General features: G+C 67.9%; 58 protein-coding genes, 1 tRNA gene and 2 pseudogenes (2 of these 61 cut by a window edge). 27 read left to right on the plus strand and 34 right to left on the minus strand.

What is annotated here, in order from left to right; genetic code table 11:
* Positions 1-119, minus strand: the beginning of a protein-coding gene (locus SM116_RS16560; protein ID WP_320942068.1) for an L-rhamnose mutarotase. 214 nt of this gene lie to the left of the window's left edge; 119 of the gene's 333 nt are visible here — the first part of the coding sequence; it begins with the start codon at positions 117-119; its stop codon lies off the left edge, out of view.
* A 108-nt stretch (positions 120-227) separates the two neighbouring features.
* Entirely contained in the window at positions 228-926 is a 699-nt protein-coding gene (locus SM116_RS16565; protein ID WP_320942069.1) for a FadR/GntR family transcriptional regulator, read from the minus strand.
* Between the two features lie 1,336 nt (positions 927-2,262).
* Here SM116_RS16565 and SM116_RS16570 point away from each other — a divergent pair.
* Complete coding sequence (locus SM116_RS16570) at positions 2,263-2,691, plus strand: hypothetical protein (protein ID WP_320942070.1); 429 nt, start codon at positions 2,263-2,265, stop codon at positions 2,689-2,691.
* Positions 2,692-2,864: 173 nt separating this feature from the next.
* Positions 2,865-3,296, plus strand: a complete 432-nt coding sequence (locus SM116_RS16575) for a hypothetical protein (RefSeq protein ID WP_320942071.1) — start codon at positions 2,865-2,867, stop codon at positions 3,294-3,296.
* 222 nt (positions 3,297-3,518) lie between these two features.
* Here the strand turns inward: SM116_RS16575 and istB are convergent.
* From istB to SM116_RS16590, 3 genes and pseudogenes are all read right to left on the minus strand, one after another.
* Positions 3,519-4,329, minus strand: a pseudogene (istB, locus tag SM116_RS16580) (IS21-like element helper ATPase IstB).
* Positions 4,326-5,984, minus strand: coding sequence for an IS21 family transposase (istA, locus tag SM116_RS16585; RefSeq protein ID WP_320942072.1), 1,659 nt, complete (start codon positions 5,982-5,984; stop codon positions 4,326-4,328). Before istA ends, istB begins: the two are co-directional and overlap by 4 nt.
* Before the next feature lie 334 nt (positions 5,985-6,318).
* On the minus strand, positions 6,319-6,969 hold the full coding sequence (locus SM116_RS16590) for a TetR/AcrR family transcriptional regulator (protein WP_320942073.1): 651 nt from the start codon (positions 6,967-6,969) through the stop codon (positions 6,319-6,321).
* Between the two features lie 116 nt (positions 6,970-7,085).
* Between SM116_RS16590 and SM116_RS16595 the strand changes: the two genes are divergently transcribed.
* The 6 genes and pseudogenes from SM116_RS16595 to SM116_RS18445 all read left to right on the plus strand — a co-directional run.
* Entirely contained in the window at positions 7,086-8,693 is a 1,608-nt protein-coding gene (locus tag SM116_RS16595; RefSeq protein ID WP_320942074.1) for an MFS transporter, read from the plus strand.
* A gap of 109 nt (positions 8,694-8,802) precedes the next feature.
* Positions 8,803-9,474 (plus strand): carboxylesterase family protein, encoded by a 672-nt coding sequence (locus tag SM116_RS16600; RefSeq protein ID WP_320942075.1) that lies wholly within the window; start codon positions 8,803-8,805, stop codon positions 9,472-9,474.
* 47 nt (positions 9,475-9,521) lie between these two features.
* Complete coding sequence (locus SM116_RS16605; RefSeq protein WP_320942076.1) at positions 9,522-10,142, plus strand: hypothetical protein; 621 nt, start codon at positions 9,522-9,524, stop codon at positions 10,140-10,142.
* Positions 10,139-11,473 (plus strand): acyclic terpene utilization AtuA family protein, encoded by a 1,335-nt coding sequence (locus SM116_RS16610; RefSeq protein WP_320942077.1) that lies wholly within the window; start codon positions 10,139-10,141, stop codon positions 11,471-11,473. Before SM116_RS16605 ends, SM116_RS16610 begins: the two co-directional genes overlap by 4 nt.
* The gene (locus SM116_RS16615; RefSeq protein ID WP_320942078.1) at positions 11,470-11,775 is read left to right on the plus strand and encodes an AtuA-related protein; all 306 of its coding nucleotides are present in this window, start codon (positions 11,470-11,472) and stop codon (positions 11,773-11,775) included. The genes SM116_RS16610 and SM116_RS16615 overlap by 4 nt, the downstream gene beginning before the upstream one ends.
* A gap of 104 nt (positions 11,776-11,879) precedes the next feature.
* Positions 11,880-12,020 (plus strand): annotated as a pseudogene (locus SM116_RS18445) (alpha-L-rhamnosidase N-terminal domain-containing protein); the annotation flags it as partial.
* A gap of 171 nt (positions 12,021-12,191) precedes the next feature.
* Here SM116_RS18445 and SM116_RS16620 read toward each other — a convergent pair.
* Entirely contained in the window at positions 12,192-12,836 is a 645-nt protein-coding gene (locus SM116_RS16620) for a hypothetical protein (protein WP_320942079.1), read from the minus strand.
* Positions 12,837-12,843: 7 nt separating this feature from the next.
* Complete coding sequence (locus SM116_RS16625; protein WP_320942080.1) at positions 12,844-14,337, minus strand: glycoside hydrolase family 1 protein; 1,494 nt, start codon at positions 14,335-14,337, stop codon at positions 12,844-12,846.
* Positions 14,338-14,700: 363 nt separating this feature from the next.
* Between SM116_RS16625 and SM116_RS16630 the strand changes: the two genes are divergently transcribed.
* The 6 genes from SM116_RS16630 (at position 14,701) to SM116_RS16655 (ending at position 21,835) form a co-directional block, all read left to right on the plus strand.
* Positions 14,701-15,690, plus strand: coding sequence for an alpha/beta hydrolase (locus SM116_RS16630; protein WP_320942081.1), 990 nt, complete (start codon positions 14,701-14,703; stop codon positions 15,688-15,690).
* Positions 15,691-15,866: 176 nt separating this feature from the next.
* The gene (locus SM116_RS16635; RefSeq protein WP_320942082.1) at positions 15,867-17,693 is read left to right on the plus strand and encodes a hypothetical protein; all 1,827 of its coding nucleotides are present in this window, start codon (positions 15,867-15,869) and stop codon (positions 17,691-17,693) included.
* A gap of 55 nt (positions 17,694-17,748) precedes the next feature.
* Positions 17,749-20,049: a glycoside hydrolase family 3 N-terminal domain-containing protein gene (locus SM116_RS16640; protein WP_320942083.1), complete on the plus strand. Its 2,301-nt coding sequence runs from the start codon at positions 17,749-17,751 to the stop codon at positions 20,047-20,049.
* Positions 20,046-20,852, plus strand: coding sequence for an SDR family oxidoreductase (locus SM116_RS16645; RefSeq protein WP_425563200.1), 807 nt, complete (start codon positions 20,046-20,048; stop codon positions 20,850-20,852). The genes SM116_RS16640 and SM116_RS16645 overlap by 4 nt, the downstream gene beginning before the upstream one ends.
* Before the next feature lie 333 nt (positions 20,853-21,185).
* A complete protein-coding gene (locus SM116_RS16650) occupies positions 21,186-21,422 on the plus strand; it encodes a FitA-like ribbon-helix-helix domain-containing protein (protein WP_320942084.1) in 237 nt (78 codons plus the stop codon).
* A complete protein-coding gene (locus SM116_RS16655; RefSeq protein ID WP_320942085.1) occupies positions 21,419-21,835 on the plus strand; it encodes a PIN domain-containing protein in 417 nt (138 codons plus the stop codon). Before SM116_RS16650 ends, SM116_RS16655 begins: the two co-directional genes overlap by 4 nt.
* Positions 21,836-22,183: 348 nt before the next feature.
* Here the strand turns inward: SM116_RS16655 and SM116_RS16660 are convergent.
* The 4 genes from SM116_RS16660 to SM116_RS16675 form a co-directional block, all read right to left on the minus strand.
* A tRNA-Arg gene (locus SM116_RS16660) sits at positions 22,184-22,256 on the minus strand.
* Between the two features lie 49 nt (positions 22,257-22,305).
* Positions 22,306-22,914, minus strand: coding sequence for an asparagine synthase (locus SM116_RS16665; RefSeq protein ID WP_320942086.1), 609 nt, complete (start codon positions 22,912-22,914; stop codon positions 22,306-22,308).
* Between the two features lie 81 nt (positions 22,915-22,995).
* Positions 22,996-23,142, minus strand: a complete 147-nt coding sequence (locus tag SM116_RS16670) for a hypothetical protein (RefSeq protein ID WP_320942087.1) — start codon at positions 23,140-23,142, stop codon at positions 22,996-22,998.
* A gap of 39 nt (positions 23,143-23,181) precedes the next feature.
* Positions 23,182-24,222: an NAD(P)H-dependent flavin oxidoreductase gene (locus tag SM116_RS16675; protein WP_320942088.1), complete on the minus strand. Its 1,041-nt coding sequence runs from the start codon at positions 24,220-24,222 to the stop codon at positions 23,182-23,184.
* A 99-nt stretch (positions 24,223-24,321) separates the two neighbouring features.
* Between SM116_RS16675 and SM116_RS16680 the strand changes: the two genes are divergently transcribed.
* The gene (locus SM116_RS16680; protein ID WP_320942089.1) at positions 24,322-25,560 is read left to right on the plus strand and encodes an MFS transporter; all 1,239 of its coding nucleotides are present in this window, start codon (positions 24,322-24,324) and stop codon (positions 25,558-25,560) included.
* 7 nt (positions 25,561-25,567) lie between these two features.
* On the opposite strand, the gene SM116_RS16685 is transcribed toward SM116_RS16680, so the two are convergent.
* Positions 25,568-26,428, minus strand: a complete 861-nt coding sequence (locus tag SM116_RS16685) for a hypothetical protein (RefSeq protein ID WP_320942090.1) — start codon at positions 26,426-26,428, stop codon at positions 25,568-25,570.
* A 139-nt stretch (positions 26,429-26,567) separates the two neighbouring features.
* Between SM116_RS16685 and SM116_RS16690 the strand changes: the two genes are divergently transcribed.
* On the plus strand, positions 26,568-27,311 hold the full coding sequence (locus SM116_RS16690; protein ID WP_320942091.1) for a sulfite exporter TauE/SafE family protein: 744 nt from the start codon (positions 26,568-26,570) through the stop codon (positions 27,309-27,311).
* A gap of 132 nt (positions 27,312-27,443) precedes the next feature.
* Entirely contained in the window at positions 27,444-27,908 is a 465-nt protein-coding gene (locus tag SM116_RS16695; RefSeq protein ID WP_320942092.1) for an FHA domain-containing protein, read from the plus strand.
* A 33-nt stretch (positions 27,909-27,941) separates the two neighbouring features.
* Here the strand turns inward: SM116_RS16695 and SM116_RS16700 are convergent, their stop codons facing one another.
* The 5 genes from SM116_RS16700 to SM116_RS16720 all read right to left on the minus strand — a co-directional run bounded on the left by SM116_RS16700 (position 27,942) and on the right by SM116_RS16720 (position 32,472).
* On the minus strand, positions 27,942-28,955 hold the full coding sequence (locus tag SM116_RS16700) for a LacI family DNA-binding transcriptional regulator (protein ID WP_320942093.1): 1,014 nt from the start codon (positions 28,953-28,955) through the stop codon (positions 27,942-27,944).
* Between the two features lie 14 nt (positions 28,956-28,969).
* On the minus strand, positions 28,970-29,137 hold the full coding sequence (locus SM116_RS16705) for a hypothetical protein (protein ID WP_320942094.1): 168 nt from the start codon (positions 29,135-29,137) through the stop codon (positions 28,970-28,972).
* Positions 29,138-29,199: 62 nt separating this feature from the next.
* Positions 29,200-30,012, minus strand: a complete 813-nt coding sequence (locus tag SM116_RS16710) for a carbohydrate ABC transporter permease (RefSeq protein ID WP_425563205.1) — start codon at positions 30,010-30,012, stop codon at positions 29,200-29,202.
* Between the two features lie 101 nt (positions 30,013-30,113).
* A complete protein-coding gene (locus tag SM116_RS16715; protein WP_320942096.1) occupies positions 30,114-31,124 on the minus strand; it encodes a carbohydrate ABC transporter permease in 1,011 nt (336 codons plus the stop codon).
* A 97-nt stretch (positions 31,125-31,221) separates the two neighbouring features.
* The gene (locus SM116_RS16720) at positions 31,222-32,472 is read right to left on the minus strand and encodes an ABC transporter substrate-binding protein (RefSeq protein ID WP_320942097.1); all 1,251 of its coding nucleotides are present in this window, start codon (positions 32,470-32,472) and stop codon (positions 31,222-31,224) included.
* 134 nt (positions 32,473-32,606) lie between these two features.
* Between SM116_RS16720 and SM116_RS16725 the strand changes: the two genes are divergently transcribed.
* On the plus strand, positions 32,607-34,349 hold the full coding sequence (locus tag SM116_RS16725; RefSeq protein WP_425563202.1) for a glycoside hydrolase family 13 protein: 1,743 nt from the start codon (positions 32,607-32,609) through the stop codon (positions 34,347-34,349).
* Between the two features lie 24 nt (positions 34,350-34,373).
* Here SM116_RS16725 and SM116_RS16730 read toward each other — a convergent pair whose 3' ends face one another.
* The 7 genes from SM116_RS16730 to SM116_RS16760 are packed head-to-tail and all read right to left on the minus strand — an operon-like array spanning position 34,374 to position 41,561.
* Positions 34,374-35,258 (minus strand): carbohydrate kinase family protein, encoded by an 885-nt coding sequence (locus tag SM116_RS16730; protein WP_320942098.1) that lies wholly within the window; start codon positions 35,256-35,258, stop codon positions 34,374-34,376.
* Positions 35,255-36,643, minus strand: coding sequence for a glycoside hydrolase family 32 protein (locus tag SM116_RS16735; RefSeq protein ID WP_320942099.1), 1,389 nt, complete (start codon positions 36,641-36,643; stop codon positions 35,255-35,257). The genes SM116_RS16730 and SM116_RS16735 overlap by 4 nt, the downstream gene beginning before the upstream one ends.
* Positions 36,640-36,837 (minus strand): twin-arginine translocase TatA/TatE family subunit, encoded by a 198-nt coding sequence (tatA, locus tag SM116_RS16740; RefSeq protein WP_320942100.1) that lies wholly within the window; start codon positions 36,835-36,837, stop codon positions 36,640-36,642. The genes SM116_RS16735 and tatA overlap by 4 nt, the downstream gene beginning before the upstream one ends.
* 27 nt (positions 36,838-36,864) lie before the next feature.
* A complete protein-coding gene (locus tag SM116_RS16745; protein ID WP_320942101.1) occupies positions 36,865-38,277 on the minus strand; it encodes a glycoside hydrolase family 32 protein in 1,413 nt (470 codons plus the stop codon).
* A complete protein-coding gene (locus SM116_RS16750) occupies positions 38,274-39,173 on the minus strand; it encodes a carbohydrate ABC transporter permease (protein ID WP_320942102.1) in 900 nt (299 codons plus the stop codon). The genes SM116_RS16745 and SM116_RS16750 overlap by 4 nt, the downstream gene beginning before the upstream one ends.
* Complete coding sequence (locus SM116_RS16755) at positions 39,170-40,132, minus strand: carbohydrate ABC transporter permease (RefSeq protein WP_320942103.1); 963 nt, start codon at positions 40,130-40,132, stop codon at positions 39,170-39,172. Before SM116_RS16755 ends, SM116_RS16750 begins: the two co-directional genes overlap by 4 nt.
* Before the next feature lies 1 nt (position 40,133).
* Positions 40,134-41,561 carry an ABC transporter substrate-binding protein gene (locus tag SM116_RS16760; protein ID WP_320942104.1) on the minus strand — a complete coding sequence of 476 codons (1,428 nt, stop codon included), beginning with the start codon at positions 41,559-41,561 and terminating at the stop codon, positions 40,134-40,136.
* Between the two features lie 172 nt (positions 41,562-41,733).
* Between SM116_RS16760 and SM116_RS16765 the strand changes: the two genes are divergently transcribed.
* Entirely contained in the window at positions 41,734-42,777 is a 1,044-nt protein-coding gene (locus SM116_RS16765; RefSeq protein ID WP_320942105.1) for a LacI family DNA-binding transcriptional regulator, read from the plus strand.
* Here the strand turns inward: SM116_RS16765 and SM116_RS16770 are convergent, their stop codons facing one another.
* The 3 genes from SM116_RS16770 to SM116_RS16780 form a co-directional block, all read right to left on the minus strand.
* Entirely contained in the window at positions 42,778-43,299 is a 522-nt protein-coding gene (locus SM116_RS16770) for a gluconokinase (protein WP_320942106.1), read from the minus strand.
* Positions 43,300-43,614: 315 nt separating this feature from the next.
* Positions 43,615-43,779 carry a hypothetical protein gene (locus SM116_RS16775; protein ID WP_320942107.1) on the minus strand — a complete coding sequence of 55 codons (165 nt, stop codon included), beginning with the start codon at positions 43,777-43,779 and terminating at the stop codon, positions 43,615-43,617.
* Positions 43,780-43,817: 38 nt separating this feature from the next.
* Positions 43,818-44,087: a DUF7218 family protein gene (locus SM116_RS16780; protein WP_320942108.1), complete on the minus strand. Its 270-nt coding sequence runs from the start codon at positions 44,085-44,087 to the stop codon at positions 43,818-43,820.
* A gap of 213 nt (positions 44,088-44,300) precedes the next feature.
* On the opposite strand from SM116_RS16780, the gene SM116_RS16785 reads away from it, so the two are divergent.
* The gene (locus tag SM116_RS16785; protein ID WP_320942109.1) at positions 44,301-44,801 is read left to right on the plus strand and encodes an SRPBCC family protein; all 501 of its coding nucleotides are present in this window, start codon (positions 44,301-44,303) and stop codon (positions 44,799-44,801) included.
* 83 nt (positions 44,802-44,884) lie between these two features.
* Here the strand turns inward: SM116_RS16785 and SM116_RS16790 are convergent, their stop codons facing one another.
* The gene (locus tag SM116_RS16790) at positions 44,885-45,214 is read right to left on the minus strand and encodes a DUF7882 family protein (RefSeq protein WP_320942110.1); all 330 of its coding nucleotides are present in this window, start codon (positions 45,212-45,214) and stop codon (positions 44,885-44,887) included.
* Between the two features lie 315 nt (positions 45,215-45,529).
* On the opposite strand from SM116_RS16790, the gene SM116_RS16795 reads away from it, so the two are divergent.
* The gene (locus SM116_RS16795) at positions 45,530-45,853 is read left to right on the plus strand and encodes a DUF7882 family protein (protein ID WP_320942111.1); all 324 of its coding nucleotides are present in this window, start codon (positions 45,530-45,532) and stop codon (positions 45,851-45,853) included.
* A gap of 31 nt (positions 45,854-45,884) precedes the next feature.
* On the opposite strand, the gene SM116_RS16800 is transcribed toward SM116_RS16795, so the two are convergent.
* Positions 45,885-46,178 carry a hypothetical protein gene (locus SM116_RS16800; protein WP_320942112.1) on the minus strand — a complete coding sequence of 98 codons (294 nt, stop codon included), beginning with the start codon at positions 46,176-46,178 and terminating at the stop codon, positions 45,885-45,887.
* A gap of 244 nt (positions 46,179-46,422) precedes the next feature.
* On the opposite strand from SM116_RS16800, the gene SM116_RS16805 reads away from it, so the two are divergent.
* The 4 genes from SM116_RS16805 (at position 46,423) to SM116_RS16820 (ending at position 49,165) form a co-directional block, all read left to right on the plus strand.
* On the plus strand, positions 46,423-47,430 hold the full coding sequence (locus SM116_RS16805; protein WP_320942113.1) for a glycosyltransferase: 1,008 nt from the start codon (positions 46,423-46,425) through the stop codon (positions 47,428-47,430).
* 178 nt (positions 47,431-47,608) lie between these two features.
* Positions 47,609-48,193: a hypothetical protein gene (locus SM116_RS16810; protein WP_320942114.1), complete on the plus strand. Its 585-nt coding sequence runs from the start codon at positions 47,609-47,611 to the stop codon at positions 48,191-48,193.
* On the plus strand, positions 48,183-48,602 hold the full coding sequence (locus SM116_RS16815) for a phage holin family protein (protein WP_320942115.1): 420 nt from the start codon (positions 48,183-48,185) through the stop codon (positions 48,600-48,602). Before SM116_RS16810 ends, SM116_RS16815 begins: the two co-directional genes overlap by 11 nt.
* A complete protein-coding gene (locus tag SM116_RS16820) occupies positions 48,599-49,165 on the plus strand; it encodes a DUF3618 domain-containing protein (protein WP_320942116.1) in 567 nt (188 codons plus the stop codon). Before SM116_RS16815 ends, SM116_RS16820 begins: the two co-directional genes overlap by 4 nt.
* Positions 49,166-49,244: 79 nt before the next feature.
* On the opposite strand, the gene SM116_RS16825 is transcribed toward SM116_RS16820, so the two are convergent.
* From SM116_RS16825 to SM116_RS16835, 3 genes are all read right to left on the minus strand, one after another.
* Entirely contained in the window at positions 49,245-50,210 is a 966-nt protein-coding gene (locus tag SM116_RS16825) for an ion transporter (RefSeq protein ID WP_320942117.1), read from the minus strand.
* A gap of 66 nt (positions 50,211-50,276) precedes the next feature.
* Positions 50,277-51,785, minus strand: coding sequence for an amino acid permease (locus tag SM116_RS16830; protein WP_320944203.1), 1,509 nt, complete (start codon positions 51,783-51,785; stop codon positions 50,277-50,279).
* A gap of 175 nt (positions 51,786-51,960) precedes the next feature.
* Positions 51,961-52,293 (minus strand): three-helix bundle dimerization domain-containing protein, encoded by a 333-nt coding sequence (locus tag SM116_RS16835; protein WP_320942118.1) that lies wholly within the window; start codon positions 52,291-52,293, stop codon positions 51,961-51,963.
* A 124-nt stretch (positions 52,294-52,417) separates the two neighbouring features.
* On the opposite strand from SM116_RS16835, the gene lgt reads away from it, so the two are divergent.
* On the plus strand, positions 52,418-53,329 hold the full coding sequence (lgt, locus tag SM116_RS16840; RefSeq protein ID WP_320942119.1) for a prolipoprotein diacylglyceryl transferase: 912 nt from the start codon (positions 52,418-52,420) through the stop codon (positions 53,327-53,329).
* A 12-nt stretch (positions 53,330-53,341) separates the two neighbouring features.
* On the opposite strand, the gene SM116_RS16845 is transcribed toward lgt, so the two are convergent.
* Together SM116_RS16845 and SM116_RS16850 are read right to left on the minus strand one after the other, a co-directional pair.
* Positions 53,342-54,130, minus strand: a complete 789-nt coding sequence (locus tag SM116_RS16845) for an SDR family NAD(P)-dependent oxidoreductase (protein WP_320942120.1) — start codon at positions 54,128-54,130, stop codon at positions 53,342-53,344.
* Between the two features lies 1 nt (position 54,131).
* Positions 54,132-54,932: an alpha/beta fold hydrolase gene (locus SM116_RS16850; protein ID WP_320942121.1), complete on the minus strand. Its 801-nt coding sequence runs from the start codon at positions 54,930-54,932 to the stop codon at positions 54,132-54,134.
* 135 nt (positions 54,933-55,067) lie between these two features.
* Here SM116_RS16850 and SM116_RS16855 point away from each other — a divergent pair, with 135 nt between their 5' ends.
* Positions 55,068-55,748, plus strand: partial view of a LysR family transcriptional regulator gene (locus SM116_RS16855; RefSeq protein WP_320942122.1) — the 5' portion only. 258 nt of this gene lie beyond the right edge of the window; 681 of the gene's 939 nt are visible here — the first part of the coding sequence; the start codon lies at positions 55,068-55,070; its stop codon lies beyond the right edge, outside the window.

Genomic DNA, 55,748 nt, shown 5'->3' on the forward strand with positions numbered 1-55,748 from the left:
CAGTCGTGGATCCCTGCGCGCTCGAACAGCGCCACGAGATCGTCGGGGATGGCGGCATGATGCACGCGGTACTCGTCGACCGCGCCGGGACGGACCATCGAATGCAGGGCGACTCTCATGTGGTCCTCCGGTGGTCGATGCTGTCAGGGAAGGGAGGACCGGCGACGGTCTGGAGGCCGCGGCAGTCGCACATGAACAATGATCGTGTCCTAGACATCCGATGTCTGTCAAGAGCCCGGCACAACAGGATTGGCCTGGACGGCTGCACGCAGCCACTGTTCGATGCCCGCGACATGCGCCAGGGCCAAGGCGGACGCCAGCTCTGCGTCGTGCGCGCGCATGGCAGCGAGGATCGCCGCGTGCTCGGCGATCGTGCGCTCGCTGGCGCCGTGCTGGGTGATGCCGCGCCAGACACGCGCCCGGACCGTGCCGCCGGACATCGACTCGAGCAGTCGGCTCAGGTACTCGTTGCCCGAGAACTCGGCGATCGTCTGGTGGAAAGCGAGATCGTGCTCGACGAGGTCCTCGATCGAGCCTTCCGGGTCGATGGATGCGAGGACCGCGCTGAGCTTCTCGACCTCCTCCTCGCTGACCGCCCGGGTGGCGAGTGCCGTCGCCGCGGGCTCCAGGATGCGGCGGACGGCGAAGATCTCGAGCACCGAGCGGTCGGTGTGCAGGTCAACGACGAACGAGAGCGCCTCGAGCAGCAGGCGAGGCTCGAGACTCGTGACATAGGTACCGTCACCGCGACGGACATCGAGGATGCGGATCACCTCCAGCGCCTTCACCGCCTCGCGCAGCGAGTTGCGGGAGAGGCCGAGGCGCTCGCTGAGATCCTTCTCGGGCGGCAGGCGGTCCCCCGGCGCCAGCTCCCCGGAGGTGATCATCTCCCGGATCTTCAGGATCGCTTCGTCCGTGACGGCCATGGTCCCGATTGTACTGATCGACGCGAGGAATACGTCGGATGTATCGCGAGTGCCCGCGAGCGCGAAATCACGCGGAATCAGCCCGGCAGATGTGCGCTCTTCGCGACCTGAGAGGCGCTCAGAAACAAGAAGAGACCCGGATGACCGGGCCTCTTCTCAATTACTGTCTCAACACAGTGCGCGCCTGGAGGGACTCGAACCCCCAACCTTCTGATCCGTAGGCAATGGACATGAGAGGCAAGATCCGCGTGATTACGCGGAAGTTGGCCGCCCGTGCACACATGCGTGCACACATGTCGGCGACCCCGAATCCCCTGGTCTCCCCGTTCGCCACATCAAATGTCGCGCAGCTCGTTTCAGGGACGATCATCGGGCATTGCCGAGGGCGGGCTATCCGCGCACGACCTGGGCAGTCAGCAGATGGCCTTCGCGTCCCCAGTCGTTCGATCGTAGGACGACCGGCTTGCGCGCCCTGCGGGTGCGTCTGGTCCCGTGCTGCTACCGCTCGTCATTTAGAGCCTCAGCGAGGCCGTAGGCGTTGACCTCGGACAGGCGATCCACGATGTCGAGGCATCGGCTTCTCTGCTCTGAGTTGCCTTGGCGATAACACGCAAGAGGCTGACCAGGACCGGCTGAGCAACCATGCTTTGCGAGGTCCGAATGTCGCCGACGTCCTCACCTGCAAGCAAGACTGGCTTTGTCAAGCTTTCGCGGCCCCGGCCTGTCGGAGTTAGGTGGCCCCGAGCGCGATAGGCCGACGTCGGAGACGTCCACCACAACGCGATCGGTTACGGCAGCCCTATGTACCTGTGGTTCAAGGCCAATGTCGCCCGGTGCGGGTGGGTCACGCGGACTGAGCCGAGCCGGACGGCTCCGCCAGCCCCCGACCATGGCACTGGGAGTGTGTCGGCGCGAGCTGACACCAAGCACGTGCGAGCGATGCTCCGTGATGCAGTCGCCGTCTAACCCGCTTGAAGATTGACACGTAAGCAACTCCCATAGGGATGCTACATATGACTCATGGGTTATTCAAAGGAGATTGCAAAGGTTCTCTGCGCTTAGTGGACAGCTGCGGTCCGCGTTCAAACTTATGGCGAATTGATTGACATAAATTTGTCCGGCGAGTAGACCATTCCTGACGTCCGGTGGGACGTCACAGGCAGAAGTATCGAAGGGACGTTGCAACATGAAGATGCTCAGGAAACGATCGCTTGTCGCATTGACCGCTGCTTTGTCGGCGGTCTTCCTCGCAACGGTCATGGCCGTCCCCGCGCAAGCGAGCACAACAGCGACCTCGGACACGTTTGTGTCGACGACAACTACTGCGACGGCGGACATGAAGATCGACTGCTCGACCATCACCGCGGAGGGCATCAAGTACGCCAAGAAGAACAACCTGAACATCTGCGGCGTGCTCTCGAAGGGCAAGTCCAACACGTCTGTCACGCCGTACAACACTGTGTACGACACGTGCGGATCGGCTTCGATCTCCATGTCCAGCAGCGGCTACGGGAACGCCCACATCTGGTGGCACCTTCACTCCACGACCGGGTGGATCCTGCAGTACAACCTCACCGTCCACTATCAGGGCACCGCGGCGGCCGGTAATGTCGGGTTCAGCGGCGTGCCCGTGAACATTGACGCGGGGGATTACACGAACCCTCACACCGGTTCGGGCTATGCGAGCGCATTCCTTAGTGGAACCGCCGAGACGGTTCTGTACGACTGCTACATCGAGAACCCGACAACCGGCGCTACGATCTAAATCCGCCCCGTTTCGAGTGCATAAGGGAGACTATTCAGGTGACAAGCGAGAGCACAGGATCCGCCCCCATCCGGGGCGTCCGTTTGCCCGAAGCTGAAGTAGAAAGACGCAGGGCTCGCGGCGCTGAAATGTGGGCGCAGAAGCTGTTTCCGCCGCTCTACCGTGTCTCCACCATGGACCCCGAGACAGTACTGCACGGCAGCTTCGGTTCCTCACCGGTGAGGACAATCTACGTCTTTGCCGGTGAGGACGGAGTACTGCATCGACCGCGCCTCGAGGTCCATACATTCGTCGATCGCAACGACAACAGCAGCAGCGCCGGCGACGTCGACTCAGAGGCGCCGATCCTATGGATGATGAACTTCAACAGCGCGTTCCCGGAGACAACGCGCGAACCCGTGCCGGTACTCGTCTCCGGAACGCAGCTGGATGCGGAACTGCTGGCAAGAGAGCCCGAGGGGTGGATGGTGTCCGTCGAGACGCCCGATGCCATACTCGTGATCAGCGGTCCAGGCGAACTGCCTGCCCCGCTCGCGATCGAACCCCTCGACATGGAGGCGTTGAAGCGCTCGGAGTTCCGCAACTCGGGCATCAGCATCGTCTAGACCATAGGTAGCGATCTGCGGGAACGGCTCAAAGCCGACACTACTGCTCCGTGAAAAGCACCAGCGCTCCGGCAAAATTCTGGCCGCTGCGCTGGCCCTGTCTCCGACGGGGTGCAGCGCAGCTCCAGGCTGAAATACGTGGGAAGCAACGACGTTGGCGTCGGCATCAGGAACGTCCCTGAGTGCGCCGGCGGTCCTCGGTGACATCCCCCTCACCGGGGACTACCGTGCGGTGGCTCCCTGCTGGGTGTGGGCGAGCCGGTACGAGTCGGTGCCGGTCTCGATGATGGTGCCGTGGAAGGTGAGCCGGTCGACTATCGCCGCGCAAAGGCGGGGGTCGGTGAACGTCTTGGTCCATCCAGAGAAGGCCTTTGGAGCCGATCGCGATCGACGCCTTCTCTTCGCGTTCGGTGAGCACCTGGAATAGCAGTTCGGCGCCTCTTCGGTCGAGTTCCATGTAGCCGAGTTCGTCGATGATGAGCAGGTCGACGCGTCCGTATCGGGCGATAGTGCGAGCGAGCTGCTTGTCGTCGGCGGCTTCGGCGAGTTCGTTTACGAGCCGTGTGGCGAGGGTGTAGCGGACGCGGAAGCCCTGTTCGGCGGCCGCGGTGCCGAACCCGATGAGCAGGTGTGACTTCCCGGTGCCGGAGTCTCCGATCAGGCACAAGGGCTCACCTCGCCGAATCCAGTCGCCTTGGGCGAGCGTGTGGATGGTGGCGGGGTTGACGGTCGGGTTCGCGTCGTAGTCGAAGTCCGCCAGCCACTTCTGCCTCGGGAAGCCAGCGTTCGCGACGCGGCGGATGGTGGAGCGGCGATCCCGGTCATCGACCTCGGACAGCAGCAGTTCGGCGAGAAACCCAAGGTAGGACAGCTGGTCCCGCTCCGCGGACTTCGCTGCCTCGTCGAGGACAGCGCGCACGGTGGGCAGCCGCAGCCGGCGGCATGCTTGATCGACCGCGGCCGCCGCGGCTTCCTCAGTCATCCCGCGGCGACGGCGCAGGGCGGTGGTCACGATTGTCGTGGTCGGCGTCATGCTCCGCTCACTTCCTCACTCGTGGGGACGGCCGCTTGCTTGGCGCTCCGCTTGGTCAACAGCTCGTCGTACCCGGCAACGGACGGCAGTGGCCGGGTGTCGTTGGGGAGCCCGGCGATCACCGCCGCCGGGTCTGCCAGCCGCCGCTGCGTGAGCGACACCACCTTCGGCAGCTCCTCGACCACGGCGAACGAGGTGTCGCTATCCTCGAGGGCGATGGCGGCAGCGCGGCGGGCCTCGATCGCCACCACGTCTGCGAGCACTGACCCGACGGTGAGTGCGGCCCTAATCCCGGCGAGCACCGCCCGGTCCGGAAGCGTCCGGTGCAGCAGGAGCACGTCGATCAGCTCCCGGGTGCCCGAGGCGTCGCCATTGACTTTGCGGGACTCGGCCCAGAACGCCTCGTGCTCGGTCGTGAACGCGCAAGCCGTGCGGGCTGAGGCGAGTACGGAGGAGCCGGCGAGAGCGCCGGGCTTGAACTTCAGGACCTCGAGGTAGTGGTCCAGTTCGACGGATTGCCCGTATCGGACGGTGACGCGTTCGTGACGGGCGACCTGGGCGCGCCCGTCGAAGACGACCAGCTCGGAGGCCCGCAGCGACACCCGCAACCGGCGGCCGATGAACCTAACAGGCACCGAGTACTTCGCCTGCCGAACCGTCAGCAGCCCCGACCGATCCACCATCGGATACAACTCCAGGCCTGGGTCGAAACGTGCCCGCGGCAGCGACCGCAGCGCGTCCCGGTCGATCAGGTAGTCGTGGGCGACGGTGGTAATCTTCTGCCCGATCCGGCGGTTCTCGTCCCGAAGGTCCCAATCGCGGATGCGCGCGTTCAGCTCCGCGAGCGAGTCCACCACGGGCATGGGCGAGAGCCACGTGCGCCGGAACCGGCCGACCTCGCCCTCGATACCGCCCTTCTCGTGCGCGCCGTCGACGCCGGGTTCGCAGTAGAACGCGTCGAACCCGTAGTGCGAGCGAAATAACGCCCACCGCGCGGTCTCGACGCGTGCCCGCCCGGAGAGGACCGTGGAGACGGCGGGTGACAGATTGTCGTACTTGATCTGCCCGGTGGGCACGCCGCCAGTCTCTTCGAACGCGTCGATATGCCCTTCCAAGAACGCCTCCAGCGCCTGGGTTGGATACACGCGATGCACCGCCCGCCCGGAGTGGGAGAGCCGGTATGCAAACATGAAGCACTTCGTCTTCACTCCGGCCAGGATCACCCATACCTCGCCGAAATCGACCTCTGCCTCCGCGCCGGGTAGGTGCAGCTGCGGCACCATCGCCTTCGCGATCGGCACGATTCCCAGGATCTCCGGACGGCGAACGCGCACGTAGTCCCGCACTGTCGGGTAGCCGACCTGCGCGGCGTGCTCATCGAGTAGCCGGTGCCAGATCCGGGTTGCGGTCTGACGTTGCTTGCGCGGCGCGTCAATGTCCTGCTGCAGCATCCCGTCGATCAGATCGCGCACCGCATCAAGCTTCGGCGCCGCCTGCTGCCGGGGCTTCCTCCCCGGCGGCTTTGCGGATTCGAGCGCCTGCCGCACCGTTCTGCGGTGCACGCCATGCCTACGCGCGAGCTCCCGGATCGAGAGCCCCTCGATCCTCGCATCACGCCGAATCCGCGCGAACAACTCCACCCTGACCAACCCCATCCCGACCCCTCCCGTCGTCTCGAACAGCGACGAGACCAGGCTCAGTTGGGGCCAAATAGCTCCGACACATTCACCCCGGCGAGTCGCAAGTGGGGCCACCCAACACCGACATCATGGAGCCATCCAACGCTGACACAGCCACAAGACCGCTCTCCTCACAAACCTGTAAAGCTAGCTCGAGATCGACCAGGTCCAGCGATTCGAACTCGTGCATCATTTCGCGCGTTGACAACGACACGCTCGCCGACCAACCACTCGACGAAGGAAGAGGCGCCGCCCGGGATCAACCCGGACGGCGCCTCGCCATGCCCTCTTGACAGAGCACCACTACATATCAGATCTTCGTCAGCAGGTCATCGATCATGCGTCGGGCGCGCATACTGTGCTGTCCCGTCAGGCTGTGGAAAGCGTCCTGCAGCTCCTCGACGATGTCGAACGTCGGGTCCGTGAGCCAGAGGTCGTTGAGGCCCCCCCATATCGCGAGAATCTGCCGAGCGGCCACTTCCGGGACGATATCCGGATGCGCTTCTCCTGCGGCCTGTCGATCCCTCACAAGCGCCGTGAGCGCGTTCAGGGCCCGCTCGTTTCGCGCACGCATGAACTGGTGAGCCGGATGATCGGAATCCGTCGCGGCTGAAGCCACGTAGCTCATGAGCCTCACGAGATGGACATTGGACTCTTCCACACGCGCGAGACTACGTGCCAAGACATCGAGCGCGTCCGCGCCGTCCTCCAACGGGTGATCCTGGGACCAGCTGTCGTCGGTGGCTACCTCAGCCGCGCCCACGAGGAGGTGCTCCCGCGTCGGGAAGTGATAGAGCATCGCTCGCTCGCTGATGCCGGCACGCTTCGCGACTTCCGCGGTGGTCAGGGCGCGATGGCCCCTCTCGAGGACGATCGCATGCGCCGCCCTGCGGATGTCTTCACGCCGAGCCTGCGTTTTCGCGTAAGGCCCCCGGGGGCCGGTGGAGGCTGCCTCGCTCATGGCTTCATGTTAGCGCCAAAAACTCAGTGGCGGGCATAGTTCGTGCGAGAACAGTCATTTGCATCGATTCACCTAACTACTTGACAAGGCCCAAAAGTGTAAGGCACTGTAGTTTCATGCATCACCCGATGCGCCCACCCCGCGACACTCGTCATCCTGAAGCGAGTCTCGCCCCATCACATCCGAAGAAGGACTCGATGACAACGAAGTCTGAAGCTCGCGCCACTCGGAAGGCCGAGAAAGCAAACGACCCCACGCGGGTCTCGTTCTGGAAGTTCCTCACGTGGTCCGCGACCGGCGCCTCGTACGCCGTGTCGGTCATGCTGCTCGGGTACTTCACGATCTACGCGACGGACAGCCTGGGGCTCAACGCGGGTATCGTCGCCGGCATCCTGGTGTTCGTCAAGATTCTGGACGCACTGGGCTTGCTCTGGTCGGGCTGGCTGATCGACCGAGCACCGGAGACGCGATGGGGTAAGGCCCGGCCGTTCGAACTCGCCATCGTGGGCGTTTGGGTCGCATCTGCGCTCCTCTTCAGCATTCCGGGGGGACTCGGAGACGTGGCGAAGTACATTTGGATCGGCGTTGCGTATGCGCTGATCAGCGCCGTGTTCACGCCGCTGCTGAACTCGAATGATCCGCTCTATCTCGCACGCGCCTTCGGGAGCCGTGACGCGATCACCAAGATCAGCTCTCGTTCCGGGATCTTCGTGGGCCTGTTCGCGATTGTCGCGGGCATCGGGCTGCCGTTGATCTTCGGAAGCGCCGGAAAGGACCCGAGCGCCTGGACGATCGCCGCGTGGAGCCTCGCGGTTCCCATGGCGCTCTTCGGCCTTGGACGATTCGTGTTCAACAAGGAGAAGTACCTCACCGAGGATCCCACCACCCCCAAGGTGACACTCAAAGAGATCTGGACGGTGCTGAAGTCCAATCGGCATCTGTGGACCATCGCGGCTATTCAGTTCGTCAACGCGTTCGTCGGATTCATCGGCGTTGGCACGTACTACTTCCGCTACATCGTCGGTGACCTTTCGCTCCTGGCCCTCGCCAGCGCGATGAACATTCTGCTGCTGCCTATCCTGATCTTCCTTCCCGTCCTGGTGCGCAAGTTCGGCATCGCCAAGACCATGTTCGTGGCGAACCTGATCGGCGCGGCCGGCTTCGTCCTGTTCGCTCTCGGCGGGCTGGGGATGCCTTTCGTGATCGCCGCGCTGCTCTTCTCAGCCGTCGCCGGCATCCCGATCGCGTTCCTCATTCCGGTGATGATCATCGACAGCGCGACTTACAACGAGTGGCAGGGCAACCGTCGCCTCGAAAGCGTCGGCGGCGCCGTCACCGGATTCGGCCGCAACATCGCGGCGGCGATCTCGGTGGGCGCGACCGGTCTCGTGCTGACGGCCACGGGATACAACGGAACCCTCGACGTCCAGGCCCCGGCCGCGACCGCCGGCATCACGGTGCTGGCGAGTTGGGTCCCGGCGGCACTGACAGTGATCTCCGCATTCGTGGCGCTGGGCTACGGAAAGTTCGAGCGCCAGCTGCCGACCATCACCGCCGACATCGACCTGCGCCGCATGGAAGAGGCGAATGGGGAGGTGCCCGCCTGGGCGACGCCGTACATGGCGACGGCTGCGACTGCCGCGAGCGGCATTCACATTGTGACTGAAGGGCACACCGCCCACGGAGCGGATGCAGGACCGGAGCGCTCGAGCCGGGACGTCTGACCAGAGAGGTGCGGCGGATGCAAGCATCCGCCGCACCTCCCCTGACGAGGACTCATCGATCGCCGCACAACCGAGACCCACTGCGATGACACACACACCAGAGTTGGACGTGCTTGTTACCACCTGGAGAGGGGTGCAGTTCGCCAGCCTCGCGCACAGCTTCGCGGCTCCTCAGCCGGTAGACCTCACTGCCCTGCCCGTCCCCGGCGGCACCGCCGGAAGCGCACCCCTGCAACGCCTCCATGCCGCGCGCCCGCTGGGAGCGGCGACATCGCCGGACTGCCTGTTCCTGAATGTCTTCGCACCGAAGGGAGCGGCGGATCTGCCCGTCGTGCTCTACTTCTTCGGGGGCGGATTCGAAGCGGGCGCCGCGTCCGAGGCATCCATCGACGGGGCCCACCTTGCGCAGCTCGGGCCCTGCATCTTCGTCGCCGCGAATTACCGGCTGGGTGCCTACGGGTTCGCCCACTTCCACACGCTGAGCGACCAGCTGACAGACGCGCACAACCTCGGTCTGCAGGATGCCATCGCGGCGCTGCACTGGGTGCGGAAATTCATTCACCTGTTCGGAGGGGATCCGCACCGTGTCACCCTGATGGGCGGCAGCTCCGGCGCATTCCTGGCTACCGCACTCGCGGTGGCCCGAGGAGTCGCCCCGTCCAAGCCCTCGCCTGCTTCTCGGGCGGCGCGTCACGCATCATCGCCGAAGAAGACTCGCTGCGCTTCGGCAAGGACATCGTTCGCGCCCTCGGCCGCGAGGCGTCCGGCTCGACCCTTCTGAGCTCGCGCGCGGAAGCGATTCTCGATGCACAATCCACTGTCACGCCTGTGAACATCGCGTCCCGGAACAGCCGGCGACCACGCGGCTTCGGAATTGCACGCGACGATACCTCCCGGAACCCGGTCGTCCCCGATCATCCGCTCGCCGTCGTCTCCGCCGGCGGCCTTCGAGACACCTTCGTCCTGGCCGCGGCCGCTGTCGACGAAGCACAGGGGTTCCACCCCGCCACAGTCCCCATTCCCGCCTCAGGTCTGCTCGAGGGGATCCAAGACTTCACCGGCACCACCCGGGAAGCCATTCGGCGCGAATACGGCGACGGGGACCCTCAATCGAAGTGGCGCCGCCTGCTCGCCGACTACATCTACCGGCTTCCGGCCGCCCGCCTCGTGATGGCGCAACGGGCCGCAGGCGGCAACGCCGCATACCTCGACATCAGTCGAGATGACGGCGCCCCCGCTCATCATGGGGCAGAAGCACCAGCACTGTTCCAGCCACCGACCAACGACCGCGAACGCACGGTCGCGATTGCGGTTCTCGAGCTCATCCGGACAGGACGCGTCGACGCGGACGGCGTCCGAGAACCTTTCGTCGCGGGCGATGTCCTGCCTGTCGATGTCCTGCCACCGTCGCACCTGCTCGAACTCTGGGAAGGTGTCCCGAGACCATGACCGCCAGTTACCGCATCGGAGCAGGATCCGGCTTCGCCGGCGACCGCATCGAACCAGCCGCGACTCTCGCCGAACGCTGTGATCTCGACGCCCTCGTCTTCGAGTGCCTCGCCGAACGCACGATCGGGCTCGCACACCAGCGAATGACCCACGAGGACGCCGCCGGTTTCGATCCCGCCTTCCTTCAGCGTCTTCGCGCGGTGCTTCCCACGCTCCCCGCCAAGACCAAGCTGCTCACCAACGCCGGCGCAGCCGACCCGCGCGGTCTCGCTCGCGAGATCCAACGCGAACTGGCCGAACACGCGCACCCCCGTTCTCTTTCTATCGCGGCCGTGTTCGGTGACGACGTCATCGACGTGCTACCCGGGTCCGCGCAGATCCTCGGCACCGATATGACGGTCGCCGACCTCGGCGACCGAATCGTGTCCGCCAATGCCTACATCGGCGCAGCCGCAGCGGTCGCAGCGCTGGACGAGGGCGCAGATATCGTCGTGACCGGTCGCATGGGCGATGCGGCACTCTTCGCCGCCCCGATCCTGCATCACTTCAACGCGGACCCCGACTCCCCCGACGCCGCCGCTGCCCCCACGCTCATCGGTCACCTGCTCGAATGCGCCGGGCAACTCACCGGTGGCTACTTCGCCGATGGCATCCGCAAGACCGTCCCCGACCTCGCGCATCTCGGATTCCCCTTCGCAGGCGTGGAAAGCGACGGGTCAGCCGAATTCCGAAAGCCGGAGAACACCGGCGGAGTCTTGTCGCGCGAGACGGTGCTCGAACAGCTTCTCTACGAGATCGACGACCCCCGCTGCTACCAGACCCCTGACACCACCCTCGACTTCACACCTGTCCTCATCCAGGAGACGGGACCCAACCGGGTGCGCGTCAGTGGAGTCCGATCAACGGGTCGCCCACAGCAGCTGAAGGTGAGCATCGGCGTCATGGACGGGTATCTCGCGGCAGGGAGCATCGCGTACGCGGGGCACGCCGCGCTCGAGCGGGCGCAGCTCGCGCTGGCGATCGTGAGCGAACGATGGGAATCCGTTCACGACCGCCCCGCGTCCGAGCTTCGGTTGGATCTGCAGGGCGCGAACTCGCTGCGGCCGTGGACGCAACCACCGCACGCTCCCGCCGAGGTGCGAGCCCGCATCGGCATCCGAAGTTTCGATCCTGGCGTGCCCGCTCTCCTGCGCCGGGAACTCGAATCCCTGTACACGAACGGCCCCTCCGGCGGAGGAGGAGTCGAGTTCTCGTCCTCCCAGACCGTCGGCATCGTCTCGGCCCTCATCGACCGCGACCTTGTCCAGCCGCGATTCGAGATGATGCGATGATCCAGCTGCACGAGGTCGCCCATGCACGCGCCGGCGACAAAGGCAACACGTCGATCATCATGGTCGCCCCGTACATCCCGGACGACTATGAGCGCATCGCAGCGGCCCTGACGCCTGCCCGCGTCGCCACCCACTTCGGGGTGCCGCTCGCAAACGTCACCATCCACGCTGCGGCCACATTGCGGGCGTTCACCATCGTGATTCGCGAACGCCTCGACGGCGGGGTCACCCGCTCCCGCGGTGCCGACCCCCATGGCAAGACGCTCTCCGGGCACCTCCTCGAGCTTTCCGTTCCCGACTGACCAGCGTCGCCGAAGCATATTTCGAGCGTGCCCCCGATCCATCCAGAAAGAGCACCGTGACCGCGTACGAGCCGCACCCGGAGGTCGGGGCACCGTCCTGCGACGTGCAAAGTGCCGTCATGCTCACGACGGCCCTGGGAATGGTCGACGCGTCCCTCAACGGCGCGCCTGTAAGTGAAGCAGTGCTCACGCCGGGGTGGACCAGTTACGAATGGCGGGTTCGCCATTCGGCCGACGAGGTGAGCAACCTCGTATCAGCTCGCGTTGGGTGCACCGATCGGGACAGCTCGAACTCGAAGCGGACGTTCCCGCTCCCGCCACCATTCGCCTTCCTGGCGCAGCTGACGAGCGCGTCGAGGCGGGCCATCACCGGCGGTCGGTCCCCTGGCCCGAAGCGGCGTACGCGCGGTAGGTGCTCAGTCGGTCGGCTCAGCGCCATCGCCGACTTCTCGTGCGAGAGCCGTGTTGCGGGCGGAACCAGCCCGCAGGGAGCGCCCGCAGGTCACTTTCGACCAGACAGCCAGGATCCGGCGTCTCACTGCGAACCGCCTGCCCGCGCGGCGGAGATCCTTCCGGACCATTCGCGAGGCACGATCCACGTGCAGGGCGTCCCCGCGGGCCGCTGCAGTCGGCTCTATGCGGTGTCGAACGAGGTCCTCCAGAGCGCTGCTGAGGGCGAGGGAGAGCTGGCCGTCGACGTAGACCGGATCTGACGCGGCGCTCTCGAGTCGAGCGGCCAGTCTCGACTCCACGTCTCGGCGCGCACGGAGGCCGGGAATGTCCACCGCGCGGTAGTCGTGGCGGTTGCGCCCGTATCCCTCGCGCCCCGACGCTGCCGCGATGGCGGAGGCCAGTCGGTCCGACTCGGCGCGACGTTCGCGAGCGAGATCCCGAATGACCTCGCGCACCAAGCGACGAACGGCCTCACGGGAGAGTGAGCCGCCTCGGCTCATCGTGTGGCGGACGATCGCGTTCCGGATACACATCCGTGCCCCAGCCTCGGAGAGCAGGAACGCGTCGTCCACCATCGGTGCGAGGAAGTTGACCGACTCCTCACCCATCCCGGGTTCAGCGCTGCTGATCAGCGGTGGCCAATCCTGCGTCGACCAGGGCCCCCTGGCTGCGAGCAACCCGTCCCAGCCATTCCAGGCTCGGCTTCGGCGATCGCTCGAAGGTGACGCGATCGACCCCGATGAGCCCGAAAGTGGGCCCCCAGTGTCCCCACTCCCAGTTGTCCAACAGCGTCCAGTGCAGGTAGCCCAAGAGCTCGACGCCGTCGCGGGCGGCCGCGAAGAGCCCCCGCAGAGCCTCGGCCGTGTACTGGATCCGGCGGTCGTCATCGCCCGTCGCGATCCCGTTCTCCGTGACAAGCAGAGGTACACGCGCAACATCCCACGCGTGTCGGAGCGCGAGCCCGAGGGCGTCGGGGCGGAACGGAGTGCCGACGAGCGTGTTGCCCTCGGCCGGCTGATGAGCGATCGGGCCCTGCGGGCCGACGCTCTGCGCCGAATACGCCTGCACGCCCAGGAAGTCATCGGAACGGGCGGCCTCGAGGAACACATCCTCTCGAGCTTCGCGCTCGTAGCGGAGGCGCTCCTCTCCGCCCTCGACCGCCTCGAAGACCTGGTTCGCGACACTCCATCCGACCCGTGCGTCGGTCCTGGCCGACAGCACGTCGCGAGCTGCTCGATGCGCCTCGATCAGACGTTCGCTGTGCTCCCTGGTCGGAGCCGGCAGCCCGCTCACATTGAGCACAGGCTCCTCATCGCCGTCACGCGCGACAGTCGGACTCTGCCAGGCGTTGAACGTCCCCTCGCGCATCATCTGCTCGATCGTCATCATCTGCGCGAGCATGTTGGGCTCGTTCATCGTGATCAGGTACGGCACGTCGCCCAAGATGGGCGCAACGGTCTCGGCGAAGAAGGTGAACCGGTCGACCGCGTTGGATCCCATCCACCCCCCTTCGTCGGCGAACCACAGCGGGTTCGAGAAGTGGTGCACTGTCACGACGGGGGTCACTCCCGCGTGCAGGCAGGTGTCGATCATGCGCCGATAGTGCGCGAGTTCGGCACGCGACACCTGACCGGGTCGCGGCTCGATGCGCGACCACTCGATGCCGAATCTGTACGTGTCGAGCCCGGACTCCGCCAGAAGCGCGATGTCTTCGGGATACCGGTGGTAGCTGTCGCAGGCGTCCCCGCTCGGTTCCATGCCCGGCGACGCCGCCTCACGGCGCCACCAATCCGAATTGAGATTGTTTCCCTCGATCTGCATCGGGGCGGTCGATGCCCCCCACAGGAACCTGTTGATGTCGGACATTCGCCGTTCCTCTCGTTCATTGAGCCGGAGCACCCACGGGGAGTCAAGGTAGACGGCATGCGATGCCGCCGGAGGGCACCTGGTGCCCACCCGCGATGCCGCTGCGGCGGCACCAGGACGCCCAGACTGCACCCGTTTGAAGTCCGTAGCCTTCGTCGGCTCGGGGGCGACCGGCACCCAGCACCACCGGCGCTGACCTTGGACACCCGCTCTCCTGTAATTACAGTGCCTCACATAGTTCATGCCTGTCAAGCGCCGGAGTGAGTCAGCTTCCATTGGCCTGGAGAATTGTTTCTTGCACCACGCTTCATTTTCGGGTTAGCCTGAACGTATGAGCAATGCCGCCCGGAGTCGCGTGCGGGTTCAATCGCGGCGCGACGACTTTCGACCGACAGCGCCCGAATTCGTCAGCGACAGACAGCGTGAAGATCGAGCGCAGCCCGCCAACCCGGTGGCCGCTGCATCCAGGCGACACCTACGGCCGACTGCAGGGCGCGTTCACAGCGCCACCGAAGCAACGCGGCCCGAAGACACGCCAACTCATCATCGAACTCGCGATCCAAGACCTGAATCCGCAGGATCGTCGCGGAACATCTAAGGAGCCTCATGCGACTCTTCACCCACACAGTCGGCACCCGCGGCGCGAGCCTCACCTGTTACATACAGGAGCCCGACGAGGGACTCAAGAACGCGACCGTACGCCCTGCCGCACTCATCCTGCCAGGCGGCGCATACATGTTCCTGTCGGCGGCCGAATCAGAGCCGGTTGCGCTCGCCTATGCCGCGGAGGGGTACAACACGTTCGTTCTGCGCTACACCGTGGGACCGGACAGCCCCGTTGCGGCAGCCTATGAGGACGGGCAGGCCGCGTTGGGGTGGCTTCGCGCCAACGCCACCGATCTGCACATCGATCCGGCGAAGATCGTCGCTGTCGGCTTCTCTGCCGGGGGCCACCTGGCGGCGAGCCTCGGTGCGTTCGGCCCCGAGCGCCCGAACGCTCTCGTCCTGGCGTACCCGGGCGTCGAGGGACCAACCGCTCGGGCAGGAGTTTCGCTGGCGGACGCGATCACTCCCGAGATGCCACCGGCATTCCTTTTCGGCACCGTGGGAGACGACGTCGTTCCGGCACGCCAGTGGCTCTCGCTTCTGCAGGCGCTGGAGTCGAACATCGTCCCCTTCGAGTCGCATCTCTACATGCTCGGACCTCATGGAGTGAGCCTTGCGAAGGCGCACACATCAAATGGCCGAGCAGCCGGCGTCTCGCCGGACACCGCACGGTGGTTCACGGACTCGGTTCGCTTCCTCACCGCGATCTTCGGCGACTTCCTCGTCTCCGGTGAACCTCAGGACTACTCCCAGCTGGCTGCCCGCGCGACGTACGGTCCGGACATGCCGATCTACCGGCTCATCGAAGAAGCAGGTCCCGCGGCGGTTCTCGAAGTGCACATCCCCGCGCTTCTCGAACGTCTCCGGGGAAGCGCCGGATCAGCGATGTCGCTGCGGCAGCTGTCCGAGTTCGCGCCCGACCACCTGCCGACTGCGACCGTGGAACGCATCAGCGCGGACCTCGCCCGATTCAACGAGGTGACGGCATGACCGCACAATTCGCTGACTACTTCGCTGCTCCCTACATCGATATCGACGAGTGGCGAGAAGAGCCGACGAGGCACAGGTACCTGCACGGCGGCTTCGAATCCACCACGACGCGGTTCTCCCTCTACCTGCCGGAGGCCGATCGGTACGAGGGCCGCTTCTTCCAGTACGTCACACCCGTGCCCGACGACGAGAACATCTCCCAGGGCCAGGTCGGGGAAGAGGACAAGATCTCCTTCTCGATCGCGTCCGGCGCCTACTTCGTGGAGACCAACGGCGGCGGGAGCGTCGCAAAGGGTGAGTTCCCCCCGTCGCCTCTCATCAGTGCCTACGGCGCGAACGCCGCTGTGGCGGCATACAGTCGGGTCGTGGCTCAGGAGGTGTACGGACCACACCGGGCGTACGGCTACCTGTTCGGAGGGAGCGGCGGCGGGTTCCGCACGATGGGCGCGGCTGAGAACACCGAAGGCGTCTGGGACGGATTCGTGCCCTATGTCATCGGAAGTCCGATGGCCCTGCCGAACGTGTTCAGCGTACGTATGCACGCGCAGCGCATTCTGCGGGACAAGCTCGACGACATAGCCGATGCGATGGACGTCGGCGGATCCGGTGACCCCTATGCCACCCTGACCGAGGAGGAAGCCGCGGCGTTCCGCGAGGTGACGGCCATGGGATTCCCCACGCGTGCCTGGTTCGGTCATCGCGGTTTCGGCGCTCACGGCTATCCCGCGGTACGCGGGCCGATGACGATGGTCGATCCGTCCTATTTCGAAGATTTCTGGAAGGAACCCGGATATCTGGGCTCCGATCCCGAATCGTCCGTGCACCGCGACCGCGTCGTGCACACGACGTCGGTGACGGAGACTCTCTCGACGGCCGAACTCGCTGAGCTGAATCTGGCTGAACTGCCGCATCTGCAGCGCCAGACCAGCTCGGGTGGAGGCGTCGACGAATCCTTCAAGCAGGATTCGGGCGGCAAGCGGAACGTCGCCGCCGTGCGCCTGGCGGCAGCCGCACCCGCCGACACACAGAGTGCCGACCTGATCATCGTGTCGGGACCCGCCGAGGGCACGGTGGTGCAGCTGCGCCTCGTCAAGAGCGACCTCGCGGTGCTCGACATCGGCAACGACCCTCGGGTGTTCGATCTGCTCGACGCTGGTGTAGCCGTCAAGATCGACAACTCGACGGCACTCGCAGCACAGACCTATCACCGGCACCAGGTGCCGGACGACCGCACGTTCGCCGTGTGGGATCAGTACCGCGACAACACCGGCAACCCGCGATTCCCGCAGCGATCCGTCGTCATCGGCCCCCTCATCACGCAGAGCGCGAGCGGTCAGCCGCAGACGGGGCGCTTCGAAGGAAAGATGATCGTCTGTGCGTCCTTGCTCGACCGCGAGGCTTTCCCCTGGCAAGCCTCCTGGTATGCCGACCGTGTCCGCGAGCATCTCGGCCCTCAGACAGACGACCGATTTCGGCTCTGGTTCACTGACAACGCCGTGCACGGGGATATTGCAGACGAAGGACAGCCGACGAGGATCGTCAGCTATCTGGGCACGCTGCAGGCCGCGCTTCGCGCGCTCAGCGGGTGGGTCGAAGGCGGTATCGATCCGGCGCGCTCCACCGAGCATCGCGTCGTCGACGGCCAAGTGCTCGTGCTCGGTTCAGACCAGCCCGGTGGCGTTCAGCCGGTGGCGCTCCTGACCGCCGACGGCACCGAGCATGCGCATCCCGCAGTCGGTGAGGCAGTGGAGATCGTGCTCGAGGCCACCGCTCAGATCGGCGGCCTCGTATCCGTCAAGTGGGATCTCGATGGCGACGGTGTCTACGAGTCGATCGACCGTCTGACTGGAGAGAGCATCGTGCGCATTCTCCGAACCGCGCGCTTCGACACACCGGGTGTGCGTTTCCTGACGGCTCGGATCACCGCTCAGCCGGACAGCGACGCCGCGACACCCTTCGCGCGGCTATCGAACCTGGCGCGAGTTCGCATCTCCGTCGACTAGCTCGCGAAGCCGGAGAGTCACCGTGCCGACAACATCATCGAAAGGCCAGATCGCCATGTCCAGTGAAAGTGCAGCCCCTTATCGGGACCGCTCGCTCTCCATCGAGGAGCGCGTCGAGGATCTGCTCTCCCGTCTCACCCTGACCGAGAAGGCAGGGCAGCTGACCCAGTACTTCTACATGGGTGTCGCGATCAACATGCCGTCGGATCTCGACATCGCCTCGATCCCGGACGAGCACCGCGCACATGTGCAGCAGCCCTTCATGGTGCAGTCGGCCGTGCGGGCCGGGACCGCCGGGTCTGTGCTGTTCGCCAAGGATCCCGCACTCGTCAACCACCTGCAGCGCATCGCCGTGGAGGAGAGCCCGCACGGCATCCCCCTGCTCGTGGGCTACGACGTCATCCACGGCCTGCGCACGATCTTCCCCGTCCCGATCGCGCTCGCTGCCAGCTGGAATCCCGCTGTCGCAGAGGCCTCTCAGGCCGTCGCTGCCGCAGAGGCCCGCGCCGTCGGCATCAACTGGACCTTCGCTCCGATGATCGACATCGCGCGCGACCCGCGCTGGGGGCGGATCATCGAAGGCGCCGGCGAGGACCCCGTGCTCAGTGGCGCGATCGCCGCCGCGCAGGTCCGCGGCTTCCAAGGCGACGGTGGGGGCGGCAGTGTTCTCGCCGGACCCAAGCACTTCGTGGGCTACGGCGCCTCGCGCGGCGGCCGCGACTACGACGACGCGGAAATCTCCGACTCCGAGCTGTGGAACGTCTACATCCCGCCGTTCCGCGCCGCCGTCGAAGCGGGAGCCGCGAACGTGATGAGTGCGTACATGGACCTGAACGGCGTCCCCGCCTCGGCCAGCAGCTGGCTGCTGAATGATGTGCTTCGGGATGAGCTCGGCTTCGACGGCTTCACCGTCTCGGATGCGAACGCCGTGCGCTCCCTCGAGGTTCAGCACTTCGCAAAGGACCTTCAGGACGCCGCTATCCGCGCGGTGAGCGCCGGCCTCGACGTCGAGATGGCGATGTTCGACCCCGCCTATGACCGCATCCCCCAGGCAGTCAGCGAGGGAAGGCTGTCGGAGGCGACCGTCGACCGTGCGGTGCGGCGAGTGCTGACGGCGAAGTTCCGCCTCGGCCTGTTCGAGAATCCCTTCGTCGACGAGGCTGGCGCCGCGACCGTCCTCGGCAGCACCGCCAGCCGCGACGCCGCAAAGGATGCCGCAGAGCAGACCTTCGTACTCCTGAAGAACGACGACGCAGCCCTCCCCATCGCTGCGAACGCGCTGTCGTCGGTGGCGGTCATCGGTCAGCTCGCCGCAAGCAAGCGCGACGTTCTCGGCCCCTGGGTGTTCGACCACGATGTCGACGAGGCGGTTTCCGTCCTGAAGGGCCTCCGCGATCGGCTCGGCTCGGGTGTGCGCATCGAGTACGCGCCGGGCGCCAGCATCCCCGAACGTCTCCACCCCTCGCTCTTCGACCGGATGGACGCCGCGGTCGAAGCGACCCCCGCGGACTACGACGACGACGCCGAGATCGAACGCGCAGTGACGATCGCCGCCGAGTCCGATGTCGCCATCGTCGTGGTGGGACAACGACAGAACCAGATCGGCGAGAAGTCATCTCAGGCGACCCTCGAACTCACCGGTCGTCAGCTCGAGCAGCTGAGGCGGATCACTGCAACCGGTACGCCGGTCATCCTCGTCGTCATGTCGGGGCGCCCTGTTGACCTGCAGTGGGCCGATGAGAACGTCCCCGCGATCCTGCAAGCGTGGTACCCCGGCGTCCGCGGCGGCGACGCGATCGCGTCGGCTCTCGTCGGCGACATCTCACCCGCCGGCCGGCTCCCCTTCACCTGGCCCCGCAATGTCGGGCAGATCCCGATGATCTACGCGCACAATCGCACATTCCAGCCGGAGGAGCAGAGCCGTCGGTACTTCGATGAGCCGAGCACACCGCTCTATCCCTTCGGCTACGGGCTGTCCTACTCGGAGTTCTCCTACGGACCGGTCACTCTCGAACGCGACAGGATCGCGATCGGGGAGTCCGTGCGAGTTCGCGTCGATGTGACGAATGTCGGCAGCCGTCGCTCCGACGAAGTAGCCCAGCTCTACGTGCACCAGCGCTTCGGCACGTCCACCCGTCCCGTGCGCGAGCTGAAGGCGTTCCAGCGACTCCACATTCCTGCCGGCGAAACCCGCGAGCTCACGTTCGAACTCGGCCCCGACCAGCTGCGCTACTGGAGCGCGGCAGCGCGAGGCTACGTCCAGGATGACACCTTGATCGACATCGCGATCGGCGGAGACTCGACAGCGCCGTTCTCCGCCACGCTGACCGTTCACGGCGGGCCTCTCGAGTCATGACGAACGCTCCGTTCAGCAGCCAGAGTCCCTCGCTGGACTCTGCGACATCGGCGCCTGCTACCCGGTCAGGAGGCCGGGTAGCAGGCAAGGTCGCCCTGGTCACGGGCGCCGCACGCGGCCTCGGTGCCTCGTTCGCTCGCATGCTCGTCTCGGAAGGGGCGAGCGTGATTCTCACGGACGTCCTCGACGAGATCGGCACCGAGCTGGCTGCATCCCTCGGCGACCGGGCACGATATGTGCACCTCGACGTGCGCGACTACGAGGAGTGGGAGCGCGCCGTCGCTGAGTCGATTGCGGCTTTCGGGCGACTGGACGTTCTTGTCAACAATGCCGGAGTGGTGCGAAGCTCCCCCATCGACGAGCATCCGACCGACGACTGGAAACTTGTCATCGACGTCAACCTGACCGGATCCTTCTACGGCATTCGAGCAGCAGCGGCGGCCTTGCGCGCATCCGGCTCGGCATCCATCATCAACGTCTCCTCCGAAGCGGGACTCCAAGGGTATGAGCGGATATCCGGCTACAACGCCTCGAAGTTCGGCCTTCGCGGATTGACCAAGAGCGCCGCTCTCGACCTCGGGCGCCACAACATCCGAGTCAACACCGTTCATCCCGGCATGACCCGCACACCGCTGCTCGAGGGCAGGGAGTTCCCGCAGGATCACGTCGCGCTGCATCGGGTGGGAGAGATGGACGAGGTGGCGCGCCTGGTGCTCTTCCTCGCGTCGGACGAGTCATCGTTCTCGACAGGATCCGAGTTCGTCGCCGACGGAGGAGAAGCAGCAGGGCTCGTGCGCTCCTGAAGGCGGCAGACTTCCTCCTTCTTCTCTCTCCCCCTCGGACAACGCATCGATCTGCGCCGTGCTGGGTCAGCACGATGTGAAGATCGTCCCATCGACCTACTACGCCGCGAGATGCCGCGGCCGCTCGCCACAGGAGGTGTCGGAAGGCGCGCACGCCTGGTCCCCGATCCGGGCACTGCCCGCAAGGGGATCCGCTTGCGTTCGTTCATCGGCGCAGGCTGCCCGTGCTCTGAGCTCGCGGCAGCGTCGATATCGCGCACGGGGTAACCGATCCACGCGACGAGAAGTCTCAGTGCTATCATTCTTGCTAGCAACACGTGGGAGGTGAGTCAGATGGCGACGATCGTGGTCCGGAACTTGCCCGAGGACGTGCGGGAGAACCTGCGCCTGCGTGCTCAACGGCATCACCAGTCGATGGAGGCCGAGGTCCGCGCGATCCTGTCCGAGGCGGTCGCTGACATCGATCCTGTCCTGGCATGGCTCGACGAGTCCGCGCAGATCCGCGAAGAGACCGGTGGCGTCGATCTGCCTCAGCCGTCCCGCACAGCGGCGCGGGACGTCTCCCTGTGATCATCGTCGACACCAACGTGTGGTCCGAGACCCTGCGGGCGGTACCAGACCCGCACGTCTTGCGGTGGTTTCGAGCAAACGCAGCCGATCTCTACATGCCGGCATTGGTCGTGCACGAGCTGGTGTTCGGCATCGAGCTCCTCCCGGACGGGCGGAAGCGGACCCAGTTGGAACCGCATGTGCATGCGATGATCGCTCGGATCGCCAGGCGCGTGCTGCCCTACGACGCCGACACGGCGCGCACGCACGCGGCGCTGCGCGCGGCCGCGCGCCTGGCAGGCCGGGAGCCTTCAGCCCAAGACGGCCAGATCGCCGCCCACGCGGCCCATCACAACGCCGCCCTCGCGACCCGGAACACGACCGACTTCGCCGGCTTAAACATCACGCTCGTCAACCCCTGGGACGTGCGCTGAGGGATCATCCGCGCGCACGTCGGCAGGGTGCAGCGCCGCGGCCGCAGCATCCCCACGGTCGAAGCGTCAGAGATGTCCGGATGCAGATTCGTCAGGCATGTCCTGATACATCACAGACCGCGGCGGCTCAGATGCACACACAGGTGCACACATGCGGTGCACACATCGGCTCTGATTCCAAGGAGGTTTCCCAGCCCCCGACCGTCCAGACTCGCGTAATCACGCGGAAGTTCGGCGTTACGGTCTCCGAGTCGGCGGCAAGCGCGATCAAACCCGATCAGAGCACCCCGGAAACAAGAAAAGACCCGGCTGACCGGGTCTTTTCTCATTCACTGTCTCAACACAGTGCGCGCCTGGAGGGACTCGAACCCCCAACCTTCTGATCCGTAGTCAGATGCTCTATCCATTGAGCTACAGGCGCAGGACCCGTCGCGCGGGCCTCGACTACATTACCCCACGACGGGTCGAACTCACGAATCGGCGCCGGGGGCGGCGTCCACGGATGGCGATCCGCCGGCGCGGATCTCCTCGAGTCGGCGCTTGTGCGCGGCGAGCCGCGGAAGATCGACCAGGCGCAGCGACTGCATGCGCGCCTCGCGCATCTTGTCGTAATCCGGCTCGAGGTCGGGCCGGGCCGCCTCGATCCGCAGCGTGCGGTCGATGTTGCGGGCGACGTCGGCCCAGGCGGCCTCGCGCGCCGCCTCGACGAGCTGGCGGAGCTCACCGTCGTCGGATGCCCGAGTGCGCAGCTCGGCGGCGACGCGCTCGGCCTGCTTGCGACGACGGCGCAGGTTTCGCACGTCCCGGCTGCTGTAGTCGTGCGAGCCGTACGGATCGCGGAAGCGCCGGCTGGCCTTCTTCTGCTCGCGGCGCGCCCGAGCCCCGTCGGCGTCGGCCTCGCCGGCGAGCGCGAGCAGCGTCTCCCGCGCATCGGGCAGGAACCGGTCGACATCGAAATCCGCGCCGCCCGCGAGGATCTCGACGAGGATCTTGTTCTTCAGCGCGAGCCGCGTCGCCGCCGCAGCGACGTAGACGCCCTCCGCGACGAGATCCCGCACGCGCACGTCCTCCCCCAGCACGCGGACCTCACCGCCCCCGTCGGATTCGGGGGGCGGCCCGTCGTGTCTCTTCTTCTTGCGTGACAAGAGCATCCGTCCGGACTACACGGGCGTCGTGTAGGTCGACCTTCCGAAGCCGAGGATGAAGAACCCGATCACGCTGAGGATCCGCAGCAGGAGGAACGAGAGGACCGCGCCATGGGCACCCGGGGCCGCCGCGGTGTCGGTGATGTTCTCGAGCGCGACCATGCGCTCATCCTAGGGGGCCGCGGCGACGCCCGGCTGCCGTCATCCGGCGCTCGCGGGAACGCCCGACAGCAGCTCCGCGAAGACCTCGGCCGCCGTCTCGCCGCGCGAGAGGCCGGCCGCCTGCCCGGCCCACAGCGACACCAGCTCGCCGTCGCCCTTCGCGCCGGCCGCGGCGCGGAATCCTCCGGTCAGCCAGTTCTGCGCCGGGAACGGGGCGATGACGCCGCTCGCCTCGATCTCGCGCATCGCGCGATTCGGGATGCCGCGGGCCAGCCGCCCGCTCATCGCCCGCGTGAGGACGGTGGAGGTGTCGGATGCCGCCGCGAGCGCGGCGCGATGCGCATCCGTCGCCGCCGACTCGCGCGTGCGCAGGAACGCCGACCCGACCTGCACGCCCGAGGCCCCGAGGGCGAAGGCCGCGGCGACCCCGCGACGGTCGGCGATGCCGCCCGCCGCGATCACCGGCGCGCGGACCGCGTCGACCACCTGTGGGATGAGCGCGAACGTTCCGACGAGGGACTTCTCCGCGGGGGCGGCGAACGAGACGCGGTGACCGCCGGCCTCCGAGCCGCTGGCGACGATCGCGTCGACGCCCGCGGCATCCAGCGACACCGCCTCATGAACGGTCGTCGCCGTGCCGACCACCCGGATGCCCTTCGCCTGCAGCCGCTGCACCACGTCGCGCGGGGGCACGCCGAACACGAGACTCAGCACCGCGGGCGCGGCCTCCTCCACGGCCTCGAGCTGCACCCGCAGGTCGGGCAGGAAAGCCTGTGGCACGGTCGGCGGCTCGAGTCCGAGCTCCGCATAGAACGGAGCGACCGCATCGATGAACGGCCCGAGATCCAGCCGCGGGGGCACCACCTCGTCGCCCGTGGGCAGCCACAGGTTCACCGCGAACGGACGGGACGTCGCATCCTTCAGCTGCGCGATCGTGTCGTGGATGCGCTGCGCCGAGTATCCGTACAGGCCGTAGCCGCCGAGGCCGCCGAGATTGCTGACCGCAGCGGTCAGCTCGATCGAGGAGAGCCCGCCGAAGGGGCCGAGGAGGATGGGGTGTTCGACGCCGAAGATGCTCATGCCCGCGACGCTACTCCGCGGGTCCGAACCGGGCTCCGGGTGCGGCAGGTCCTCCCCGGTAGGATGGAACGCTTGGCCCGGATTCGGAAGGGAGGCTCCATGACTCGGAAGAACGAGCCGAGCCTCATCGGCGCCACGGGCTTCGCCTACTTCCCCATCGCCCTCATCGCCCGCTTCCCCTACGCGATGATGGTCGTCGGCGTGCTGACCCTCGTCGTCTCCGGGCGCGGATCGCTCGCGCTCGGCGGAGTGAACTCTGCGATGGTCGGCCTCGGCGCCGCGATCTGCGGCCCGCTCATCGGCGTCGCCGCCGACCGCTGGGGGCAGCGCCCCGTCGTGCTGGCGACGGCGATCGCCAACAGCATCGTGCTGCTGACCCTCGCGTGGGTCGTCTACAGCCCGCTTCCCGATCCGGCGGTGCTGCTCACCTCGCTCCTGGTCGGAGCGACGGCCCCCCAGGTGTCGCCCATGTCGCGCAGCCGACTCGTCGGCATCATCGACCGGGTGTTCCCGCGGGCGCGGCGACCCCGCATCCTGAACGGCACGATGGCGTACGAGTCGTCGGCCGACGAGATCGTCTTCGTCTTCGGTCCGGTCGTCGTCGGCGTGCTCGCGACGGCGTTCAGCCCTGCCGCGCCGATCGTCGCGGCCGCGGTGCTGACGGCCGTGTTCGTCACCGCATTCGCGCTGCACCGCACGGGGCGCACCACCGTCCCGATCACGCGTCCGGAGGGCATGCCGCCGGCGACGGCGGACATCGCGACACAGGCTCCCGCGCGGGAGCTGCTCGGCATCCGTCTGATCACGATCACCGTGGGAGCGCTCGGCATGGGCCTCTTCTTCGGCGCGATGCTGACGTCGCTCACAGCATTCATGACCGATCGGGGCGCCGCGACCGAGGCGGGACTCGTGTACGGCGCCATGGGCGTGGGCTCGGCGATCTTCGCGCTCGGGGTCATGATCCTGCCGCCGCGGTTCTCACTGCGGGCGCGTTGGCTGGTGTTCTCGAGCATCGTGCTGCTCGGAAGCCTCTCGCTCCCCTTCGTCCGCGACGTGCCGCAGATGGCGTGGGCGCTGCTCGTGATCGGCGTCGGCATCGGGCCGACGCTCGTGACGCAGTACAGCCTCGGCGCGGCGTACAGCCCGCGCGGACGGTCGGCCACCGTCATGACGATCCTCGGCTCGGGGGTGATCGTCGGGCAGTCGGCGGCATCGGCCATCACCGGCGCGATCGGACAGTCGATGGGGACCCCCGCCGCGCTCCTCACCCCCATCGTCGCCGCGGCGGTCGTCGCGGGCGCGGGCATCGTGAACGCCGCGCTCGGCTCGCGGCACTGAGCCGGCCTCAGGCGGTGTCGTCGACGACGGGATCGATGGATGCTGCGACCCCCCGCATCCCCATCGCGGACGACAAGTGCGCGAGCGCGTCGCGGGCGGTCGTCACCGCGACGAGCGCGTAGACCACGAGGGAGGACTGCCGCGTATCGGTTTCGACGTGCAGCTCGGCGTCGTTCTTCGCCAGCGTGAAGCCGAAATGCGTGAGGTCGGCCAGAGCCGTCCAGGCGACGTGCGGCAGGCTGCCGTCGCCGTACGCCTCGGCGACCGGCACGGACGGGGGCAGCTCGCGCCGCACGGCTCGGGTCGTGACGCCCGCCGCGAGAGCCGCCGCGTCGATGTGGGCGAGCGCGGCGTCGCCGTGTTCCGCGAGGCGTGATGCCAGCTGGTCGTAGAGCTGCGGGGGGATCGACGCATCCCTCGCCTGGGCCAGACGCTCGTGATCGGCGGCGAACCGGCTCACGTCGGCGCGCAGGGCGCGCGCGAAGCGCTCGAGCCGCTGCTGGCGGGTCTCGGGCGCGAGCAGCCACGTGAGGGTCGCCGCGTTCTCGATGGCTCCGCGCAGGAGCGGCGGCAGCAGCACGAGGTCGAGCGCCAGCTCGCCGGGCGCCGTGCGCAGCGCCGAGCGGTGCAGCTCGTCGAGGTAGGTCGCGGCCGCGGTCGCACGCTGCTGCACGTACACCGCGAAGGCCAGGCGGCCCTCCGCGGTGCGCGTCGCCTCCTCGTCCGCGCGCAGGCTCGCCTCCGCGGAGACGGGGGCAGCAGCGAGCGACCGGAGCGCATCGGACAGCTCACCGCACGTCGTGAACGCGCGCCGCAGCGCCGTCGTCATGTCTGCGTCGGTGGGGTGGGGCACGGCGGCCTCGGGCATCCCGTCAGTATGCCCGAGGCGTGGCGCGGGATCGCACCGGCGGAAGCGCTCGTCTTTCGCGTGTCCCCGGCGCGGGCCGTGTCGGGCGAGGGCGGCGCGCAGACGTAGGATCGTCGCGACGTTCAGCCGGAAAGGACGCATGCTCGATCTGATGCCGTGGGCGTGGGCCCTGCTCGCCCTGGCGGCGGCGATCGTCGGCGTGTCCAAGACCGCACTCCCCGGTGCGAGCACGATCTCGGTCGCGATCTTCGCCGCGTTCCTGCCCGCGCGGACCTCGACGGGAGCGCTCCTGATCCTCCTGATCGTCGGCGACGTCTTCGCCCTGCTCACCTACCGCCGGCACGCGCACTGGCCGACGCTGCTGCGCCTGGCCCCGCCCGTCGCGGCCGGCATCGCGTTGGGCGCACTCTTCCTCGCCTTCGCGAGCAACGCGATCGTGAAGCCCGTCATCGGCGTCATCCTCCTGGGCATGGTGGCGATCACGCTCTGGCGGAGGCGCTCCGCATCCACCGACGCCATCACGCACACGAATCTGTCCGCGACGATCGGCTACGGCACGCTCGGCGGGTTCACCACGATGGTGGCCAACGCCGGCGGACCGGTCATGTCGATGTACCTGCTCGCGATGCGCACGCCGGTCAAGGTGTTCCTCGGCACCGCGGCGTGGTTCTTCGCGATCGTGAACATCATCAAGCTGCCGATCCTCGTCGGCCTCGGCCTCATCACGGTGCCGGTGCTGCTGCTGGATGCGGTCCTCATCCCGCTCGTGGTCGTGGGGGCGCTGCTCGGCCGATGGATGATCCCCCGCATCCACCAGGCGCTCTTCGACCGGATCGTGCTCATCCTCACGATCGTCGGCGCCGCGTATCTGCTCATCCCCTGATCGCGCGGACCTTTGCAGACGCCGCGAGATCGTGCAACCCCCTGACGCCGGAGAGCCCCGGTGGAACAATGGAGACGTCGGGGATGCACCCATGACGAGAGCGCTCCCCCGGCGTCGGGAGGAGGACGAGCAGTGAACGCATCGAGAGACGACACCACGCCGGGAACGACCCACGGCAGCTGGGGTGCGGGGCATCCCCACCTCATCGTGTCGCAGGACGGCACGCACCGCATCTTCAACCTCGAGTCCGACAACGTGCGCATCGGCAGCGCGGTCGATTCGGAGCTCAGGCTGGCGGACATCGACCCGCTGCACGCGCAGATCGTGCACGACGCCCACGACGAGTACGTGCTGATCCCGCACGGGGCGATGGATCTCAGCCACGCTCCGATGTACATCGAGGCCGTCGACGCCGAGGGCGCGATCCTGCGCACCGGCGCACGGTTCACGATGGGCGGATGGATGTTCGTGTACGCGCGCGACGAGTTCGCCGACCACGGCCGGCCCTACGGCGGCCGGGAAGGCGGCGAGGGCACGCACCAGTCGCGGCAGCCGGAGCGCCCGGACTACACCGGATCGCACCCGACCGGGCCATGACGGCCGCCGAGTCCTGACGTTGGCACCGACCGGTCAGTCGCCCGGCGGGGCCCCCGTCGTCGAGCGCACCACGAGCTCGTAGGGCGCCGGCGGCACATCGGGCCAGTCGCCCGAGCCGCCCACCAGATGTCCGAGCACCCAGCCGGCGGCGTCGCGTCCCTGCTGCTCCGGCTCCTGCTGGACGGTCGTGAGGCCGAGCGCCTCGGCGTAGTCGTGGCCGTCGATGCCGATCACCGACACCTCGTCCGGCACGACGATCCCTGCGGCCTGCAGCGCGAACAGCACCCCGGCGGCCATCTCGTCCGAGGTGCACAGGAGCGCGGTGGGCAGCTCCTCGCCCGACGCGAGCAGGCGATCCATCGCCTGCTTGGCCACGCCGAAGCGATAGCCCCCGGACAGCATCCATTCGTCGCGCACGTCGATGCCCGCCTCCGCGAGTGTGTCGACGAAGGCGGCCGAGCGGATCTGCGGCACCGTGCTGTTCAGTCCCTCGGCGTCGACCCCGCCGACGAGGCCGATGCGCCGGTGGCCCAGCCCGATGAGATGCCGTGTCGCCGTCACCACGACGGCGTGGTCGTCGACGCCGACGCGCGGCATCCCGTGGGTGGGACCGCCGACGCCGATCGTCGGCAGTCCCACCTCGTCGAGCTGACGGAGCTCCTCCGCCGCGAAGTCCGTCGACAGCACGATGAGACCGTCGACCCGCCGCCGCAGGAGCGACCGGTGGAACAGCCGCTCCTCGCCGCCGCCGCGACTGAGGTCGAACAGCACCACGTCGTAGTTCGCCTCGGCGAGCGCGGCGTCGATGCCGCTCACGACGGATGCGTAGAACCAGCGCCGCAGCGACGGCACCACGACGCCGATCGCATGATGCCTCCCGGTCGTGAGACCGGATGCAGCCAGCGACGGGATGTAGCCGTCGCGCTCGGCCACCCCGCGCACCGCCTCCACGGTGGCCGGCGAGATCCCCGGCATGCCGCGCAGTGCCCGCGAGACGGTGGATTTCGACAGCCCCAACTCGCGGGCGATGTCTATGAGGGAGGTCATGACACACGTCCGTCCTATCGATCGGCACCTCCGCCCGTACCAGCGGAGATGCGGCTCCTGCGCCGATACAGGATGGCGACGACCACGGCGACGACACCGGTCAGCGTCGCCCACAGCAGCGCCGGCTGACCGGTGATCTCGCACCCCAGCGTGATCAGGAACAGCCCCCCGCCGAGGGCCACCAGCACCCCCAGCGCAAAATCGAGCCTAGTGGTGGGCCGGCGAGGGGCGCGGTACGTCACGGTCAGCCCTTCACTCCGCCGGCGGTCAGGCCGGCGACGATCTTGCGCTGGAGGATCAGCACCAGGATGACGAGCGGCACGGTCACGATGGTGCCCGCCGCCATGATGGCGGTGTAGGGCTCCTGGTGGGGCTGCGACCCGGTGAACCCGGCGATCGCGACCGTCACCGTCTGCGTGGCGTCGGTCGACAGCACGCTCGCGATCAGGTACTCGTTCCAGCTGGCGATGAAGGCGAGGATCGCGGTGGTGAACACGGCGGGCGCGGCCAGCGGCAGGATGATCTTGATGAACGCCGTGAAACGTGTGCAGCCGTCGACGCGCGCCGCCTCCTCGAGATCCCATGGCATCTCGCGCAGGAACGACGCCAAGGTGTACACCGTCAGAGGCAGCGCGAACGAGATGCTCGGGATGATCAGTACCTGGTAGGTGCCCGTCCAGCCGAGGTTCGTGAACAGCTGGAACAGCGGCGTCAGCAGCGCGACCGCGGGGAACATCGACGCCCCGAGGATGATACCGGCCAGGAACGCCTTTCCGGCGAACTCGAGTCGCGCCAGTGCATAGGCGGCCGTGACGCCGAACACGAGCGCGATGAGCGTCACGCTGACACCGACGATGAGGCTGTTGCCGATCGCGCGCAGGAGGTGATTGCCCAGCTGCGTCGAGAAGGCCGTCACGAAGTTGTCGAGCGTCGCAGGGATCGGGATCAGCGAGGTGTCGTACGTGTAGTCCACCGGGCGGAAGGCCGTGACGATCATCCAGTAGAACGGTGCCAGGCACCAGATGACGATGATGATCGCCTGGACGCCCGTCCGGATGCTCGCTCCGGCCTTCTTGCGCGCGCGGGTGCTGTTGCGGGTCCTGTTCTCCGCTGCGGGCTTCGGGGTCGTACCGGCGGCGACCTCGGTGCTGGTGACGCTCACCGGAGTTCTCCCTTCTGCTGCGCTTCCGTCGTCGCCACCACGTTGGCGCCGAGGAAGCGCACGAAGATGAAGGCGACGGCGAAGATGAGCAGGAACGTCAGCGTCGACAGCGCGGCCGCCGCATTGAAGCCCTGCCTGATCTGATTGACCACGAGTATCGACAGGGTGGTCGTGGCATTGCCTGGCCCACCGCCCGTCAGGATCGCCGGCAGGTCGTACATGCGCAGCGCGTCCAGCGTGCGGAAGAGGATCGCGACCATGAGGGCGGGCTTGATCAGCGGCAGCGTGATGCGGAAGAACTGCTGCACCGTGCTCGCGCCGTCCACCCGGGAGGCCTCATAGATCTCGTCCGGGATGATCTGCAGCCCTGCGAGGATCAGCAGAGCCATGAACGGTGTCGTCTTCCAGACGTCGGCGATGATGATGGCGATGCGCGCCGGCCATGCCTGACTGGTCCAGAGGATCTGCGCATGGAGTATCACGTTCGCGATGCCGGCGGTGGCGAAGATGAAGAACCACAGCTTGGCCGTGACAGCCGTGGGGATCGCCCACGGGACGAGGACCGAGGCCCGAACGAGCGCGCGGCCGCGGTAGGCGCGGTTCATGATCAGCGCCATCCACAGGCCGAGGATCGTCTCGAGGACCACGGTCGTGATCGTGAAGAAGAACGTGTTGAAGATCGACGTCCAGAAGCTGGCGCCGTTCGTGCCCGGCGGGCAGGGAACGGGTCCACACTGCTGGAGCAGCCAGTGGGTGTAGTTCGAGAACCCGGCGAAGCCGCCCTGCTCGAACAGTCCCGTGGCTGCGTTGAGGCCGGCGTCCTTCTGGAACGACTGGATGACCGCCGCCACGAGCGGATATCCGATCACCACCGCGAGGATCAGGATGCTCGGGGCGATCAGCCAGAGCGCTGCGCGGCGTTCGTGGGTCTTGACCGCCGCCTTGTCGGATTTCCTGCCGCGGGGCGACTTGGCCTTCGCCTCGGGCGCGGCGTCTACGACTGCCATGGGAGGACTCCTCTCTCCGTTGAGTGGGTCGGATGACGTTCTTGGGGATGAGGGATCCGGGACGGCCGGCGGACCGGCCGCCCCGGATCGAGGATGGTTATCCGTTTGCTGCGGACTTGATCGCGTCCTGCATGTTCTTCAGGCCGCTGTTGACGTCGGCCGCCCCGGAGAGCACCTGGAAGGCGTTCACCTGGATGGCCTGCGTGACCGCGGGGTAGAACGGCGTGACGGGGCGCGGAACCGCCTTCAGGATCGACTGCTTCAGCACGGGCAGGTACGGGTTCGTCTTGATCAGATCCTGATCGTCGTACAGGGCCGTGATGACCGGGGCGAGGGATGCCTTCTGCACGAAGATCTTCTGGATCTCCTGGCTCTCGAGGAACTGCAGGAAGTCGTGCGCCGTCGCCTGGTGCTTCGAGTACGCCGAGATGGCCGCGTTGTGGCCACCCAGCGAGGAGGCCGTCACGAGCGGGGCGATCGCGAACTTGTCCTTGACCACCGAGGTGGCGTCGGTCGTCGCGAGGCTGTAGGCGTAGGGCCAGTTGCGCATGAAGAGGTACTTGCCCGCCTCGAACGCCTGACGGCTCGGCTCCTCCATGAACGTCAGGTTCTCCTGGGGGATGTTGCCGTTCTTGAAGGCGTCGACCAACTGCTGCATGCCCTTCTTGGCCGCGTCCGTCTCCAGGTTCGGCGTCTTGCCGTCCGACTTGACGATCTCGCCGCCCGCACCGTTGATGCTCTCGGCCACGTTGACCGTCAGGCCCTCGTACTGCTTGAACTGGCCGGCGTAGCAGTTGATGCCTGCGGCCTTGGCCTTCGCGCAGTCGGCCATCATCTCGTCCCACGTGGTCGGGGGCGTGGAGATGATGTCCTTGCGGTAGTACAGCAGGCCGCCGTCCGACGACACCGGTGCGGCATAGAGCTTGCCGATGTAGGTCGCCGACTTCACCGTGGCGGGCAGGAGGTTGCTCGTGTCGATCTTGAGGGCGCCCTCGAGCGGCTGCAGCCACCCCTTGGCCGCGAACTCGGCCGTCCACACCACGTCGACGCTGACGACGTCGTAGTTGGAGTTCTTGGCCTGGAAATTCTGCACGAGGTCGTCGTGCTGCTGGTTGGCGTCCGTGGACTGCTCCTTGAGCGTGACCTTCTCGCTCGGGTGCTTCTGGTTCCACATGTCGATGACGGGCTGGACGACGTTGTTGTTGTCCTTGCCCTGCACGTACGTGATCGGACCGCGGCTGCTGTTCGCCGCGCCGCTGGAAGAGCCTCCTCCACTGCCCGAACAACCGCTCAGCGCCAGTCCTCCGACCGCGAGAGCGGTCGCGAAGACAAGTGTTGCTTTCTTCACTGTGTTCTCCTCACTGAGACGCAAGCCTCTTGGGGCTCGATCTGGGGTGACGATACACGCCTCGGAACCCTTGGTGCAACCGGTTGCGACAACCGGTTGCGCCTCCCTTGCACAGCACGTTGCGGCGTGCCAGGATGACGGGACCCAAAAATCGTGCGAGACCTGCGGCGGCCTGCCGCCGACGACATGAGCGAGGCGATGTGAGCGACACCTTCTCCACTACCGGGACCGAGTCCGACGCGACGGAGGCCGCGAGCGCCGACGACAGGTGGTGGCGGGACGCCGTCGTGTACCAGATCTACCCGCGCTCGTTCGCGGACGGCGACGGCGACGGGATGGGCGACTTCGCCGGCATCACCTCGAAGGTCCCGTACCTCGCGCGCCTCGGCGTGGACGCGGTGTGGATCTCTCCGTTCTACGTCTCGCCGCAGCGCGATGCCGGCTACGACGTCGCCGACTACACCGACGTCGACCCGCGTTTCGGCTCACTGGCCGACGTCGACGCCTTCATCGCCGTCGCGCATGCCGCCGGCATCCGCGTCATCGTCGACCTCGTCCCCAACCACTCCTCGAGCGCGCACCCGTGGTTCCAGGCCGCGCTCGCGTCGGCGCCCGGCAGCCGTGAGCGCGCCCGGTACATGTTCCGCCGCGGCTCGGGGCCGGATGCCTCGCTGCCCCCGAACAACTGGCACTCGGTGTTCGGCGGCTCCGCGTGGGAGCCCGTCGGCGACGGCGACTGGTATCTGCACCTGTTCGATCCCAGCCAGCCCGACTTCGACTGGTCCGACCCGGAGGTCGCCGACATGTTCGACGACGTCCTGCGCTTCTGGCTCGACCGCGGCGTCGACGGCTTCCGCGTCGACGTCGCCCACAGCCTCGTGAAGGCCGAGGGACTCCCCGACAACACGGTCATGCGCGACATCCAGGGCGCCGGCGGCGACCGCGGTCCGATGTGGGACCAGGACGGCGTCCACGACATCTACCGGCGCTGGCGCCGGCTGCTGGACGCGTACACCCCGCCCCGCATCCTCGTCGCGGAGGCGTGGGTCCACCCCGCCGACCGCATGGCGCGCTACGTGCGCGCCGATGAGATGCACCAGGCCTTCAACTTCCCGTACATGCTGTCGGGATGGTCGGCGCAGGCGCTGCGCGCGACGATCGACGAGTCGCTCGCGGCGAACCACGCGGTGGATGCCACGACCACGTGGGTGCAGTCGAACCACGACGTCGTGCGGCATGCGACGCGGTTCGGCCAGGCCGATCCGACGACGTGGGTCAACGGCATCGGGCCCGACGACCCGCAGCCCGACCGGGAGCTCGGCCTCCGGCGGGCGCGGGCGATCGCGCTGCTGACCCTCGCCCTCCCGGGCTCCGCGTACATCTACCAAGGAGAGGAGCTGGGGCTCCCGGACCACACGACTCTTCCCGCCGACGTGCGGCAGGACCCGACGTTCATCCGGACGGGCGGCGCCGAGATCGGGCGGGATGGATGCCGGGTCCCGCTCCCCTGGCGCGCCGACGCGCCGGCCTTCGGCTTCAACGAGACGGGCGCGTCGTGGCTGCCCCAGCCCGCGGTCTTCGGCGAGCTCGCCGCAGATGTGCAGGAGGACGACCCCGCATCCACGCTCTCGCTGTATCGCTCGGCACTCCGGCTGCGGCACGAGCGCGGACTCGGACGCACCGCCCTGGCGTGGAACGACAGCCCCGCGACGGCGCTGGATGCCGACCTCGGCGATCTCCGCATGATCGTCAACACCGGCTCCGAGCCGGTCGCGCTGCCGGAGGACGCCCGCGTCCTGCTGGCGAGTGTGCCGGATGCCGTGGCCGACGGTCGCCTGGCGGGAGATGCCGCCGTCTGGCTCGACCTGCGCGGTTGAGCGGGCGCCGAGCGGGCTGCTCGATCAGAGCGGCAGCTCGGCGCTCCACGGCGGGTTCGCGCCGGGGCGCGAGACGGTGATGGCCGCACTCTCGAGCGCGACCTGGAGCACGTGCGCCCACCCGAGCGCCGGCGCCCCGCCCGCTGCCACGACGGCGGCCCCTTCGTCAGCCGCGACGGCCGCCAGGAGCCCGGACATGAAGGCGTCGCCCGCGCCCACGGTGTCGGCGACGACCACCGGGCGCGCCGGGACGTCCAGCACGATGTCGTCCGCCAGGGCGACGCATCCCGCCGGCCCGCGGGTGGCGATCGCGAGCCGGACGCCGAGCGCCTGGAACCGCCGCAGCACGCCCTCGAGCGACTCGCCGGGGTAGAGCCATGCGGCGTCCTCGTCGCTGAGCTTCACCACGTGGCTCGCGGCCGCGAGGCGCTCGGTCTGCACGATCGCCTCCGCACGCGGACCGATGAGGGCCGGGCGGATGTTGGGGTCGAAGCTCACGAGCGTTCGCCGGTCCACAGCCTCGAGGGCATCGTTCACGACGGACGCGCCGGGCTCGAGGTAGGCGCCGATCGAGCCGATGTGGACCAGGTCGAAGCTGGCGAGGTCGACCGGCGGCAGGTCCCACACGACGTCGAAGTCGTATCGCGCGACTCCTTCGTCGTCCAGCACGACGACCGCCGCCGACGTCCGCTCGTCCACGACCGACCCGTCCAGGAGGGCGACTCCCGAGCCGGTCACATGCTCCTCGATCAGCCGCCCGTGCTCGTCGCTCCCGATGCGCGTGGTCATCGAGACATCCATCCCGAGACGCGCGAGTCCGACAGCGACGTTCACGGGAGAGCCGCCCGGATGCGGCACTCCGCGGATGACGTCGACGAGCGCCTCCCCGATCACGGCCACCCGTGTCATGCACCACCTCCGAGATCGATCACGGCAAGAGTCTCGACGACAGCGGTGCCCTCTGTCGAGACCTCGAGCCGCCGCGCATCGCCGAGCAGTGCCAGGTCGGTGATCGAGCGCAGACCTCCGGCAGCGAACACCTCGACCGAGCAGGTGTCCACGACGATGGTGACATCGACGGCGTCCGCATCGCCGGGCACGCAGGCGGATTCGACGCTCGGGAAGCCGGGATGGATCTCACCCGCCGCCCTGCGGTCGACGGTGACGCGGCCGCGCCGGCAGCCGACCGACACCCGGCCTTCGGCGCCGACCAGGTCGATGCAGACTCCGCCGCCATCCCCGCCCAGGCTCGCGCGCACATCGATGCGAGCCGCAGCGGGAAGCTCCGCCGTGGGTTCGATCGCCTCACCCGCGGGGAGGATCGGCTGCGACCGCAGCTGAGGACGCCCATCCACCGTGACGAGGCTCAGCCGCCGCGGCACCGTCATGGAGCCGCGCCACGGCGAGGTCGGCACTTCGGCTGCATAGTCCCAATTGCTCATCCACGCGATCAGCGTCCGCTCGTGCAGCGGCAGCCCGTTGAACGTCACACCGGCATAGCAGTCGCGGCCGAGATCGAGCCAGTCGACGTCGGCGAGGTCGTCGCCGACCGGCCGATCCGGTGTGAACCGCACACCGTCGAAGGATCCCACGACGTACTGCGTGCCCGAGCCGCCGGCGACCCCGCCGGGGTAGAGGCTGATGACGAGCACCCACCGGATGTCGTCCGGGTCGTCGTCCAGCGCCAGCGGGAACAGGTCCGGGCACTCCCACGCCCCTCCGACGGCGCCGGCCGGCCCGTAGGCCGAGAGGTACTCCCACGATCGCAGGTCGTCCGAGCGGTAGAGCACGATCTGCCGGTCCTCGGCCTCCACGGCGACCATGACCCAGAACGCGTCCGCCCCGTCGCCGTAGCGGAAGACCTTGGGATCGCGGAAGTCCCGCGATCCCCGATCGAGCACCGGGTTGCCGGCGTGCTTCGTCCACGTGATTCCACCGTCCACGCTGTAGGCGAGAGCCTGCCGCTGGATCAGCGTGACCGCGTCCACCGAGGTGTAGACCGCGACGAGCGGCGTCTGCCCGGGGGCGCCGAACCCGCTCGTGTCGTCGGCATCCACGACGGCCGAACCGGAGAAGATCCACTCGCCCTCGTCGCACGGGATGGCGACCGGATGCTCCTCCCACCGCATCAGATCGACGCTCGAGGCGTGCCCCCAGCTCATGTGGCTGTGGAGGTCGCCGAAAGGATTGTGCTGGAAGAAGAGGTGGTAGCGACCCTCGTGGAAGACGAGTCCGTTGGGGTCGTTCAGCCAGTTGCGCGCCGCGGTGAAGTGGATGAGGGGCCGGCGCGTCATCCGGACACATCCGTGATGCGGTCGGTCTCGAGCGGAGCCGCGGCGCCGTCCTCGTGCAGGGCCTTCATCTCGCCCTTGAACACGCGGGCCGACTGCCCGACGCTCTTGGCGAGAGCGGGCAGCTTGGCGGCGCCGAACAGCAGGATGAGGACGGCGACGATCAGCAGCAGATGCGGCCAGCCGAGCATTCCCATGTGAGTTCTCCTTCGGAAGTGGTGGCGTCAGTCGCGCCGGTTGATGATGAGAGAGGCGAGCGATGCCTCGCCGTCGGACGCGAAGAATCCGATCCGCGACCCCGAGCGGGCGTAGAACCGCGTGCTCAGCGCGACCTGGTCGTCGACGACCACGACGACGACCTCTCCGTCGGTGAGCACGTCGATCGTGTGACGGCCGGCGTCCAGGCGCACAGGCCGTTCGAATTCGAACGGCACATCGCCGGAGATCTGCCACTGCTCGGCGCCGGTGACGGTGCGCGGCCACCGGTCGAAGACCACGCGGTGGCGCCGCGGCTCGAGCTGCACGATGCCGCCCTCTCCCTCGGCGTCCGAGCGCAGCACGAGTCCGACCGGTCCCGAGCCCACCGCGATGTCGATCTGCGCCCGCAGGTGGAACCGGTCGGGAAGCTCTTCGGTGCCGACGACCGCGCGATACGAGTCGGAAGCCGACAGGGTCAGGGGCGAGGGCAGACCGGTCGCCACCGGCACGTCGAAGCTCGCCGTGAGCTCCGCGGGAAGGTGGAAGGCGAGGGAGCCGTCGGGGCGCTGGGCCGCCTCCAGCACCGACATCGTGCCGGCCCACTGCCACCGCCCGTCATCGGAGTCGCCCTCCCGTGTCGCGATCCAGCCGACGAAGAAGCGCCGTCCGTCTCGGCCGACGGTCTTGGCGGCGTAGAACGCGCGCGTGTCGATCGCATCGTCGTCCGGTGCGAGCCAGGGTCCTTCGAGGGAACGGGCCATCCGATACCGCGTGCAGAAGCTGTCGCTGAACTCCGAGTAGACGAGGTACCACCAGTCGTTCCACCGGAAGACGTCGGGGCACTCGTGGGCGACGAACCTGCGCGGATCCCACAAGGGCTCGACGGGTGTCCATGCGCGGAGATCCTCGGAGACCAACTGCGCGACCGTTCCGCGCCGACGGTCGGGCCCGTCGGTGTGGCGCGCGGCGACCAGCATCCGCCAGTTCACTCCGTCGTGGAAGACGAACGGATCCCGCCAGTCGCCGGACTCGTAGCCGTCCGGCGCACCGAACGTCAGCTCCGGATGCTTCCGCCACGGCCCGTCGGGGGTCGCGCTCGTGGCGTGCGCCACGAGCTGCAGGGGGCGACCGTCCGCCCCGCGCCGCCCGGGATTCTGCGCCGTCGAGAACAGGTGCCAGGTGACGTCCGGCCCCTCGGCGACCGAGCCCGTGTAGACGTTGAAGTCCTCGGACTCCGGCCCGCCCGACGCCACAGCCTCACCCCGGTCGTCGAAGCCAACGAAGTCCGTCGTCGTGACCAGGTGCCACGGCATCCCCGGCTTCGGCTCGCGGCGATCGTCGTACAGGTACCAGAGGTGGAAGACCCCGTCGTGCTCGGCCGGGATGACGTCTCCGACCCAGGCGGGCGCCGGACGGAAGAAGACGGGCGCGTCGCTCATCGGGAGGAGCCCGCCGTCACTCCGGCGATGAAGTACCGCTGCGCGACGATGAACAGCAGCACGCTCGGAATCATCGCGATCACGACGCCCGCGAGCACCACCGAGATGGACCCGGTTCCGAGGTTGCCCTGCAGTCCGACGAGCCCGAGAGGCAGCGTGAACTTGTCCTGCGACTGCAGGAAGATCAGCGGACGGTAGAACTCGGCCCAGAACCCGGAGAAGTTCAGGATCGCGAGCGTCGCGATCGCAGGCGCCGCCATCCGGGCGTAGACGTGCCGGAACACGCCCCACTGGCTCGCACCGTCGATGCGCGCGGCCTCGCCGAGCTCGCGCGGCATCTGCATGAAGTACTGGCGCATCAGGAACGTTCCGAAGGCGCTCCCGAGCGCCGGGACGACCAGCGCCATCAGGCTGTCATTGAGGCCCAGCGTCTTGATGATGATGAACACGGGGATGATGATCGTCTGCAGCGGCACCATCATCGTCGCCAGGAACGCCCCGAAGATCACGTTCTTGCCGGGGAACGAGATCATCGCGAACGCGTACCCGGACAGCGTGCACGTCACGGTCTGCCCCACGACGATCAGCACGGTCACGATGACGCTGTTCATGAAGAACGTGCCGATCGGGATCTGCTGGAACACCGCGGCGTAGTTGCTGAAATCGGGATGCAGGGGAAGCCATTGCGGCGGGTTGTCGAACGCGTCGGCCGGGGTGCGCAGCGAGGTCGTCACCGTCCACAGCAGCGGACCGAGGGCGAAGACCGCCGCGATGATGAGCACGACGAGTCCGACGAACTTGCCGACTTTGAACACCCCTCGCCGACGCCCTGCGACGGGGTGCATCGGGTGGGCTTGGCCGCTGACGACGGCTGCCGTGTCGATGGTCGTGCTCATTGGTAGAACACCAGCTTCCGGGAGGCGAGGAACTGCAGTCCGGTGATCGCGAGGATCAGGAGCAGAAGGACGATGGCGATCGCGGACGAGTAGCCGAACTGGAGGTTCTGGAACCCGGTCTGGTACATCGAGATCGTCGCGGTGGTGGTGGCCGTGCCCGGCCCGCCCTTGGTCATGATGAACGGCTGGTCGAACAGCTGCATCGCGTTGATGAGCGAGATGACGGCGGCGAACAGGATCGTCGGGCTGATGAGCGGGATCTTGATCCGGAACAGCGTGCGCACAGGACCGGCGCCGTCGATGGATGACGCCTCCAGCACATCCTCCGGGACGGACATCAGGGCGGCGACGAACAGCACGAAGGTGAATCCGACCTGCTGCCAGACGACGATCAGCACGATCGTCACCTGCGCGCCGAGCGGGCTGGTCAGCCACGGGATGGCGGGGATGCCGAACAGCCCCAGGTAGTAGTTGATCGCTCCGAACTGATAGTCGAAGAGATAGCCCATGAAGATCGAGACCGCGGCGGTGGACGCCAGAAGCGGCAGATAGAAGGTCGTGCGGAAGAACGTCCTGCCGAAAGTCGACGTGCGCTGATTGACGAGCACCGCCAGGAACAGGCCGAGCGAGAGCTGGAGCACGACGATCGCGACCGCCATGGCGATCGTCACCCCGAACGACTGCAGCACGGGCTCATCGGAGAAGAACCGCTGATAGTTGCCCAGGCCGGCCCACGTCGGCGGACTGATGACGTCCCAGTCGAAGAACGAGAGGCCGAGCGAGGCGAGGATCGGGAGGAAGGTGAACACGGTCACGAACAGCATCGCGAGACCGATCATCGCGAAACCGAAGACGGCCTCCCGCCGGGCCGTCCGCCGCGCGCCGGGGCGGCGGCGGACGGGCCGGGCAGGTCGGTCTTCGCGCGACGGAGCCGGCGGCGCGGAGACGACGGCGGTCATGTCAGCTGCCCTTCGAGATCTTCTCGAGATCCGCCTGCATGGCGTCCAGCGACGGCTTCGCACGCCCGGCGGAGACCGCCTGCGTGGTGCGCTGGTTCAGCGAGGTGGCCAGCGCGTTGTAGTACGGCGGTGCCGAGATCGGCACCGAGCCGTCGAGCTGGTCGTAGAAGACCTTCCAGTTGTCGGGCCCGGTCGGCGCGTAGCGCTGCGCGGTCATCAGAGACTTGCGTCCGGGGGTCGTCACGTTGCCGGGGAACATGATGTCGAAGCTCTCCGGCCGGATCATCATCTTGATGACCTCCCAGGCGGCATCCTTCTTCTGCGACGACTCGAAGATCGAGTACCCGCCGGTGCCGAACAGCGACTTGTTGCTCTTCCAGCGGGGGAAGAACTGGACGTTGAAGCTGCCCGGAGCCATCCCCGCGTTGTGGAGGCCGCCGGCCCAGAATCCGCCGCCGATCGACATGCCGATCCGGCCCGACGAGAACAGGCCCTGCAGCGTGCCGCCGCCGCCCACATCCGGCGAGGGCGAGAGACCGGCCTTCTGCATGTCGATGACGTACTGCAGCGCCTCGACCGCGGCATCCGAGTTCGCGGTGGGCGTGCCCCACTTCCAGCCGCCCTGGCGGCCCGCGATGGCGGGGTCGCCGGCGGCATACGCCTTGCTCCACAGCCAGTCGCCACCGGGATACTTGCCCTCTTCGAGGAGGTTGCCGTCGTTGGCGTACAGGAACGAGGTCCAGCTGCCCCAGAGGCGCACCACCCAGTCGAACGGCAGGATCTGGCCGCCGGTGGACTTGATCTGCTGCGCCGTCGTGTGGAAGTCGTCCATGGTCCACGTCGGCCCGGGCGCCGCGGCGCCGGCCTTCTGGAGCACCCCGCTGTTGAAGAACATGCTTCCGGCGTTGAAGCTGTCCGGCATGTTGTACAGGTGCCCCTCGAACATCATCGCCTCGATGAGCGCGGGGTGGATGTCGTTGAAGTACGTGTCCTTGAGGGTGGCCATGTCCTTCGTGACGTACGAGTCGAGCGGCGTGATGAGCTTCTTCGACGCCATGAGCTGCAAGCCCTCCGTCGCCACGCTCACGAGGTCGGGCGCCTGGCCGGCGGCGATGAGGGTGAGCACCTTCGCGAGGAAGTCGTTCCAGTCCGTGCCGTTGATCGCCGTGACCTTGATCGACAGATCCTTGTCGATCTTCTTGACCTGCGGCTGCAGCGAGTTCTGCAGTGTCGTGGCGGCCTTCTGGTCGCCGAAGTACAGCATGTTCAGGGTTCCCGTGCTGGACGACCCGCCTCCGCTGCCGGATGCCGTCGGCGCGCAGCCGGTGAGACCCGTGCCGACGCCGGCGAGCGCGATCCCCGCCAGCCCCAGGCCGCCGAGCCGCAACAGATCACGACGGCTCACGTCCGGTCCGAATGCTCGTGCCATCAACTACTCCTCTCTGAGTGATCGCCCTCCATCAGGCGATCTTGCGGAACCGATTTAGCAGAACCGATTTAGCCGACGGTAACAGCCCTGCGGCCGCCTCGCAAGATTTAGCGCTAAATTAGTTCAGCACTGTAATCTGTCCGTGAGATTGAGAAACCGGAGGTGGACCCGGATGACGGCAGCACGAAGGCCGACGCTCGCCGATGTCGCGAAGCTGTCCGGACTGTCCAAGACCGCCGTCAGTCTCATCCTGAACAACCGTCCGGGCACGCGCCTGTCGGAGGACGCCGTCGAGCGCGCGCATGCGGCCGCTGCCCAGCTGGGCTACAAGCCGAACCCCGCCGCACAGAGCCTGCGATCGGGCAAGACACGCTCGATCGGCTTCATCTCCGACCAGGTGACGATCACGCGCTTCGCGTCGGCCATGGTGCGCGGCACTCTGCGCGCCGCGAAGGAGCTCGGTCACACCGTCCTGATCGCGGAGACCGGCGACCACGTCTCACAGCTGGAAGAGGCCTTCGACGAGATGATCGACCGCCGCGTCGACGGCGTGATCGTCGGGCTGATGGCGGCGCGCATGGTGGACGTGCCGGCTGCACCTCACGGCGTCCCCGTCGTCATCGTCAACGGCACGACTCCCGACGACCTGCCGAGCGTGCTGCCCGATGAATACGCCGCCGGGCGGGCGATGGCGACGCTGCTGCTCGAGGCCGGCCATCGGCGCATCGGCTTCATCGGCGATGTCCCTCACATCGCCGGGGATCTCCGGCGGTCCGCGACGATCGCGCGGCGCCTCGCCGGCATCCGGGAGGCCCTCGCCGATCGCGACGTCACGCCCGTCGAAGTCGTGGTGGACGATTGGACACCGCAGATCGGCTACGCCGAGGCGCACCGCATGCTGTCGGCCCACCGCGACCTCACCGCCGTGATCGCCGCCACCGACGGCGTCGCGTTCGGCGTGTACCAGGCGATCGCCGACCTCGGCCTGCGCGTGCCGCACGACATCTCGGTCGTCTCGTTCGACGACGAGGAGCTGGCGAACCTCGTCCGTCCCGGCCTCACGACCGCGCGGCTGCCGTACGAGGAGATGGCGCGGCACGGCGTGGAGATGCTGCTCGGGGATCGCGAACTCGCCCACGAGCTGCTCCCGATGCCCGTCATCCGGCGCGACTCGGTGAGAGAGCTCGCAGAGGCGCCGGCCGTCGCCGGCGACTGATCAGCCGAGGCCGAGGCGGGCGATGATCGAGTCCACCTCGGTCTGCGGCGATCCCGCGGCGGACACGACGATGCCGCGCTCGTCGGACTGAAGGGGCTCGAGGGTCGCCAGCTGCGAGTCGAGGAGCGATGCCGGCATGAAGTGATCGGCGCGATGCTCCATGCGGTTGGCGATCACGTCGGGATCGACGGTGAGGTGCACGAACTCGACGTCCGGCCGGGCCAGCAGGTTCCGGTACGCGCGTTTGAGGGCCGAGCAGGTGATGACTCCGTGCGCGCCGTCCGCGCGGTGCGCGTCGATCCACTCGGCGACGCGCCGAAGCCACGGCCACCGGTCTTCGTCCGTGAGCGGTACCCCGGCGGACATCTTCGCGACGTTGGCGGCCGGGTGGAGGTCGTCGCCCTCCTGGAGCTCCCACCCCAGTCGTTGGGCCAGCAGCTTCGCGACCGTGGACTTGCCGCTTCCCGATACGCCCATCACCACGAGCACCGCGGGCGGGCCCGCTTCCTGTCGCTGTTCCATCGGGGCCATCGTACCGATGCTCGGAGATAGCACCGCGTCTGGGACGGGGTCAAGCCCCATGGGTTCTCCGCAGGCCGCGCATAGCCTTGACCCGGATGGGCGGCAGGATCGTCCGAGGGCGAGACGGGAAGGGGAACGCGGACGCCGGTTCACACTCCGGCGACCACGCAATCCCGCACTCCCACGACCACACGGCTGGGCGTTCGCCTTCGCCAGCGCTGACGCGCGAGAGCGCCGGCCATGACCTCGACGAAGAGGGCGGGGCAGGACTCCCTGAGGGAAGTCCGCCCCGCCCCGATTCCCGTGATCGCGATGTCAGGCGCGGTTGCGGCCCATCATCGCGCGGATCAGCCAGGCGATGACGGCCAGCACCAGGAGGATGATGCCGATCCACAGCAGGAAGCTGAGGGACTGCACCAGTCCTCCCGTGATCGCGATGATGATCGCGATGATGATGATGACGATAAACAGAATGTTCACTGTGTTCCCTTCTTTCCGCGACGGGCGTCGCAGGTGCTCTAGTGGTTGCGCAGCATGGAGATGAGCTCGGACTTCCGCTTTCCGGAATACCCCTTCAAGCCCAGTTCCTTCGCTCGGGCGCGCAACTCGCCAACGGTGCGCTCGTCGTAATCGGTCGCACGGGCGCCTTTTCGCGCGACAGTCTTGCGTCCGCTGCGTGCTGCGGCGTTGGAGATGCGTGCAGCCTTCTCCTCCGACGCACCGTCTTCACGCAGGCGGTCATACATCGCCGGATCCTTGATGCTGCTGGAACGACGCTCCCTGGGCATGACGGCCTCCTTCCGGGGACGTACGTCAACGTTAGAGGTGCGCGGGCCGAGTAACGAGGGGGTTGACAGCGCCTGCGCGATACGGCATCGGGCGGCCGCATCTTCGGCGCCGAGAGTGAGGAGCTACCGGCGGGCTGTGCTGCGGTCAACCCCCTCACAGACACGCGCGCGCTCGCCTATCGTGGCCGTTCCGCATATGGAGAGGAGGGCGTGATGACGAGCCGAGTCACCGCCGAAATCGAGATCGATGCCCCGGTCCGGGTCGCGTACGACCAGTGGACCCAGTTCGAGGAGCTTCCCGAGTTCATGCACAACGTGAACTCCGTACGCCAGATCGACGACGAGACCACGCACTGGGTCGCGCAGATCGGCGGCGTGACCCGGGAGTTCGACGCCCGCATCACCGATCAGGTGCCCGACGACCACATCGCCTGGGAGAGCGTCGACGGGCGGTTGCTGGCGGGACGCGTCGAGTTCCAGCCCATCGACGGCGACCGGACACGTGTCACGCTGAGCATGGAGTGGGAGCCCGAGACCTTCACCGAGAAAGCCGGCGCGGCGCTGCAGCTGGACGACCTCGCAGTCGAGCAGGACCTCCACCGCTTCAAGAGGCTGATCGAGGACCAGGGCATGGCGACGGGCGGCTGGCGCGGCGAGGTGCACGGCGGCGACGCCACCGGTGCGACGGCCGGCAGGCTCGCAGAGGATCTCTGAGCCCGAACCCACCGACGGCCGGCGGCAGTGCCGCCGGCCGCGCGACCGTGTCGTGGAGAGCCCGAGGCCCGCTCCGGCGGGCGCTAAGCCCGGCCGCTCGACTCCCGGGACTCGATGTGCTCGTCGACGAGCTGGATGCCGCCCGAGGTGTTCGCCGAGTTCGCGAGGTCCTCGATCCACGCCCGGCTCAGCTCGGGCGGCTCGGGGTCGTCGAAGACGAACAGCAGCGGGATGGCCGGATGCAGCCAGATCGTGGACCGGCCGGGCGCCTCGTCCTCGTCGTGGTGCCGCCACGACAGCGTGAAGCTCTCGTTCCGGCGGAGTTTGGTCGCGATGACGACCTTCAGATGGGCAAGAGCACGGTCGTCGATATGGATCGCCATGTCCTGTCCGCCGTAGTAAAGCGTTCCCATGCGAGGAACGTTACCCTGCGTCTGACGTTGATACGAACTCTCTGTCACTGCGCGCCTCCGAGCTGGTTCCCGTACGTGGTATCCGATTTCCGCATGTCACGGTCGGCGGGGTCCTCCATGATGCTCATGTCGCTCTTTCCCTCGCCTTCAACGTAAGAAGATGTCCCACGGTTCGCACCCGGGTTGACAGGTCCGCCACCGTGGCCTACCCCGCAGGGTGCCGGAAGCTTCCCCGCCGCGATGCGGTGATGGGCGTAGCGTGGATGCCACGAGCCCGTGGCGCAGTCGCCGCGCCGTGTCCAGGAGGAGGTCCGCATGGGTCGGATGATCTACGAGGGGTCGGTGCGCCTGGACACGGACGACCGCACCCTGTCGCACCTCGTGGTCGTGATCAGCTCGAAGCTGCGCCGGGGCGAGTCGTTCCACTTCTCCTGGCGCAATGACGCCTCGGTCGGCGACGGACGCACCACCATCTGGGTGCACCCCCAGGCGTCGCTCGTGTTCGAGTTCGACGGCAGCCGCCGCCCGTCCTACAACCGCAGCTGGCTCGAGGCGCTCTCGGTGGCCGCGAACTCCCCCGAGGGTCTGCGCATCGTTCCGGAGCCCGCCGACTCCGACTCAGGAGTGAACGTCCCCTGAGCCGTCCCGCACCGGTCGCCGCCCGGGGCGCTCAGAGCACCCGATCAGCCCGGCCCGCCCGCGCGGCGAGCGCTCGCGATGCGAGTGCCGCAGGAGCCCTCGTCCCGAGGCGGATCACCGCTGCATCCAGGATCGCCTCGAGGCTCTCGAACCGCGACGGCGTCCGCGGGCCCAGCATCCACACGACGTCGTAGCCCTCGCGGACGCGCTCGACGTAACCGATGAGGCCCGCCGCGTCGCCGGACCCGGCGCGTCGATCGCAGATCCTCCAGGACCGTCGATCCAGCGGCTTGAACTCGATCTCGGCGCGTAGCGATCGCTGCATCCGTCTCTCCTTGCTCAGTCGACGGGAAGCCGGGGACCGAAGGTCCGAAGGTCGTGCCGCGTCGCATGACCAGATCAGCATCGGTCATCGGCGTCCTGCGCTGCAATGGCTTGACACACGGGATTGCGAGGGCTATCGCTTCGCGGCTACACCTTGCTCCAGCCCGCCGCAAGCCCCAGCCTCCTCCCGGGGGTCGGCCCCTAGGGTGCCTTGGCAGCGGATCATCGAGGGAGGAGGTGCCGGGATGAGGGTCCTGTTCTGGCACCTGCACACGAGCTACACGAATGCATTCGTCGCGGGTCGGCACGAGTACCTCCTGCCGGTCGACACGGCAGGGGATGCGGGCTGCCGAGGCCTGGAGGGCCACGATTGGCCGCGGGCCCGCGGCGCCTCCTGGCGTGAGCTGCGCGGCGATCCCGTCGACGTCGTCGTGCTGCAGCGCCCCGGGGAGATCGACGTCGTCCACGAGATGACCGGCCGGCGCCCGGGCCGCGACATCCCGGCCGTCTATCTCGAGCACAGCGTGCCGGGCCCCGACGCCTGCCGCAGCATCCACCCGCTCGCCGACAGCCCCGACATCCCGATCGTCCACGTGAGCGACTTCAACCGCCTCTACTGGGACAGCGGCCGTGCGCGCACCTTCGTCATCCACCCTGGGATCCCCGATCCCGGCCTGCAGTACACCGGGGAGCTCGACCGCATCGGGGTCGTGATCAACGATCCGGTCGTGCACGGCCGGGCGGCGGGCACCGACCTGCTTCCGCGCTTCGGACGCATCGCCGCGGTCGACGTGTTCGGGCGCGGCGGCAACGAGCTGATCCGGAGCCTCGCGGCCGACGCCGGGGGTGTCCACGCCGGCGGCGACCTCCCGCCGGCGCGGCTCGCGACGGAGCTCGCCCGGCACCGCGTGTACCTGCATCCCTCACGGTGGACGTCGCTCGGGTTCGCGCTGCTCGAGGCGATGCAGCTCGGCATGCCGATCGTGGCCGTCCCCGGACCGGGGATCGCCCGCGCGGTGCCCACGGATGTCGGGGTGGTGTCGGCGGATGTCGACGTGCTGTGCCATGCGGTCGCCGACTGCATGGAGGATCCGGAGCTCGCCCGGGAGATGGGAGCGCGCGCCCGACGGCACGCGCTCGTGCACTACGGGCACGAGAGATTCCTGCGGGACTGGGACGACGTCCTGGTCGAGGTCGCCGCCGGAGATGGCCGCGAGCGCTCGCTCGCGACGGCGGAGCGGCGACTGTCGTGAGAATGGGGCGCGGACGGGCGCAGTCCGCGGTTCTTCGCGTGCCCGGATGACGCTGCACCGCGGCACACTCGCGTGCGATATCTGCGCGACGGCCGCCTGTCAAGCCCATCCCACCCGGGAGAGACCCTGGCCCATGATCGCTGGACACGTTGAACCAACGAAGCGAAGGGGGCACCGGATGTCGATTCCGGATGACCGTTCCGAAGGCACGCCGATCTTTGAGAACGCACGACACACGCACGAGCCGGACACGGTCGCCACGGGGGGCGCAGCCCCGACCGAGGTGGCGAAGGAGCAGGCGAGCAGGGTCGCCGACTCCGCGGTCGATGCGGGCAAGGACGTGATGGGCGTCGCGAAGAGCGAGGCCGGCAATGTCGTGGAGGAGGCGAAGTATCAGGCGCGGGACCTCCTGCACCAGGCTCAGGACGAGCTGCGCCAACAGGCGTCGCACCAGCAGACGCGCCTCTCGCAGGGCCTGCGCTCGGTGGGTGACGATCTGCACAGGATGGCATCGGCCTCCGACACGAAGGGCGTCGCGAGCGACCTCGTCCGCCAGGCGGCGCGTCGCACCCACAGTGCCGCGAGCTGGCTGGCCGCGCGCGACCCGGAGGGCGTGCTGCGCGAGTTGAAGTCGTACGCGCGACGCCGGCCCGGCGTGTTCATCGCCGGCGCGATCGTGGCCGGTGCGGTCGTGGGTCGTCTGACGCGCGCCCTCGCCGCCGGCCCGGCGCAACCGTCAGGGGAGACCGAGCATGACCGGTGAGCCGATGACGCCTTCCGAGAGACGGGCGACGGACGAGTCGCTGGGCGAGCTCCTCAGCGACGTCACACGCGATCTGTCGACGCTGATCCGTCAGGAGATGGAGCTCGCGAGGGCCGAGTTCACGCGGATGGCCGTGCGCGCCAGCCGCAGCGCAGGCCTGTTCGGCGGCGCCGGCTACGCGGCCCTGATGGCGGTCTTCTTCCTGTCGATCGCCCTCTGGTGGGGGCTGGGCTACGTGATGGGCAACGCCTGGTCTGCCGTCGTGGTCGCCGTGATCTGGGCGATCATCGGCCTGATCCTCTACCTGGCCGGACGCAATCAGCTGAAGACGGTGGAAGGGATGCCGCAGACCGTCGAGACGGTCAAGGAGATCCCCGAGACCCTGAAACGAAACGGAGAGAACCGATGAGCGACGACCCTGATGTCATCCGCGCGAACATCGAGGTGACGCGCGCCGAACTGGGCGGAGACGTCGATGCGCTCGCCGACAAGGTGACGCCGAGCAAGATCGCCGACCGCCAGATGAACAAGGTGAAGGGCGTGTTCCGCACCCTCGGCGACAAGGTGATGGGAACCGCCGAGGCGGCGGGAGACAGTCTCGACGACGCACGGGAGGCCACCATGGATGCCGGCAGGCAGGTGGTCGTGAAGGCTCAGGGCAACCCCGTCGCGGTGGGACTCATCGCGTTCGGGATCGGGCTGCTCACCGCATCCCTCATCCCGCCCAGCGATGCGGAGCGCAAGCTCGCCGCGCAGGCGAAGGATGCCGCGCAGCCGATGATCGACGAGGTGTCCGAAGCCGGCCAGCAGGCCGCGCAGCACCTGAAGCAGCCGGCTCAGGATGCGGTCCAGGCGGTCAAGGAGACCGCGCAGGACGCCACCGAGAACATCACGTCCGAGGCGACGGACCGCACGAACGACGTGATCGACGACGCGAAGGACGCCGGCCGCCGCTTCCAGGACGGCAGCTGAGCAGAGGCGAAGCGGCGGGCGGCCATCCGGCGCCCGCCGCTTCGTCGCGTCCCGGGCCTTCCCGCTGCGCCGGGACGCGTCAGCCGGCCGCGTCGAGGACGCCGCGCATCTCGGCGAGCGCCGCCTCCGAGTCGGCGAGGGCCGACTCCGACCGGCTGAGCAGCTCGCGCAGCTGAGCGAGCTCGGCGGCCGAGCCGTCGACCGGGGCCGCCGCCGGCACCGGCGCGGGAGGCGAGGGAGTGGCGGGTTCGGCTGCGCCTGCCGACACGGGTTCGGCAGCAGGTGCCGAAGCCGCAGGAGCAGTGGCATGCGTCGGCACCGTGCTCGTGGCATCGGCGGACGAGGCATCCGTCTGCTGGTCGGCGGGCTCCGCCGACTTGCCCGGCCCGAGGAAGGCGTTGGCGAGGTAGCCGGTGAAGGTTCCGAAGATGCCGACGCCCACGATGATGATGAAGGAGCCGATGATGCGACCGGCGTTCGTGACCGGGTAGCGATCGCCGTAGCCGACCGTCGAGATCGTCACGATCGTGTACCAGAGGGCGTCGGAGGCATCGGTGATGTTCGCGCCGGTCGCGTGCTCCTCGACCTTGAGGATCGCGAGGCTGCCGTACTGCAGCACCAGGACGCCCATGAGGAGCAGTGTCGCCAGGGCGCTGTTCGCGCGATCGCGGAGCACCCGGCGGGCGATCGTGCGCGGGCCGAGCTCCCGCATCAGGCGGATGACGCGGAACACCCGGAACAGGCGGAGGATCTTGAGCTCCGCCAGGGGAAGGCTCGCCAGCAGGTCGGCCCAGCCGTACTGGACGAAGAAGTAGCGCGACGCAGAGGGCGCCGTGGTGATGCGGTACGTGAAGTCGATCAGGAAGATGATGCTGAAGATCACGTTCATCACGAGAAGGACGTCGCGCAGCTCAGGGTCCCTGATGACGAGCGCGAGGACGAGGTTGACGACCGACAGGATCGACAGGACGCCGATGAAGATCTCGTAGGAGAGGTTCTTCAGCTCGCTCCGCGCCCGCGGATGCCGTTCGCGTCTTCTGGCCATGGTTCCTCCGGGTTCACGCGCCCGGCGAGCCGGCCGTGGACCCATTGTGGATCATGGCTCGCCGTTTCAGTCGTCGCGTTTGCGGAACATCTTCGGCGGATCGTCGATGGCCGGCCGCTCCGCGACCACGGGGAAGGTGCCGGTGTGGCCCTCGCGTGCAGCGGCCGCGGCCGCGATGCGCGTGCGGAATGAGAACCAGCCGATGATCAGCAGCGGGATGATGAGGACGAGGGATGCGAGCACCCACCGGCCGGTCGGCGTGAACGCCATCGTCACCAGGACGAACACCAGGAAGGCGAGCGTCAGCCACGCGGTGAAGGGCGCCCCGAACAGGCGGAACGACGGCCGCTCGATGCGGCCGGCCCGCGCCCACCGGTGCAGCTTCATCTGGCAGAGGATGATCGTCCCCCAGCCGCCGATGATGCCGAGCGCCGATACGTTCAGCACGATCTCGAACGCCTGCTGCGGCACGACGGCGTTCAGGCCCACGCCGAGGAGCGTGATGCACGACGTCAGGAGGATGCCGCCGTAGGGCACACCGTGACGGCTCATCCGCATCGTGAACAGGGGCGCGGAGCCGTTCACCGCCATCGACCGCAGGATGCGTCCGGTCGAGTACAGACCCGCGTTCAGGCTCGACAGGGCGGCGGTCAGCACGACGAAGTTCATGATGGATGCCGACACCTCCCCGGCCTGCGGCGACCCGATGTGCGAGAAGAACGTCACGAACGGGGACTCGTCCGCCGAGTACGTGCTGTACGGCAGCAGGAGCGACAGCAGCAGGATCGAGCCGACGTAGAAGACCGCGATCCGGATCACGACGGTGTTGACCGCGCGTGGCATGATCTTCCGCGGCTCCGCGGTCTCGCCCGCCGCCGTGCCGACGAGCTCGATCGCCGCGTATGCGAACACGACGCCGCTGATCGCGAGGAGCGGCGCGAACGCGCCCATCGGGAACCATCCGCCGTTGTCCTGGATGACGGTGATGCCGGTGGGCCCCACATCCGTGTGCCCGACGAAGAGGAGGAAGATCACGCCGATGATGAGGAAGATCACCAGCGCGGCGACCTTGATCATCGCGAACCAGAACTCCATCTCGCCGAAGACCCGCACCGACACGAGGTTGAGCGACAGCACGACGATCAGCGCGACGAGGGCGATCGCCCACTGCGGCACGGCCTGCAGGAAGGGGACGTACGGCGCCCAGAACTTGACGTACAGGGCCACGGCGGTGACATCGACGATCGACGTGAACGCCCAGTTCAGGAAGTACAGCCAGCCGGCGGTGTACGCCATCTTCTCGCCGTAGAACTCCCGGGCGTACGAGACGAACGAGCCGGACGACGGCCGGTGCAGCACGAGCTCGCCGAGCGCGCGCAGGATCAGGAACGCGAAGAACCCGCACAGCGCGTACACGAAGACCAGCGACGGTCCGGAGCTGGCGAGTCTGCCGCCGGCGCCCAGGAACAGTCCCGTTCCGATCGCGCCGCCGATCGCGATCATCTGGATCTGCCGCGGCAGGAGGGTCTTGTGGTACCCCTCCTCCTCGCTCGAGAAGTCCTGCGCCGCCAGCATGACGTCGCCGACGAGCTCGCGGCTGTTCTCGAGTTCCTGCTCCGGGTCGTGGGGGTGCTGATCGGTCGCACTCATGGCGTCTCCTCGGTGCTCGGTCTGGGGAACGAGTCAGTCCACCCGGTTTACCGAATCGCTCGGGAACGCACAAGTGACACGCGCGGCGGCGGCGCCCGCGTCAGTCGTTGGTGAGATCGCCGTCCAGCAGAGCCGGCCGCTCGGACCGCGCCTGGATCTCGTAGGGGTCCAGGCTCACCTCTGCGTCGATCGGCTCGAAGTCGCCGAGGTTCTCGGGCACGACCGGCTGGACCATCTTCGCGATCTTGCGGAGACGATCGGTGGCGGCGTTCTCGGCGAGCACGGGAACGTAATCGCGCACCCGTGCACCGCTCAGGCTGCCGTACTCCTCCCGGACGATCGTCGCGATGGTGTCGCGATCGACCGAGGGGAACCGCTCCGACAGGCGGGCGATGGCCTCCTCGAGGGCGCGCTGTTCGCTCTGTGTGTCCACGGTGATCATTGTCACCCACGGAGGATCCGCGCGGAAGCCGGGCGGATCGCGATCCGCTCAGCGGACCCTGGGTTGCGCCCTCTATGCTGACCCCCGCCCGCATCCCCTCCGGAAAGCCTCCCGCGTGAAGATCACCAGCATCCCCAGCCCTCCCCCGGCGTGGGCCCAGTTCCAGCTCGGACCGCTCACCATCCACACGTACGCGCTGTGCATCATCGCGGGCATCATCGCGGCCGTGTGGATCACGGGCAGACGACTCGCGAAACGCGGGGTGGATGCCGGGTTCGCCATCGATGCCGCGCTGTGGGCCGTGCCCCTCGGGATCATCTGCGCGCGGTTCTACCACGTGTTCACGCACGTGGGGGACTACTTCTTCCCCGGTGCGAACCTGTGGAACGTCTTCGCGATCTGGGACGGCGGCAACGCCATCTACGGAGCGCTGATCGGCGGCGCGCTCGGCATCTGGATCGCCTGCCGCCGCGCCGGCGTCCGCTTCTGGACCTTCGCCGACGCGCTCGCGCCGGCGCTGCTGGTCGCCCAGTCCCTCGGCCGGTTCGGCAATTACTTCAACCACGAGCTGTACGGCATCCCCACCACCCTTCCCTGGGGCCTGCAGATCGAGTCGACCAACCCGAAGTTCCCGCCGGGACTGCCGGCGGGCACCCTGTTCCACCCGCTGTTCCTGTACGAGATCATCTGGAACCTGGTCGGCTTCGCCGTGCTGCTCCTGCTCGAGCGGCGCTTCACGCTCCAGTGGGGCAAGATGCTCGCGCTGTACCTCATCTGGTACGGCACCGGCCGCAGCTACCTCGAGTCGATCCGCATCGACCCCTCGAGCAACAGTTTCCTCGGCATCCCCGCGAACGTCTGGGCCTCGTTCGTCGCCGTCATCCTCGGCGTCGTCCTGCTCGTCGTGCAGTCGCGCCGCCATCCCGGCGCCGAGCCGTCTCCGTTCACGCGACCCGATTCGCGGGCCCGCCGCAAGGATCCGGTGGCCCCTGCCGGCGAGTCCGAGGAACAGATCTCGCGCTCCTGAGCCCGCCTCGGCCTACAACTCCGCTGTCAGGCCGCCGTCGATGACGAAGTCGGCGCCCGTGATGTTGCCGGCGACCAGATCGCTGGCGAGGAACACGACGAGCGCTGCGACCTCCTCCGGCTTCGTGAAGCGACCCGTGACCATCGACGCCTCCGCACCGGCGACGATCTGCGCGCGCTCGGCGCCTGCGGCGGCGGACACGGTCGCGGCCACTCCCCCGTCGCCGAGCCACAGGTCCGTGGCGACGGGTCCGGGGCTGACCGTGTTGACGCGGATACCGTCGGCGCCGACCTCTTTCGACAGCGACTTCGAGAAGTTCACGAGCGCGGCCTTCGCCGCGCTGTAGTCGATGACCGCGGGATCGGGCAGCCGCGCGTTGACCGACGCGACCGTGACGACCGAGCCCCGCCGTGCGTCGCGCATCACGGGGAGCGCTGCGCGCGTCATCCGGATCGCCGTGAGCGCATCGAGCTGGAACGTGCCCATCCACTCGTCGTCGGAGACCGCGGCGAAGCCGCCCGTGCGCGGACGCACGCCGCCCACGTTGTTCACGAGGATGCCGACGGGGCCGAGGTCGCCGGCCCGCGCGACGAGCTCGTCCGCGACGCTCGGATCGGTGAGGTCGGCGGCGATCGCGGTCACGCCACCGGCCTCGGCGAGCGCCGCCAGATCGGGGGTGATGCTGCGCGAGGCGGCGAGCACCCGTGCACCCTCGGCGACGAGGGTCCGGGTCACGGCGAGGCCGATCCCCCGGCCCGCGCCCGTGACGATGGCAACGGTGCCCTCGAGGCCGAGATCCACGTCAGAGACCCTGCACCGTGAGCCACTCCAGGACGGCGTCCGCGACATCGGCCCAGCCGTGGTCGATCGTCAGGGAGTGCCCGCGCCCCTCGAACTGCTGGAGCTCGTTCACGGTCATCGCATCCCGGTACTGCTTGAGGGTCGAACGGGTGACGACGTCGGGCACGGTGTGGTCGGCCGTCCCCGAGATCAGCAGCAGCGGCCCCCGCGGCTCGCGCTTCGTGTCGACGGCGGCGGGCGAGTGCATCGAGAAGTTCGCTCCCGCGGCCTGGAACAGCGGGCGCCCCGGCGACGGGATGGTCCAGCGCTCGTACAGGGCGTCCGACTCCTCCTGGTCCAGCGCATTGCCGAAGCCGTAGCGGAACTGCTCCTTCGTCAGGGAGATGGCCTTGTGCCGGTTGGCGGGGTTGCCCAGCACGGGGAACCCGGACCTCAGCTGTGCCAGCGGGAGCGGCAGCACGCCCTTGATCTGCGCCGGGTCGATCGCGACGGCGCCCGCGCCGACGCCCTCCCCGAGGAGCTTCTCGGCGAGGAGCCCGCCGAACGAGTGCCCGATGAGGATCGTGTCGTCGCCGAGACCGTTCGCCACCTCGGCGAAGTGGTCTGCCGCCTCGTCGATGCCGATGTCGGCGACGGCATCCGGATTCTCGCGCGCCGCGGCGACCGTGTCGGCCTCGTTCGGCCACCCGGGGGCGACCGGCTCGTAACCGGCGGCGCGGAACTTCTCGATCCAGGGGCCCCAGCTCGTGGCGTGCAGCCAGAGGCCGTGGATGAAGACGACGGGACGAGGGCTTTCGGCCATGGGAGCGCTCCTAGCAGTCGGGACTCCAGCACACACCCCAGCCGACGGCGGCGTCCAGAACCGTTTGGACACGGATCGATGCACGTCTTGCATCGATCGCCGCGGGTGCGAGAGCCTTCCCTGTGGGGAGGACTCGTGGACCTCGATCTTCGGCTCGTGCGCTCCTTCGTCGCGGTGGCCGACGAGCTGCACTTCGGACGTGCGGCGGCGCGCCTGCACGTCAGCCAGCCCGCCCTCTCGCGACAGATCCGCCGCCTCGAGGACGACCTCGGCTTCACGCTGTTCGCGCGCGACAGCCGGCGCGTGGCGCTGACGCCGCAGGGAGCGCGCTTCCTGAAGGACGCGCGCCCGCTCCTGGCTCAGGCGGCCAGAATGATGCACCCCGACGACCCGGGCATCCGGATCGCCCACATCTTCGACCTCGACACCGGGCGGCTCGTCGCAGACGCGTTCGCCGAGCGGCATCCCGACGTCCCGGTGATCGCCAGCTCGATGGACAGCCGGCGGCAGTTCGACGCGCTCGTGGCGGGTCTGCTCGACATCGGGATCCTCCGCCTGACGCCGTCGATGGTCGGGGAGCATCCCACCGGATGGCGCCATCGCCCGCTGCGGCTGGAGCCGTTCTGGCTGGTGGGACGTTCGGGCGGCCGCGTCGCCGAGACCGTTTCGCTGCGCGAGCGCCCGGTCGAGGTCTTCGGCGACCCCCTCGGCTCCGCCCTGTTCAACGCCCACGGCGCCTACCTGCGGGCGCTCGAGGCGCACAGCGATCTGGCCTTCCGCTGGCTCGGCAACCCCGGAACGTTCGACCAGTGCCTC

Source organism: Microbacterium rhizosphaerae (genome assembly GCF_034120055.1).
GTDB classification, from domain to species: Bacteria; Actinomycetota; Actinomycetes; order Actinomycetales; family Microbacteriaceae; genus Microbacterium; species Microbacterium rhizosphaerae.

Excerpts from the sequence above, each read along its gene's own strand:
- SM116_RS16565 (WP_320942069.1), bottom strand. The coding sequence starts at position 926 with ATGGCCGTCACGGACGAAGCGATCCTGAAGATCCGGGAGATGATCACC.
- SM116_RS16570 (WP_320942070.1), top strand. The coding sequence starts at position 2,263 with ATGAAGATCGACTGCTCGACCATCACCGCGGAGGGCATCAAGTACGCC.
- SM116_RS16575 (WP_320942071.1), top strand. The coding sequence starts at position 2,865 with ATGGACCCCGAGACAGTACTGCACGGCAGCTTCGGTTCCTCACCGGTG.
- istA (WP_320942072.1), bottom strand. The coding sequence starts at position 5,984 with ATGGGGTTGGTCAGGGTGGAGTTGTTCGCGCGGATTCGGCGTGATGCG.
- SM116_RS16590 (WP_320942073.1), bottom strand. The coding sequence starts at position 6,969 with ATGAGCGAGGCAGCCTCCACCGGCCCCCGGGGGCCTTACGCGAAAACG.
- SM116_RS16595 (WP_320942074.1), top strand. The coding sequence starts at position 7,086 with ATGCATCACCCGATGCGCCCACCCCGCGACACTCGTCATCCTGAAGCG.
- SM116_RS16610 (WP_320942077.1), top strand. The coding sequence starts at position 10,139 with ATGACCGCCAGTTACCGCATCGGAGCAGGATCCGGCTTCGCCGGCGAC.
- SM116_RS16615 (WP_320942078.1), top strand. The coding sequence starts at position 11,470 with ATGATCCAGCTGCACGAGGTCGCCCATGCACGCGCCGGCGACAAAGGC.
- SM116_RS16620 (WP_320942079.1), bottom strand. The coding sequence starts at position 12,836 with ATGGGTGAGGAGTCGGTCAACTTCCTCGCACCGATGGTGGACGACGCG.
- SM116_RS16625 (WP_320942080.1), bottom strand. The coding sequence starts at position 14,337 with ATGAACTATGTGAGGCACTGTAATTACAGGAGAGCGGGTGTCCAAGGT.
- SM116_RS16630 (WP_320942081.1), top strand. The coding sequence starts at position 14,701 with ATGCGACTCTTCACCCACACAGTCGGCACCCGCGGCGCGAGCCTCACC.
- SM116_RS16640 (WP_320942083.1), top strand. The coding sequence starts at position 17,749 with ATGTCCAGTGAAAGTGCAGCCCCTTATCGGGACCGCTCGCTCTCCATC.
- SM116_RS16645 (WP_425563200.1), top strand. The coding sequence starts at position 20,046 with ATGACGAACGCTCCGTTCAGCAGCCAGAGTCCCTCGCTGGACTCTGCG.
- SM116_RS16650 (WP_320942084.1), top strand. The coding sequence starts at position 21,186 with ATGGCGACGATCGTGGTCCGGAACTTGCCCGAGGACGTGCGGGAGAAC.
- SM116_RS16670 (WP_320942087.1), bottom strand. The coding sequence starts at position 23,142 with ATGGTCGCGCTCGAGAACATCACCGACACCGCGGCGGCCCCGGGTGCC.
- SM116_RS16675 (WP_320942088.1), bottom strand. The coding sequence starts at position 24,222 with ATGAGCATCTTCGGCGTCGAACACCCCATCCTCCTCGGCCCCTTCGGC.
- SM116_RS16680 (WP_320942089.1), top strand. The coding sequence starts at position 24,322 with ATGACTCGGAAGAACGAGCCGAGCCTCATCGGCGCCACGGGCTTCGCC.
- SM116_RS16685 (WP_320942090.1), bottom strand. The coding sequence starts at position 26,428 with ATGCCCGAGGCCGCCGTGCCCCACCCCACCGACGCAGACATGACGACG.
- SM116_RS16690 (WP_320942091.1), top strand. The coding sequence starts at position 26,568 with ATGCTCGATCTGATGCCGTGGGCGTGGGCCCTGCTCGCCCTGGCGGCG.
- SM116_RS16700 (WP_320942093.1), bottom strand. The coding sequence starts at position 28,955 with ATGACCTCCCTCATAGACATCGCCCGCGAGTTGGGGCTGTCGAAATCC.
- SM116_RS16715 (WP_320942096.1), bottom strand. The coding sequence starts at position 31,124 with ATGGCAGTCGTAGACGCCGCGCCCGAGGCGAAGGCCAAGTCGCCCCGC.
- SM116_RS16725 (WP_425563202.1), top strand. The coding sequence starts at position 32,607 with ATGACGGGACCCAAAAATCGTGCGAGACCTGCGGCGGCCTGCCGCCGA.
- SM116_RS16730 (WP_320942098.1), bottom strand. The coding sequence starts at position 35,258 with ATGACACGGGTGGCCGTGATCGGGGAGGCGCTCGTCGACGTCATCCGC.
- SM116_RS16735 (WP_320942099.1), bottom strand. The coding sequence starts at position 36,643 with ATGACGCGCCGGCCCCTCATCCACTTCACCGCGGCGCGCAACTGGCTG.
- tatA (WP_320942100.1), bottom strand. The coding sequence starts at position 36,837 with ATGGGAATGCTCGGCTGGCCGCATCTGCTGCTGATCGTCGCCGTCCTC.
- SM116_RS16745 (WP_320942101.1), bottom strand. The coding sequence starts at position 38,277 with ATGAGCGACGCGCCCGTCTTCTTCCGTCCGGCGCCCGCCTGGGTCGGA.
- SM116_RS16750 (WP_320942102.1), bottom strand. The coding sequence starts at position 39,173 with ATGAGCACGACCATCGACACGGCAGCCGTCGTCAGCGGCCAAGCCCAC.
- SM116_RS16755 (WP_320942103.1), bottom strand. The coding sequence starts at position 40,132 with ATGACCGCCGTCGTCTCCGCGCCGCCGGCTCCGTCGCGCGAAGACCGA.
- SM116_RS16760 (WP_320942104.1), bottom strand. The coding sequence starts at position 41,561 with ATGGCACGAGCATTCGGACCGGACGTGAGCCGTCGTGATCTGTTGCGG.
- SM116_RS16765 (WP_320942105.1), top strand. The coding sequence starts at position 41,734 with ATGACGGCAGCACGAAGGCCGACGCTCGCCGATGTCGCGAAGCTGTCC.
- SM116_RS16770 (WP_320942106.1), bottom strand. The coding sequence starts at position 43,299 with ATGGAACAGCGACAGGAAGCGGGCCCGCCCGCGGTGCTCGTGGTGATG.
- SM116_RS16780 (WP_320942108.1), bottom strand. The coding sequence starts at position 44,087 with ATGCCCAGGGAGCGTCGTTCCAGCAGCATCAAGGATCCGGCGATGTAT.
- SM116_RS16785 (WP_320942109.1), top strand. The coding sequence starts at position 44,301 with ATGACGAGCCGAGTCACCGCCGAAATCGAGATCGATGCCCCGGTCCGG.
- SM116_RS16790 (WP_320942110.1), bottom strand. The coding sequence starts at position 45,214 with ATGGGAACGCTTTACTACGGCGGACAGGACATGGCGATCCATATCGAC.
- SM116_RS16795 (WP_320942111.1), top strand. The coding sequence starts at position 45,530 with ATGGGTCGGATGATCTACGAGGGGTCGGTGCGCCTGGACACGGACGAC.
- SM116_RS16800 (WP_320942112.1), bottom strand. The coding sequence starts at position 46,178 with ATGCAGCGATCGCTACGCGCCGAGATCGAGTTCAAGCCGCTGGATCGA.
- SM116_RS16805 (WP_320942113.1), top strand. The coding sequence starts at position 46,423 with ATGAGGGTCCTGTTCTGGCACCTGCACACGAGCTACACGAATGCATTC.
- SM116_RS16810 (WP_320942114.1), top strand. The coding sequence starts at position 47,609 with ATGTCGATTCCGGATGACCGTTCCGAAGGCACGCCGATCTTTGAGAAC.
- SM116_RS16815 (WP_320942115.1), top strand. The coding sequence starts at position 48,183 with ATGACCGGTGAGCCGATGACGCCTTCCGAGAGACGGGCGACGGACGAG.
- SM116_RS16820 (WP_320942116.1), top strand. The coding sequence starts at position 48,599 with ATGAGCGACGACCCTGATGTCATCCGCGCGAACATCGAGGTGACGCGC.
- SM116_RS16825 (WP_320942117.1), bottom strand. The coding sequence starts at position 50,210 with ATGGCCAGAAGACGCGAACGGCATCCGCGGGCGCGGAGCGAGCTGAAG.
- SM116_RS16830 (WP_320944203.1), bottom strand. The coding sequence starts at position 51,785 with ATGCTGGCGGCGCAGGACTTCTCGAGCGAGGAGGAGGGGTACCACAAG.
- SM116_RS16850 (WP_320942121.1), bottom strand. The coding sequence starts at position 54,932 with ATGGCCGAAAGCCCTCGTCCCGTCGTCTTCATCCACGGCCTCTGGCTG.